This is a genomic window from Streptomyces sp. NPDC040545, assembly GCF_055595065.1.
Window position 1 is genome coordinate 82,528 of record NZ_JBVIWA010000021.1, and the last position, 55,676, is coordinate 138,203.

Genomic DNA, 55,676 nt, shown 5'->3' on the forward strand with positions numbered 1-55,676 from the left:
TTGGGGGGCAAAGCTATTCGGCAAGCCTCGTTGATGGGGGGTGTTCCTGTTTTTTGTCCCGGGTTGGGGGCTGGGGTGGGGGGTTGGGTCCTCCGGGGTTGGGCCCCCCCCACCTCAAGGATTCGGGGCTCCGCCCCCGGCCCCGCGCCTCAAACGCCGGCGGGGCTGGAATTTGCGCCGGCCGGGGTGAAGGGGGAAGGGGTCCAGGTGGACAGGAAGGACTCCGCCGACCAGGTGCCCGACAGGGACGGGGCCAGCCAGGACGGGGCCGACGCGCGGAAACGGTCCGGCGCGAGGGTTCCCGAGCCTTCCGGGACCGCGCCCAGCAGCGGCAGGCCCGAGGACTTCGTGAGGTCCGCCAGGTTGCAGCGGGCCGCGAGGTCCGGGTCCTTCGGCCAGCTGCCCACCACCACACCCAGCGGGGTCAGTTCCCGGGCCCGCAGGGCCTCCGCCGTGAGCGTGGTGGAGTTGAGCGTGCCCAGCCCCGCCTGGGCCACGATCAGTGTCGGCGCGCCGAGCAGGCGGGCCGCGTCGGCCAGCGTGTTGCCCGCCTCGTCGAAGCGGACGAGCAGCCCGCCCGCACCCTCCACCAGGACCACGTCGTGGTCCAGCGACAGCCGCTGCGCGGCCTCCGCGATCTGCGCCGGAGACAGCGTCGGCAACCCCGAGCGGCGGGCCGCCGTGTCCGGGGCCAAGGGCTCCGGATAGCGGACCAGTTCCACCGCCGTGACGGAGGGACCGGCCAGCCGGACCACCTCCGCGGCGTCCCCCGGCTCCTGCGCTCCGACACCCGTCTGCGCGGGCTTGAGCACCGCCACCGATCGGCCGGCGGCCACCGCGGCGGCCGCGATCGCCGACGTGACCACCGTCTTGCCGATCTCGGTACCCGTCCCGGACACCATCAGTACGGACATCTCAGCCTTCCTGCGCCGCCGCGCACACCGCACGGCAGATACGGTCCACGTCCTCGTCACCGGTCACGAACGGCGGCATCACATAGATCAGGTCCCGGAACGGGCGTACCCACACGCCCTCCCGCACGGCCGCCCGGGTGGCCGCCACCACGTCGATCTCGTGATCGAGCTGCACCACGCCGATGGCGCCCAGGACGCGTACGTCCTTCACCCCGGGGATGTCGGCCGCGGCCGACAGGCCCTCGCGCAGCCCGGCCTCGATCCGCTTGACGTCGGTCGCCCAGTCCTGGCCGAGCAGCAGCTCGACGGAGGCCAGGGCCACCGCCGTGGCCAGCGGGTTGCCCATGAAGGTCGGCCCGTGCGCCAGCACCGGGACCTCGCCCTGGGAGATGCCGCTCGCCACCCGCTCCGTGCACAAGGTCGCCGCCAGCGTGAGGTAACCACCGGTCAGCGACTTGCCCAGGCACATCACATCCGGGGTGATCCCCGCGTGGTCGGCCGCGAAGAGCGCGCCCGTACGGCCGAAGCCGGTGGCGATCTCGTCCAGGATCAGCAGGACCCCGTACTCGTCGCACAGCTCGCGCAGCACCCGCAGGTAGCCGGGGTGGTGGAAGCGCATACCGCCCGCGCCCTGCACCACCGGCTCCACGATGACCGCGGCAAGCTCGTCCGCGTGCGCGGAGACCGTCGCGCGCAGGTGGTCGGCGTACGCCGGGTCCACGGGCGTGTCGAAACCGGCGGGCGGCGCGTCCGCGAAGACCTGCCGCGGCAGGTGACCCTGCCACAGCTCGTGCATCCCGCCGTCGGGGTCGCAGACCGCCATCGGCTGCCAGGTGTCCCCGTGGTAGCCGCCGCGCCAGGTCAGCAGCCGGGTCTTGCCCGTCCGCCCCAGCGAACGCCAGTACTGCAGGCACATCTTGACCGCGACCTCGACGGACACCGAGCCCGAGTCGGAGAGGAAGACGTGCTCCAGCCCCGGCGGGGTGATCTCGACGAGCTTCGCGGCGAGCCGGACGGCGGGCTCATGGGTGAGCCCGCCGAACATCACGTGCGACATCAGACCCAGCTGCGCGGTGGCGGCCTCGTTGAGCACCGGGTGGTTGTAGCCGTGGATCGCCGACCACCAGGAGGACATGCCGTCGACCAGCTCTTCGTGACCGTGTCCCTGGGACGGGTCGGCGAGCCGCAGCCGTACCCCCGAGGCGGAGGCGATGATCAGCGGCTCCTGCCGCCCGGGCATCGGGCCGTACGGGTGCCAGACGTGCTGCCGGTCCAGTGCGAGCAGTTCGGCGCCGTCGGCCAGCGGTCCACGCTGATCAGGCATTGGGGGCGATGTCCGTCCCCGCGCCGCGTCGGCGGACCGCCACCAGCTCCGGGCGGACCTCGCCGGCCTCGGCCTGGACCGGTACGGGCGCCTCGTCCGCCGGCGCGTGGCCGGAGCAGCCGCCGCACGCGGAGCCGCAGCCCGCGGCTTCGCCCTCGGCGGGCGCGCCCGAACCGCAGGGTGAGGCGCCGCCGTTCGAACCGCAGCCCCCGCCGGTGGCGGCGGCCGCGACGTCGGAGCGGTGCGCGGGAAGGGTCGACGTACCGGCACCCTCCACCTCGAAACCGGCGTCCGCGATCATGTCGAGGTCGGCCTGACCGGCCTGGCCCTCACTGGTCAGGTAGTCGCCGAGGAAGATCGAGTTGACGATGTGCAGGGCCAGCGGCTGCATCGAGCGCAGGTGGACCTCGCGGCCGCCGGCGAGGCGGACCTCGACGTCGGGGCAGACGAACCGCGCCATCGCCAGGATGCGCAGGCAGCGCTGCGGGGTGAGGTTCCACTCCTTGGCCAGCGGCGTGCCCTCGAACGGGATCAGGAAGTTGACCGGCACCGAGTCCGCGTCCAGCTCGCGCAGCGAGAAGACGACGTCGACCAAGTCCTCGTCGCTCTCGCCCATACCGGCGATCAGACCGGAGCACGCGGACAGACCGGCGCCGTGCGCCTTCTGCACGGTGTCGACGCGGTCGGCGTAGGTGTGGGTCTTGGTGATCTGCCCGTACGTCGCCTCGGACGTGTTCAGGTTGTGGTTGTAGGCATCCGCGCCCGCGTCCCGCAGCCGCTCCGCCTGGCCGTCCGAGAGCAGGCCGAGGCACGCGCAGACCTCGACGCCCTCGTTCTGCTCCTTGATCGCCGCGATCGTCTTGCCGACGCGGTCCACGTCCCGGTCCGTCGGCCCGCGGCCGCTCGCGACCAGGCAGACCCGCTTGGCGCCGCCCGCGACACCGGCGGCGGCGGCCTGGGAGGCCTCTTCGGGCTTCAGCCACGTGTACTTGAGGATGCCGGCCGTCGACCCCAGGCGCTGGGAACAGTAGGAGCAGTCCTCCGGGCACAGGCCCGACTTCAGGTTGACCAGGTAGTTCAGCTTGACCCGACGGCCGAACCACTGGCGGCGCACCTTGCCGGCCGCGGCCACCACGTCGAGCAGTTCGTCGTCAGAAGTCGCCAGTACGGCGAGCGCTTCTTCGCGGGTCGGCAGCTCTCGCCGCAGCCCCTTGTCCACCAGGGTGTTCAGCAGGTCCATGAACCCGATCCTGGACCACACCCCCGCTCCCGGCCAAGGAGAGATCGCACAACATGGCCGGATGGGTGTGTGTGTATCACCACACCTGGCGCAGCGGTCACGCGAGCTAGGGTCGGGGCAGGTCTGTGGACTGCCGACAAAATACGAGGACGTGCCGATGCCCGAGCTCACTCCCGACCCGGTGGACGTCTTCGCGTGGATCGACGACGCGGAGCGCGCGCGGGAGGAGGCCGGCCTCGTCCGCACGCTGCGCCCCCGGCCACCGGCGTCGCCGCTGCTGGACCTCGCGAGCAACGACTACCTCGGCCTGTCCCGGCACCCGGAGACCGTCCGGGGAGCGCGGGAGGCGGCCCAGTGCTGGGGCGCCGGAGCCACCGGTTCGCGGCTGGTGACGGGTACGACCGAGCTCCACACCGAGCTGGAGCGGGAACTCGCCGCCTTCTGCGGCTTCGAGGCCGCGCTCGTCCTGTCCTCCGGCTACGCGGCCAATCTCGCCGCCGTCACCGCGCTCAGCGGCCGGGGCACGCTGGTCGTGTCCGACGCCGGGAACCATGCCTCGATCGTCGACGGCTGCCGGCTCTCGCGCGCCGAGACGGCCGTGGTCCCGCACGCCGACCCGGACACCGCACGCAAGACGCTCGCCGCGCACGAGGGCCGCGCGCTGCTGGTCAGCGACTCGGTGTTCTCCGTGGACGGGGACGCCGCCCCGCTGGCCGAGTACGCCGCCGCCTGCCGGGACCAGGGCGCGGCCCTGCTCGTCGACGACGCCCACGGACTGGGCGTGCTGGGCGCGGGCGGTCGCGGCGCGCTGCACGCGGCCGGCCTCGCGGGCGCACCGTACGTGGTCGCCACCCTGACCCTCTCGAAGTCCCTGGGCAGCCAGGGCGGAGCCGTGCTCGGCCCGGCCAGGGTGATCAGGCACCTGGTCAACACCGCGCGCACCTTCATCTTCGACACCGGACTGGCCCCGGCCGCCGCCGGGGCGGCGCTGGGGAGCCTGCGCCTGCTCCAGCGGGAGCCGGAGCGCGCGGACCGAGCCCGCGAGGTGGCCGCCCAGCTGTACGGGCGACTCACCGCGTCCGGCCTGACCGCGGCCCGGCCGGACGCGGCCGTGGTGTCGGTACGGGCCCCGTCGGCGTCGGCGGCACTGCGCTGGGCCGCCGACTGCCGCGAGGCGGGTCTGTCCGTGGGGTGTTTCCGTCCGCCGTCGGTGCCGGACGGCATCTCCCGGCTGCGGCTGACCGCCCGGGCCGATCTCACGGGGGCCGAGATCGATCGGGCGGTCGCGACGATCCTTGCGACCGCACCCGCGGGAGCCACGGACGGCCAGGTCCGGTAGACCGTGTCGGCCGGGGTCCTGGGCGTTTCCCGTGTGCTGGGCGTTCCCGGGTCCAGGGCGTTCCCGGGGGTCCCGGACGGGGCTACGCGTGCGCGTCGGCCCGTACCGAGGCGAGGAAGCCGGTCCAGGCGGGCCCGGTGAAGAGCACGGCCGGCCCGTCCGTCCGCTTGGAGTCACGGACGGCCAGCAGGCCGCCGTCCAGGACGGCCGCTTCCACGCAGTTGTTCATTCCGGTGCTACGGCTGCTCCGCCGCCACCGCGCGCTGATCAGAAGTCCGCTGGTGGATAAGGGGGTTGCGGACACGGGCGTGCCTCCTTACGCGTCGTCAGCGAGTGAGCTGATGAGATCCGACGAGTCCTGGGGCGGGAGGGCGTGCGCCTGGATGGTGCGGAACGCGGCGCCGTACGCCTCAAGGTCTTCCTTCCGCTCCAGATAGAGGCTACTCGTCAAATGGTCGAGTACCACCACATCCAGATCAGCTATGTCCGGAAATGAAAAAATAACGAACGGTCCGGTCAGTCCGAGATGCCCTCCGACGCTGAACGGAAGCACCTGCAGGCTGACTTGAGGCAGCTTCGACACCTCCGCCAGGTGCCGCAATTGCTCGGCCATCACCCCGGGCCCGCCGATCTGCCGGCGCAGCACCGCCTCGTCCAGTACGGCGCTCAGCTCCAGCGGGGGATCGGCCCGCAGCACCGACTGCCGGGCCAGCCGTACGTCGACCAGCGCGTCCACCTTCGGCTCCGGCAGCCCGCCCAGCGCGGCCCGGGTCACGGCTCGCGCGTATCCGGGCGTCTGCAGCAGCCCGGGCACCACGGACAGCTCCACGGTACGGGCCGACCTGGCCCCCGCCTCCAGGCTGATGAAGTCCCGGTACTCCTGCGGCAGCAGCCCCCGGTAGTCGTGCCACCACTGGCGGCCGCGCCCGGTGTCGCCCGCCGGCCCGGGGCCGGCGGCCGAGGCCGACAGCGCCTCCAGCAGCGCGCGCTGCTCGGGGCCCACGATCTCACCGTAGGCGTCGAGGAGGAGCCGGATGTCCTCCGGCTTCACACCGCTGCGGCCTGTCTCGATGCGGCTGATTTTCGACTGGTGCCATCCCATGATCCGGGCCGCCTCACCACTGGTGAGTCCGGACCGGTCGCGCAGGGCACGCAGTTCCTCGCCGAGCTTGCGTCGGCGCACCGCGGGACCGTGGTGCACACCCGCCTCCTTCCACCGGCACAGCTCGCACCAGTCTGTCGTCCAAATAAGCTCTTCCGTAGCAGAGTTCACCGCATCGAGCGACAGATATATGCACATCTTGGGGGAAAGGCAGATGTGACGGCACGATGGGTGGCACTCTGGCGTCCAGCACAGATCCGGGGCTTTTCGCCCCGGTGGGAAAGGGACCGTCGCCATGGCAGATCACCAGGAAGCATCCGTCACTCTGCCGAGCGATCCGGCCTCGGTCGCCACTGCCCGACGCTACGTCGCGGAGGTGCTGGGCGAATGGGGACTCCCCGATGACGCCGACACGGCCGACAGCGTCCGGCTGATCGTCTCGGAGCTCGCCACCAACGCCGTACAGCACACGTTCGGCCAGTCGCCCACCTTCACCGTCGATGTCCGGCTGGAGCGCCAGGAGTGGCTGCGCGTCGGGGTGACCGACAGCCACCCGCGCTGGCCCAAGCGGCTCCCGGCCGCCGTCCAGCAGGACAACGGCCGGGGCATGGTCATCATCCGCTGGCTGACGGCGGAGGCGGGCGGCCGGCTCTCGGTCACCCCGACCGAGGACGGCGGCAAGACGGTGTGGATCGCGCTGCCCTGGAGCGTCGGGGCCCCGGTGCGGAGCGCCACCGGCTACTGACCTGCCGGTCCCGGTACCAGTCCCGGACCCGGAACGGGAACCGGACCCGGAACGGGACCCGGACCCACCCGTGCCCGGAACGGGGCCCGGACCGGGACCTGGACCGGGACCGGGACCTGGACCGGGACCCGCTCAGGCGAGGCCGCGCTCGGCCGCGCTGCGCTCGATGCACAGCTCGTTGCCCTCGGGGTCGGCGAGCACGACCCAGCCCGCGACGCCGTCCGCGTCGCGGCGGTCGTCCACGAGCTTCGCGCCGAGCCCGATCAGGCGCTCGACGGTCTCGTCCCGGGTGCCGGTGGGCGGCTGGATGTCCAAGTGGACCCGGTTCTTGACGGACTTGCCGTCCGGGACCCGGATGAACAGCAGGCCCGGCGCCCCGGGCAGGCCGGGCTCCAGCATGATCTCGTCGTCACCCTCGACGTCGTCGGGGTGCATCGTGAAGCCGGTCACCGCGGACCAGAACTCGGCGACCCGGTAGGGGTCGAGGGCGTCGAAGGTGATGTGCCGGACGGGGTTGATGAACACCTGTCTCCTCGATGGGGATCCGTGTGCGGAGCCGTATACGGAATCGGGTCCGCGGGGCACCGGAGTTGAACCGGGTACCTGCCCGAAACGTGGGTTAACTCAGCGGAAAAGCGCAGCGCTTAGCGTGGCGGCCACGTTCGACCGCCAATGATCATCCATGATCCGGTAAAGCGGTGGTGGTCGGGGTGGAAAGCCTTTCCTTGTGTTGGGCAAGAGACGCTTGGTTCGGATATGCGCAGGTCAACAAGGTGTTGAAGGGCGGTAGGGTCGCCCCGCCCCTTGTTGATCTTGTCCCGGAAGCTTGGTGATACGAGTGCAACTGACACCGCACGAGCAGGAGAGACTGCTCATCCACGTGGCCGCCGACGTGGCCGAGAAGCGAAGGGCACGCGGGGTCCGCCTCAACCATCCGGAGGCGATCGCGCTGATCACGTCGCACCTTCTGGAGGGGGCCCGCGACGGCCGGACCGTGGCCGAGCTGATGGCTTCGGGCCGCACCGTCCTGACCCGCGAGGAGGTCATGGAGGGGATCCCCGAGATGATCCACGACGTCCAGGTCGAAGCGACCTTCCCGGACGGCACCAAGCTCGTCACGGTCCACGACCCGATCGTCTGAAACGGAGTACCCCCGCATGATCCCCGGCGAAATCGCCTACGGGGACGGCCCGGTACCCCTCAACGAGGGCCGTCCCGTCACCCGTCTCACCGTGCTCAACGCGGCCGACCGGCCGGTCCAGGTCGGATCCCACTACCACTTCGCCGAGGCCAACCCCGGCCTCGACTTCGACCGCTCCGCCGCCCGCGGGCTCCGGCTCAATGTCGCCGCCGGCACGGCCGTCCGCTTCGAGCCGGGGATCCCGGTCGCGGTGGAACTCGTGCCGCTCGCGGGCCTGCGCACCGTACCCGGGCTGCGCGGCGAGACCGGAGGGCCGCTCGATGGCTGAGCTCTCCCGCCAGGTGTACGCCGACCTCTTCGGGCCGACCGCCGGTGACCGGATCCGGCTCGCCGACACCGACCTCTTCGTGGAGATCGAGCGGGACCTCGGCGGCGGCCCCGGGCTGGCCGGCGACGAGGCCGTCTTCGGCGGCGGCAAGGTGATCCGCGAATCCATGGGGCAGGCCCGCACCACCCGGGCCGAGGGCGCCCCCGACACCGTGATCACCGGGGTCGTCGTCCTCGACCACTGGGGCATCGTCAAGGCCGATCTCGGCATCCGCGACGGCCGGATCTGCGGCATCGGCAAGGCCGGCAACCCCGACACGATGGACGGGGTCGACCCCGCCCTGGTCATCGGCCCCGAGACCGAGATCATCGCCGGCAACGGGAAGATCGTCACCGCCGGCGCCATCGACGCCCACGTGCACTTCATCTCCCCGACGGTCATCGAGGAGGCGCTCGCCTCCGGGATCACCACCCTCGTCGGCGGCGGCACCGGACCGGCCGAAGGGAGCAAGGCCACCACTGTCACCCCCGGGCCCTGGCACCTGGCCCGGATGTTCGCGGCCCTGGAGGCCTACCCGGTCAACATCGGACTGCTCGGCAAGGGCAACACCATGTCACGCGAGGGGATGCACTCCCAACTGCGCGGCGGCGCCCTCGGATTCAAGATCCACGAGGACTGGGGGGCGACCCCCGCCGTCATCGACGCCTGCCTCTCGGTGTGCGAGGAGACCGGCGCCCAGGTCGCCATCCACACCGACACGCTCAACGAGGCCGGATTCGTCGCCGACACCCTCGCCGCCATCGCCGGGCGGACCATCCACTCGTACCATACCGAGGGTGCGGGCGGTGGGCACGCGCCCGACATCATCACCGTGGTCTCCGAGCCGAACATCCTGCCCAGCTCCACGAACCCCACCCGGCCGCACACCGTCAACACCGTCGAGGAACACCTCGACATGCTGATGGTCTGCCACCACCTCAACCCGGCCGTCCCCGAGGACCTCGCCTTCGCCGAATCGCGGATCCGGCCCTCGACCATAGCGGCCGAGGACGTCCTGCACGACCTCGGAGCCATCTCCATCATCTCCTCCGACTCCCAGGCCATGGGCCGGGTCGGCGAGGTCGTGCTGCGCACCTGGCAGACCGCCCACGTGATGAAGAAGCGCCGCGGCTTCCTCCCCGGCGACGGACCCGCCGACAATCACCGGGCCCGCCGCTACGTCGCGAAGTACACGATCAACCCCGCCGTGGCCCAGGGGCTCGCCCGCGAGATCGGCTCGGTCGAGACCGGCAAACTCGCGGACCTGGTGCTGTGGAACCCGGCCTTCTTCGGGGTCAAGCCCGAACTCGTCATCAAGGGCGGCCAGATCGCCTACGCGCAGATGGGCGACGCCAACGCCTCCATCCCCACCCCGCAGCCCGTCCTGCCCCGGCCCATGTTCGGCAGCCACGGCCGCGCCCCCGGCCTCAACTCCCTCAACTTCACCGCGCAGGCCGCGCTCGACGACGCCCTGCCCGAACGGCTGGGGCTCGGCAAGCAGTTCGTGGCCATCGAGGGCACCCGCAAGCTGAGCAAGGGCGACATGCGCAACAACGACGCCATGCCGAGGGTCGAGGTCGACGCCGACACCTTCACGGTCACCATCGACGGGGAGGCCGTGGAACCGGCGCCCGCAGCGGAACTGCCCATGGCCCAGCGCTACTTCCTGTTCTGAGACGAGGTCCTTGCCGATGAGCCGCGCCGCGCTCCTCGTCCTCGCCGACGGCCGCTTCCCCGCCGGGGGCCACGCCCACTCCGGCGGGGCGGAGGCCGCCTGCAAGGCGGGCCGGATCCATGACGCCGCCACCCTGGAGGACTTCTGCCGGGGCCGGCTGCACACCGCCGGCCTCACCGCCGCCGCGCTCGCCGCAGCCGCCGCCCTCGGGCTCGACCCGGCCGTGCTCGACGCCGCCGCCGACGCCCGTACCCCCTCGCCGGCGCTGCGTACCGCGGCCCGGCGGCTCGGGAGGCAGCTGCTGCGCGCCGCCCGGGCCACCTGGCCCGCCGCCGAACTGGAAGCCCTGGCCGCGGCGTTCCCGCGCGGGGCCCACCAGCCCGTGGTGCTCGGCGTCACCGCCCGGGCGGCCGGGCTCGGGCCCGGGGACGCCGCGCACGTGGCGGCGTACGAGAGCGTCGGCGGACCCGCCACCGCGACCGTACGGCTGCTCGGGCTGGACCCCTTCGAGGCGAGCGGGGTGCTGGCCCGGCTCGCACCCGAGCTCGACGCCGTCGCGGCCCGGGCGGAGCGGGCCGCGCTGCGGGCCCGTTCACAGGGCCCGGACGCGCTGCCCGCGACCTCCTCGCCGCTGCTGGACATTTCGGCGGAGGTCCATGCCGACTGGCCGGTACGCCTCTTCGCTTCCTGAATCCCCTGAAGGAGACCCCCATGCACCTCGACCATGCCGTGACCTACCCCCACCGGCACACCCACAGCGCCGATGCCCTGCGGCCCGACGGCACCCGGCGGGCCCTGCGCATCGGGCTCGGCGGACCCGTCGGCTCCGGCAAGACCGCCACCGTCGCCGCCCTGTGCCGCGCGCTGCGCACCGAACTGTCCATGGCCGTCGTCACCAACGACATCTACACCCGCGAGGACGCGGAGTTCCTGCTCCGCGAGGCCGTCCTGCCGCCCGAGCGGATCACCGCCGTCGAGACCGGGGCCTGCCCGCACACCGCCATCCGCGACGACATCTCCGCGAACCTGGAGGCCGTGGAGGAACTGGAGGACGCCTTCCGGGAGAACGGCCGACTGGACCTGATCCTCGTCGAGTCCGGCGGGGACAACCTCACCGCCACCTTCTCCCGCGGACTCGTCGACGCCCAGATCTTCGTCATCGACGTGGCCGGCGGGGACGACATCCCCCGCAAGGGCGGACCCGGCGTCACCACCGCCGACCTGCTCGTCGTCAACAAGACCGACCTCGCCCCCCACGTCGGCTCCGACCTCGACCGGATGGCCCGCGACGCCGCCGCGCAGCGCGGCGAACTCCCCGTCGCCTTCCAGTCGCTGCGCGGCCCCGAGGGGGTCGCCCCGGTGGCCGCCTGGGTCCGCGAGCGGATCGCCGCCTGGTCCTCGCGGTGAGCGCCGCGACCACCACCGGCACGGCGCCGCCATCCCGGACGCCCCCGGCGGGCCTGCGGGCCACCGCCCGTATCCACGCCGTCGCCGACGGGCGGGGCGGCACGGCCCTGCCGCTGCTCGCCGGGGAGGGACCGCTCGCGCTGCGCCGTACCCGCTCGCCGTCGGCCGCCGAGGCCGGGGTCATGCTGGTCGGCGCGATGAGCGCCCCGCTCGGCGGGGACCACCTCACCGTCGAGGCCACCGCCGGCCCCGGGGCGCAGCTCGCCCTCGCCTCGGCAGCGGCCACCCTGGCCCTGCCCGGCCGGGCCGGCGAGCCCGCGCGCTACGACGTACACCTCACCCTGGGGGAGGGGGCGTCGGTGCGGTGGCTGCCCGAGCCGCTGGTCTCGGTGCGCGGCAGCGACCTGAGGGTGCGCACCCGGGTCCGACTCGCCCCCACGGCACGGCTGGTGCTGCGCGAGGAGCAGGTGCTGGGCCGCACCGGGGAGGTTCCGGGCCTGCTGAGCAGCCGTCTCACCGTCGACCGCGGGGGCCGTCCGCTGCTGGACCAGGAGCTCGCCTGCGGCCCCGGCGCTCCCGGCGGCTGGGACGGCCCGGCGGGCCTGGCCGGGTACCGGGCGCTCGGTCAACTCCTCGTCGTGGACCCCGCCTTCGCCGAGGATCCGCCCGCCGCGGCGGTCCTGGGGGAGTTCGCCGCGGTGACGCCGCTGGCCGGCCCGGCCGTCCTGGTGACCGTCCTGGCCGCGGACGCCCTGCTGGTGCGCGAGCTGCTCGACGAAGCCTGCCGTACCTACGGGTGGTGAAAGCGGGACGCAACAGGCACCGCTCAGCGGTACACGCCTTTCCGGTTATCGGGTTGGCAAAGAAGTCGATCCGGCCCTGTCGCCGGGTCCCGGTCAGACGACAGGATCCCCCTGCACGCCGACGACCGAACCCGACCAACCCGGCCGCCCACGGCGGCACCTGACGCAGGGGGAACAACCACGTGATACGCAACGCGGCGCTGGGGAGCGCCGCCACACTGATCACCGGCACACTCGCGGCGAGCCTGCTGCTGGCCCCGCCGGCCGCGGCGGCCCCGGCCGGCAGCGACGGCAGGCTGCCGGAGGCGCTGGGCGTTCAGATCGCCGCCGCCCGCGCCGCCCGCACCGGGATCGACTGGAAGGACTGCCCGGCGGACTGGGGCTTCGAGAAGCCCATCCAGTGCGGCTGGGTGAAGGTTCCGCTCGACTACGCGAAGCCGTACGGCAAGACGATCGACATCGCCGTCGACCGGATCGGCAGCACGGGGACCAAGGAGGAGCGCCAGGGCGCGCTCGTCTACAACCCCGGCGGCCCCGGTGGCTCCGGCATGCGCTTCCCGCGCCGCGTCACCACCAAGAGCCCGCTGTGGGTCAACACCTCCAAGGCCTACGACTTCGTGGGCTTCGACCCCCGCGGCGTGGGCCACTCGGCGCCGATCTCCTGCATCGACCCGCAGGAGTTCGTCAAGGCCCCCAAGGCGGACCCGGTCCCGGACTCCGAGGCCGACAAGCGCGCCCAGCGCAAGCTCGCCGCCGAGTACGCGGACGGCTGCAAGGAACGCAGCGGCGAGATGCTGCCGCACATGACCACGCCGAACACCGCGCGGGACCTGGACGTGATCCGGGCCGGCCTCGGCGAGAAGAAGCTGAACTACCTCGGCGTCTCCTACGGCACCTACCTGGGCGGGGTCTACGCGACCCTCTTCCCGACCCACGTGCGCCGCATGATCGTCGACAGCGTCGTGGACCCGTCGCAGGACAACATCTGGTACGAGGCCAACCTCGGCCAGGACGTCGCCTTCCAGATGCGCTGGAACGACTGGCAGGACTGGGTCGCCAAGAACGACACCGTCTTCCACCTCGGCGACACCCGCGCCAAGGTCGAGGCCCGCTACCAGAAGCTGCGCGCCAAGGCCAAGGCCAACCCGCTCGGCGGGATCGTCGGCCCGGCCGAGCTCATCGGCTTCTTCCAGGGCGCCCCGTACTACGACTCCTCCTGGGTGCCCGTCGCCCAGACCTGGGCCGCGTACGAGGCCGGTGACGAGAAGGCGCTCGTCGACGCCATCGCCCCGGACATGACGGACACCAAGGGCAACGCGGCGTCCGAGAACGGCAACGCCGTCTACACCGCCGTCGAGTGCGCCGACGCGAAGTGGCCCACCAGCTGGTCCAAGTGGGACCGGGACAACACCAAGCTGCACCAGAAGTACCCGTTCCTGACCTGGTCCAACGCGTGGATGAACCTCCCCTGCGCGACCTGGAAGGCCAAGCAGAGCACCCCGATCGCGGTCGGCGCCAAGCACGGGCTGCCGCCCGTACTGATCGTCCAGTCCGAGCGCGACGCCGCCACCCCGTACAAGGGCGCGGTCGAGCTGCACCGCAGCCTCGCCGGCTCGCGGCTGATCACCGAGAAGAGCGCGGGCTCGCACGGCGTCACCAGCCTGCTGAACCCCTGCATCAACACCCGCGTGGACAGCTACCTGCTCACCGGCAAGGTCGACGCCAAGGACGTGACGTGCGCCCCGCACGCCACCCCCGTGGCCCCGGCCCCGGCCGCGGCGAAGTCCCTGTCGTCCGACGCCCCGGCCGAGCCCTCGGTCCTCCCGGCGCCGGAGGAGCTCCCCGCCGTCCGTTAAGGACGTGCGGGACCGGCCAGGACGAGCGGGAGAAGGCTCAGCGCGCGGTGCGCCGGGCCTTCTTCCGCTGTTCCTCCTCCTCGGCCTTGACCTCGGCCGCGTACCGGTCGACGTACTCCTGGCCGGACAGTCCGAGGATCGCGTACATGATCTCGTCGGTGACCGCCCGCAGGACCGCCCGCTCGCCCTCCATCCCGGCGTACCGGGAGAACTCCAGCGGTTCGCCGAAGCGGATCGTCACCCGCCGGATCTTCGGGATCTTCTTCCCGGGCGGCTGGATCTCGAAGGTGCCGACCATCGCGCAGGGCACCACGGGCACCCCGGCGCCCAGGGCCATCGCCGCCACACCCACCTTGCCCTTGTAGAGCCGGCCGTCGTGCGAGCGCGTCCCCTCCGGGTAGATGCCCAGCAGTTCGTCCTTCGCCAGTACCGCCAGCCCCTCGCGCAGGGCGGCCTGCCCGGCGTCCTTGCCCGACCGGTCCACGGGGATCTGCCCGGCGCTGCGGAAGAAGGCGGCGGTGAGCCGGCCCTTGACCCCGGGGCCGGTGAAGTACTCGGCCTTCGCCAGGAAGGTGATCCGCCGCTTGAGGATGGCGGGCATCAGGAAGTGGTCGGAGAAGGACAGGTGATTGCCCGCGACGATCGCCGCACCCTCGGCCGGGATGTTCTCCAGACCCTCGATCCGGGGTCTGAACAGCAGCCGCAGCAGGGGGCCGAGCAACACGTGCTTGAGCAAGTGGTAGAACACCAGGCCGCTCCTGTCGATATCCCGTTGTCACAGCCATTTTACGGACGGTGAGCCACGGGATGCAGGGGGCGGAGGGGACCTCTTACTCAGACATTGCGTGTGGCGGCCATCCCGGCGGTCAGCAGCCCCAGCACCACCCAGCCGAACCACAGCCAGCCGTTGCTGCCCAGGGCCACGGAATACGTGGCGACGGCCACCAGAGCGGCGAAGGTCATGACGGCCATCGCCTTAACGGATCCGGTCATGCCCCATGGTCGCGCGCGAAGCGGTGTCGCGCTACTGGCCACGCGCTTGGAGCGAGGCGAGATACGCGTTGTACGCAGCCAGCTCCTTGTCACCACTGCGGTCCTCGGCCCGGTCGGAGCGCCGCGCGGCCCGCTGCTCGGAGTGGTACCACTGGTATACGAGGGCGATCAGGACCAGCACCGAGGGGATCTCGCTGAAGGCCCAGGCGATGCCGCCGCCCCACTGCTGGTCGAGCAGGGGGTCGATGCCGAGGGACGCCGGCGGGTTCGCGTACGTCTTGATCATCGGCTGGCTCGCCATCATCAGGGCGATGCCGAAGAAGGCGTGGAAGGGCATGCCCGCGAACAGTTCCAGCATCCGCATGACGTAGCCCGGCCGGTGCGGGCCCGGGTCGATGCCCATGATCGGCCAGAAGAAGATGAGGCCGACCGCGAGGAAGTGGACCATCATCGCGATGTGCCCGGTCCGGCTCTCCATCAGGAAGTCGAAGAGCGGGGTGAAGTACAGGGCGTAGAGGCTCGCGATGAACATCGGGATCGTGAAGGCCGGGTGGGTGATCACCTTCATGTACCGGCTGTGCAGCAGCTTCAGCAGCAGCTCGCGCGGCCCCTTGTGGCCGCGGGCGGCGGGCGGCAGCGCACGCAGCGCCAGCGTCACCGGGGCGCCCAGCAGCACCAGGATCGGGGTGACCATGCTGATCACCATGTGCTGGACCATGTGCACGCTGAACATGACCATGCCGTAGTCGTTCAGCTTGGTGCACATCACGAGGATCACGGTCAGCACGCCCGCGCCGAAGGCGATGGTCCGGCCCAGCGGCCAGGAGTCCCCGCGCCGGCGCAGCCGCAGCACGCCCCACCCGTACAGGGCGAGCCCGACCAGCGAGCCGATCAGGAAGAAGGCGTCGAAGGAGAACTCCAGTCCGCGCCCGAGAGTGAACGGCGGCAGGTCCATGTCCATGTGCATGTCCATGCCGTGCCCGCTGTGATCCATCTGTTCACTCCCTTGACCGTGGTGCCCCACCACAGTAGTGCCGCCCCCGCACGCTCTTGCGCGCGGGGGCGGCGGTAACGGGCATACGGTTACAGAACCGTCTGTGCCTCGTCGTAGCGGTCGGCCGGAACCGTCTTGAGGGTGGAGGTCGCCTCGGAGAGCGGCACCATCACGATGTCCGTCCCGCGCAGCGCGGTCAGCATGCCGAACTCGCCCCGGTGCGCCGCCTCCACCGCGTGCCAGCCGAAGCGGGTGGCGAGGACCCGGTCGTACGCGGTCGGCGTGCCGCCGCGCTGGACGTGGCCCAGGATCACCGGCCGGGCCTCCTTGCCCAGGCGGTGCTCCAGCTCCACGGCGAGCCGGTTGCCGATGCCGGCGAACCGCTCGTGCCCGTACATGTCGACGCCGCCCTCCTCCAGGTCCATCGACCCGGGGCGCGGCTTGGCGCCCTCGGCCACCACGACGATCGCGAACCGCTTGCCCGCGGAGAAGCGCTCGCCGACGATCTCCGTCAGCTGCTCGATGTCGAAGGGACGCTCCGGCACCACGATCGCGTGCGCGCCGGCCGCCATGCCCGAGTGCAGGGCGATCCAGCCCGTGTGGCGGCCCATGACCTCCACGACCATCACGCGCTGGTGGGACTCGGCGGTGGTCTTCAGCCGGTCCAGCGCCTCCGTGGCCACCCCGACGGCGGTGTCGAAGCCGAAGGTGACGTCCGTGGAGGCGATGTCGTTGTCGATGGTCTTCGGGACACCGACGATGGGCAGACCGGCCTGCGAGAGCAGGTTCGCGGCCTTCAGCGTGCCCTCGCCGCCGATCGGGATGATCGCGTCGAGGCCGAGGTCCGCGACATGCCCGCGGGCGCGCTCCACGCCGTCGCGCAGGTGCGCGGGCTGGACCCGGGAGGAGCCGAGGATGGTGCCGCCGCGGGCCAGGATGCCGCCGACGGCGTCGAGGTCGAGCTTGCGGTAGTCCGCCTCCAGCAGGCCCTTCCAGCCGTCGAGGAAGCCGATCACCTCGTCGCCGTGGTCGACCACGGCACGGTGCACGACGGAGCGGATGACGGCGTTGAGACCGGGGCAGTCGCCACCGGAAGTGAGCACACCTATGCGCATGGCAGGAACGGACCTTTGCAACGTGGGCCGACGACCGGACCACGTCGTCCGGTTGGAACTACGGCCACCCTACAAGCGGTGGAGAGGTGGACTGAACCATCCTCCACATGCTGGTCGCACTCGTCGTACGAAACGATGTCGGCCCGGTTCCCCCTAGGGAAAACCGGGCCGAACACATGATGCGGGGGCCGCCCCGATGAGCGGTCCGCAGGGGTGCTACGCGGGCTGCGTCGCGGCGGCGATGCGCTCCGCGCGCAGCGCCTCGTACCACCGGTCGTCTATGGCCGGCAGCGCGTTCACGTCGAGGGCCAGCTTCAGCAGCAGGTCCGCGATCTGCGGGTTGCGGGCCATCACGGGACCGTGCATGTACGTGCCGAACACCGTGTCGTTGTACGCGCCTTCGGTGCCGTCACCGGTGCCGTTGCCACGGCCCATGGTCACCCGGGCGAACGCCTTGGCCGTCGGGCCGAGGTGGGTCACGCCCTGGTGGTTCTCGAAGCCCGTCAGCTGCGGCAGGCCCAGGCGCGGGTCGATGTCCGCGAGGACGTCACCGACGCAGCGCTCGCCCTCACCGCGCAGGGTGACGACGTCCAGCAGGCCGAGGCCCTCCTGGCGCTGTCCCTGGTCGTTGACGAATTCCTTGCCGAGGATCTGGTACCCGGCGCAGACGGAGAAGACGATCGCCCCGTTCGAGACGGCCCGCTCCAGGCCGCCGTCGCGCAGCAGGCGCTCTGCGGCCAGACGCTGCGGCCGGTCCTCGCCACCGCCGATCAGGTAGATGTCGCCCGAGGTCGGGATCGGCTGGTCGCTGCGCACGTCCACGCGCTGCACGTCCAGGCCGCGCTGGCGCGCCCGGCGCTCCACCACGAGGGCGTTGCCCTGGTCTCCGTACGTGCTCAGCAGGTCCGGGTAGACCCACACCAGACGCAGGCTGTTGTCGCTCATGCTCTTGTCCTTTATGGGTACTAGTTGCCGACGCGGCGGCGCACGTCCTGGAAGGCGGTGTAGTTGGCGATCAGCTCGATCTGTCCGGGCGGCGCGAGCTGCACGGCCTCGTCGAGGGTGTCGCACACCCGGAAGTCCAGGCCCGCGACCTCCAGGCGGACCGCGAGGTCCAGCTTGCGGTCACCGATCACGAAGATCGGGTGACCGGCCAGCCGCGGGTAGTCCACGTCCCACAGCCAGGAGGTGTCGGTGCCGTCGGCACCGCGCGCGTTCACCGAGAGGATCACCGGGGTCGGCGGGGGATCGATCAGCGAAAACGTTTCGAGCCAGCCCGCCGGGTTCTTCGCGAGCAGCAGCCGCAGCTCACGGCCCTGGAAGCTCACCACGTCGTAGCGGCCGGCGACGGCCTGCACCTGGTACATCCGCTCCAGCGCGACCTGCGGCGGGACGCCGAAGACGGCGGCCACGGCCGCCGAGGTGGCGGCGTTGGCCTTGTTGGCGCGGCCGGGCAGCTGGAGGTGGATCGGCCAGGCCGAGCCGTGCGGGTCCAGCACGTGGTCGCCGGAGAGCACCCAGGTCGGGGTCGGGCGCCGGAATCCGCACTCGCCGCAGAACCAGTCGTCGCCCGGGCGCTGCATGACACCGCCGCAGGAGGGGCACGACCAGGCGTCGTCCTTCCACTCCTGGCCGGCCGCGACCCACACCACGTTCTGCGAGGAGGAGGCGGACCACACGATCAGCGGGTCGTCGCAGTTCGCGACGATGACCGCCTTCGAGCCCTGGAGGCCCTCGCGCCACTTCTCCGCGAGCATGCGGGTCTCGGCGGCGCGGTCCAGCTGGTCGCGGGAGAGGTTGAGCAGGGCGATCACCTTGGGGGTGACGTCCCGGGCCACTCCGGCCAGGTACTTCTCGTCGACCTCGATGACGCCGTACTTGGCGTCCGAGCCGCCCGCCAGCGCGGAGGTGATGCCGGCCGGCATGTTGGCGCCGAGGGCGTTGGAGACGACCGGACCGCTGGCCCGCAGGGCCTCCGCGATCAGCCGGGTCGTCGTGGTCTTGCCGTTCGTCGCGGAGACGAGGACGACATCGAGATGTTGCGCCAGCGCGCCGAGAAGATCGGGGTCGAGCCTGAGTGCGACCTTGCCACCGATCACCGATCCGCTTCCGCGTCCCGCGGCCCGCGACACCGCCGCCGCGGCCTTGCCCGCCGTCACGGCCAGCTTGGCCCGCGGCGAAAGCGGCTCCGTGTTGCCTGCCATCGTCCCTTGTCCTCCTTGCGTCGGTCGGCCCCAGCCTATCCAGTACCGGCCGGAGCCTTGACCGCGGCGCCCCCGCCCCGCCGCGGATCTCCTCATATAGTCGCCCGTCGTAGGCTTGACGCCATGCGACAGCGCCCCATCCCCGGTACCTCCGGCCTCGTCCGCACCATGAGCCTGCTGGGTGATCCGGTGCTCCACTCCGCGTGCGCGGACGTCACCGCATTCGGCCCGGAACTCGACCGGCTCATCGAGGACATGTTCGCCACGATGTACGCCGCCGAGGGCGTCGGGCTCGCGGCGAACCAGATCGGCGTCGGACAGCGGGTGTTCGTCTACGACTGCCCCGACGACGAGGACGTCCGCCACGTCGGGCACATCGTCAACCCGCGGCTGGTGACGGCCGACGGCGACGAGTTCCTGGGGCCGGAGGGGTGCCTGTCCCTGCCGGGGCTGGAGGCGGGGACGGTCCGCTTCGACCACGCGGTGGTGGAGGGCGTCACGTCGGACGGGGCGGCTGTCCGGATCTCCGGGACGGGATTCTTCGCGCGGTGCCTGCAGCATGAGTGCGACCACCTGGACGGGACCGTGTACGCGGAGCGCGTGACGGGGCTGCGGGCCCGTCGCCTGCGGCGGGCCATCCGGAAGACCCCCTGGGGCGCGGAGGCGCTGCGCGGCTAGCCCGTTGCTCCCTCGGCCGGGGCCGTATTCAGCCGCGCCGGGGACGTCGGCTCCCGTCTGTGCTTTCAGGCTCGCCCGGGCCACTTTCAGCCCCTCCGGCGTTTGAGGAGCGGGTCCGGGCAGGGCCCGGTGCCCGGCGGAGCCGGGTTTCCTGGGGCTCCGCCCCGGACCCCGCGCTTCAAACGCCGGCGAGGCTGGGTTTGGCCCCGGCCGAGGCTGGAAGGGCCGGCGGGGCTGGAGGCAGGGGCTAGAAGCCCGGGCCGTCTTTGCGGTTGCCGGCGGTGGACAGGCGGCCCCAGAGGAGGTCGGTGAGGCCCGCTACCAGGTCCGCGCGCTCGCAGGGCCGTTCGCCCAGCCACCAGTCGCCGGCCGCGTGCATCATGCCGACGATGCCGTGGCCCCAGATCCGGGCGAGGCGTTCGCCGCCCGGGCCGAGGTCCACGCGTTCGCCGATCACCTCGGCAAGCTCCTCGCCGAGCCGGCGCAGCAGCGGGGCCGAGTGCAGGCCGACGTCGAAGCCGCGTTCGGCGCTGTGGGAGTCCTCGGCCGGGTGCATGAGGAAGCGGTAGACCTGAGGGCGGGCCTCGATGGCGGCAAGATAGGTGTCGAGGGTCGCCTCCACCCGGCGGCGCCGCTCGGCGGGTGCGTCGAGCGCGGCCCGCAGCGAGTCGAGCAGGGCGTCGGTGTGCCGGACGGCGAGGGCCTGGTAGAGGCCCGCCTTGTCCCCGAAGTGCCGGTAGAGGATGGGCTTGGTGATGCCGGCCTCCGCCGCGATCGCGTTCATGGAGGCTTTGGGGCCGTCCCTGAGCACGACCCGGTCGGCGGCTTCGAGCAGCTCCCGCCGACGGCGTTCGGCCGCTCCCGGCTCGCCGGCCTGCTGAGTGGTCTCCATGACGTGTTTCTCTCCCCGCCCTTGCGATGTGCGTGACGCCCACGCAACGTAACACCCCGCACACCCCGCCGATCGAATCGAGGTCGCCCCGGCCGGCGTCGTGGCCGGTGCGGACGGTGCTTGACAGTGCTTACTCGCCGGTAACAGACTGTGGTCTTCGCGTAGGTTACCGCTAGTAACTTCCGCAGGGACGAGTACAGACAGGTGGAGGGGACATGGCGGAGTTCACCATGGAGCTGAACGACGACCAGAAGCAGGTGCGGGACTGGATCCACGGCTTCGCCGCCGATGTGATGCGCCCCGCGGCCGCCGAATGGGACGAGCGCGAAGAGACTCCCTGGCCCGTCATCCAGGAGGCCGCGAAGGTCGGCATCTACTCGCTGGACTTCTACGCCCAGCAGTTCTTCGACCCGACGGGCCTCGGCATCCCGATGGCGATGGAGGAGCTCTTCTGGGGGGACGCGGGCATCGCCCTGTCCATCGTCGGCACCGGACTCGCGGCCATCGGCGTCGTCGCCAACGGCACCGAGGAGCAGATCGGCACCTGGATCCCGCAGATGTACGGCACCCCCGACGACGTGAAGGTCGCGGCCTTCTGCTCCTCCGAGCCGGACGCCGGCTCCGACGTCGGCTCGATGCGCACCCGCGCGGTCTACGACCAGGCCACGGACGAGTGGGTGCTCAACGGCACCAAGACCTGGGCGACCAACGGCGGCATCGCCAACGTCCACATCGTCGTCGCCGTCGTCGACCCCGAGCTCGGCACCAAGGGGCACGCCTCCTTCATCGTGCCGCCGAACACCCCCGGCCTGTCCCAGGGCCAGAAGTTCAAGAAGCACGGCATCCGCGCCTCGCACACCGCCGAGGTGGTGCTGGAGGACGTACGGATCCCCGGTTCCTGCCTGCTCGGCGGCAAGGAGAAGCTGGACGAGCGCCTCGCGCGGGCCCACGAACGCGCCCGCAGCGGTGGCGGGGAGCGCGTGAAGAACGCGGCCATGGCCACCTTCGAGGCCTCCCGGCCGGCGGTCGGTGCGATGGCCGTCGGTACCGCGCGCGCGGCGTACGAGGTGGCCCTCGACTACGCGAAGACCCGTACCCAGTTCGGCCGCCCGATCATCGACAACCAGGGCGTGGCCTTCCAGCTCGCCGACATGCGCACGCAGATCGACGCGGCCCGGCTGCTGGTGTGGCGGGCGTCCTGGATGGCGGTTGCGGGCCGGCCGTTCGAGTCGGCGGAGGGCTCGATGTCGAAGCTCTTCGCGAGCGAGGTCGCCAAGAAGGTCACCGCCCAGGCGGTCCAGATCCTCGGCGGCAACGGCTTCACCCGTGAGTACCCGGTGGAGCGCATGCACCGCGACAGCGCCATCTACACGATCTTCGAGGGCACCAGCGAGATCCAGCGCCTGGTGATCGCCCGCACGATCTCCGGCATGCCGATCCGCTGACGCGCGGCCGCGGACGAGAGCTCCCGGACGCCTCACGGTGTCCGGGAGCTCTCGCGTCACCTGGGCAGGGGGGTGAGGCAGGTGCGCGTGGAGCCGTCCGGGCCGTACTCGGGCCCGGCGACCCGGTCGAGCGGGGCACACCGGTCACCGGACGTCTCCAGTCGCTTGCTGACGCGGTACTCGGCGCGCGGCGAACCGCAGTCCCGCACGTGCAGCCTCAGCCTGTCCCCGTCCCACTCGTTGCCGACGCACTGGCCCACCGACAGGGTCGGCGTGCTGTCACCGACGAGCAGGGCGATCCCGATCAGCGCGGGGATCCCCAGCAGGACGAGCAGCACCGGTGCGAGGAACAGCAGGACCGGGCCCCGGCGCCACATCGGCTTGCCCGGGTCGAGCGCGGGCCGGTGGCCGCCCGCCGGGGGAGCGAGCTTGCGGAAGGCCGCCCGCGGGCCGAGGTTCATCAGCAGCGTCACGGGCGTGATGAAGACGGACAGCGGCCCCCACCAGCCCTGCCACAGGGTGTCCGAGGTCATCCGGCGGTAGGTGGCGAGCCCGCAGTCGCGGCAGAACGGCCCGCGCAGGCTCAGGAACCGCATCAGCACGATCAGGCCCTGGTGGCCGCGTACGGTCGCGTGCGCGGCGGGCCAGGCGCCGCACAGCCGGCAGCCGTACCGGCCCGGCTCCGGGTGCGTGCCGTACGCGCCGTACGCGCCGTACGTGCCGTACGCGCCGTGGGGCTGCGGCCCCGCATGCCCGGGGCCGGCTGGGCCGCCCTGCTGCGGGACGGGAGCGGCGTAGGGGTTGTACGGGCCGGCGCCCTGCTGCTGCGTCGGTGGCTGTGGCGGAGTGGCCACGGAGATCTCCTCGGTCGCTTCGTGATCACCGGCAGGGTGATCACGAAACCTTAAGGCCGCAGCAGCCGTGCGAGGGCCCGGCCGAAGAGGAGCCGGCCCGCCGCCGCGACCAGGGGATCCAGGGCGCGGGGGAGGCCGCGCAGGCGCAGCTCCTCCCGCCAGTGGACCTCCGCGCCGCCCGTGGCGAGGGGGCGGATCTCGATCTCCGCCCAGCCCGTCACCGACCGGCCGCGCTTCTCCAGCCGGACCAATCCCGGCAAACCCTCCGCGGGGGGTCGCCACACGACGACCTCCATGCGATCGTCGAATGTGATCCTGCTCACGCCGGTCCGGGCCGTGAAGATCGTTCCGACGTGGGTCGGGGGAGCCGTCTCGATGATCGTCCGGGTGAGCGGGACCTGCTCGCCGTGGCGCTCCCAGTCCGTGAGCATCGGCCACGCCTCGACCGGCGGCAAAGATGTGCGGTGAACGATCCGGATAGCGGGCATGAGCGCATGGTAATCGGGCATACACACCGTGAACTGGACGGCGGATATGGGTTCCGTCCGGGGGTGGCGATCAGTAATACTCACCGCCACCGTGGATCGCGGATTCGACCGGGTGACCACCGGCGCCCCCGCCCCACTTCGCGAGGAGGTGCGCCATGTGCTCCCACCAGCCACCCTGCCCTAGTGCCGACAGCGCCGATCACGACGCCGCCCGCATTGTGGCCTCCCATCCTGAACAGGGCTGGAGCCTGCTGTGCAACGGAGTCGTGGTGTTCGACGACACCGGTGAACTGCTCCCCGACAGCCGCACGGTGGAACCCCGCCGCCCGGTACTGGTCTGAGCGAGGAGGCAGCATGCGCCAGCAGCTGATCCGTAAGCCCGTCCCGAAGCCCGCCCCCCGAGACCTGGACCTGCGCACACCGTCGGGCAGACCCCTCCCGTACTGACGGGAGCCCAGGATTTAGGCCGTACTCCGGTCCCACCGGCCGAGATTCAGCCGGTGGGCGCCGCCGCGCCGCCCAGGAACGCCGCCTCGTAGGCGGCGTCCCCGATCGCCGCGCGGGCCTGCCGCTCGCCCTGGTCCCGCAGGGCCGTCAGCGAGGGTGAGCCCATCTGCGGCCGGCCCACCGTGCGCCACCATGCGTGCCCGGTGCCGAGCAGCCGCGCCGCGAGTTCCCCGTCGCCCAGCCCGGCCACCGCCGCGGCCAGGAGGTCCAGGCCGAGCGCGATGCCGAAGCGGTCGCCGAGGAGCCGTTTGCCCGAGAGCATCGCCCGTACGTGCCGGGCGGCCTCCCCGTGGTCGCCCAGGCCCAGCGCCGCCACCGCCAAAATGTAGTCCGCGTACGCGCGCAGCCAGCGCTCGCCGAGCTCGGCGCAGGCCTCCCGCAGGGACCGTGCCTCCTCGGTCGCCTCCTCGAAGCGGCGCAGGTCGCACAGGGCGTAGCCGGTGGCCAGCTTGCACAGGAGCCAGCCCGTGCCGCTGGTGCGCCCGCCGTGGCCCGCGCGGGCCCGGGGGCCGGCCAGACGCAGGGCCCGTACGGGGTCGCCGGGCATGAGGACCGACACCGCGTGCAAGTAGCCCGCCCGCAGCTCCCGCTCGGGGTCCGCGAGCCGGGCCGCGTCGCGCGTGCACTCGTCGCCGAGCTGCCGCGCCGCGTCCATGTCGCCCTGGAGCAGCGCGGTGAGTCCGAGGGCCCACACGGCCTGGTTGTACGCGGCCCCCGTGCGCGGAGCGGCCTGCAGGGCCCGCTCCAGGAAGCCGCGGCCCTCGTGCACGTGCCCGCACGCGAACCAGTAGAACCACAGGGCCCCGGCCATCTCCAGGGCCGCCGTCGGGTCGGCGGCGATCAGGTGCTCCAGCGCGGTGCGCAGCTGCGCGTGCTCGGCGGTGATCCTGCGGTACCAGTCCACCTGCCCCGGGCCCATCCATCCCCGGTCGGCGGCCTGGGAGAGCGCCGCGTACCAGTGGGCGTGGCGGTCGGTGACGATCTCCACCTCGCCGAGCTCGTCCAGCCAGTCCTGTCCGTACTCGCGGATCGTGTCGAGCATCCGGTAGCGGGCCCCGGTCCCGCGCACCTCGATGCGCAGGACGACGGACTTGGCGGCGAGGCCCGCCAGTACGCGCTCCACCCGGGCGGCGGGCAGCGGCCCGCCCGAGCACACCGCGCGCGCCGCCGCGATGTCGAAGTCACCGGTGAATACCGAGAGCCGGGCCCACAGGAGCCGTTCCAGCGGCTCGCACAGTTCGTGGCTCCAGCCGATCGTGGTCCGCATGGTCTGGTGCCGGCGCGGCAGCGCGGCCCGGGCGTCGGACAGCACCTCGAAGCGTTCGCCGATCCGCTCGGCCATGTGCTCCAGCGTCCACAACCGCAGCCGGGCTCCCGCGAGTTCCAGCGCCAGCGGGATGCCGTCCAGGCGCCGGCACACCTCGGCGGCCAGCGCGGTCCGCGCCGGGTCGGCGAAGACGGCCGCCGCCCGCGGGGCCGCGGCCAGGGCGCGGGCCCGGAAGAGCGTGAGGGCGTCGCTGTCGGGCCCTTCGCAGGGCAGCGGCCGGACCTCGACGACCTCCTCGGTCGGCATGCCGAGCGGCTCGCGGGAGGTGACCAGGATCGTCAGCCCAGGTGCGGACTGGAGGAGTTCGCCGACCAGGTGGCGGCAGTCGGCCACCAGGTGCTCGCAGGTGTCCAGCACCAGGAGCAGCTCCTTGTCGGCCATCCACGCGCACAGCTCCTCGTCGGGCGGGCGCGGGGAGTGGTCGGCGAGGCCGACGGTGTGGGCGATGGTGGCGGTGAGCAGGCTCGGATCGCGCAGGGGTGACAGCTCCACCCACCAGACCCCGTCGGGGCGTGCCTGGCGGGCGGCGGCGACGGCGCGCAGGGCGAGCCGTGACTTGCCGACACCGCCCACCCCTGTGAGGGTGACCAGTCTTCGCTCGCTCAACAGGCCGTAGAGGAGCTGGAGTTCGTCTTCCCGGCCGACGAAGCTCGCAGGCTCCGCGGGCAGGTTGCCGGGCACCGGGCAGGGACCCGGTCCGGGATCGCCGTCCGCGGAGTCTGCCTGATTGTCATTGAACGAGTACTCACCGAACACGGATGTATTGTGCGCGATCTTCCCGTGCGGCCGTGCTGTTCAAGCCGGATCGGTGTCTTCTTTCACGCGACGAGTGTGATCCGCCGCTCCGCGGAGAAGGATCCCCAGTTGCCGTCGGGGAGTCTCGCCCGCAGTTTCACGGCCCAGACCGTGCCGGTCGGCTCGGCCACCGTGAGGCGGTGCTCCGCCCGGCCGCTGGGCACCGCACCCGCCCCGAACTGGATGACGGTCGTGGGCAGTCCGTTGACGTACAGCTCGTACTCGGTGGTCTGGCCGCCGGTGTCCGGGGCGGTCCAGGTCAGTGTGACGGTGCCCGGGGAGGCGGTCGCGGCGAAGTCGGCGGGGGCCGTGCCGGGACCGTCGCCGGAGGCGGGCGGGGTCGTCACGTCCACCGGCGGGCCGTCGGGGGAGGAGTTGTCCGCCCCGTCGCGGGCCCGGACGGTGAAGGTGTAGACGGTGTCGGGCCGCAGGTTGTTCAGGGCCGTGGCGCTCTCGCCGGGGCCAGCGGTGTGGATCCGGACGCCGCCCTGGTAGACGTCGTAGGCCGTGACGCCCGTGTCGTCGGCCGCCGCCGTCCAGGACACCTGGGCGGACCGGGGCCCGGTCGCCCGGGCGGTGGTGGCGGCCGGGGCGGTGGGAGCCGTGCGGTCCTCGGCCTTGGCGGCCGGGGTGGTCACCCGGGCGGCCGGGCCCGGGCCGGAGAGGTTCCCGGCGGCGTCCTTGGCCCGGACCGTGAAGGCGTAACCGGTCTGCGGGGCGAGTCCGGTGATGTCCACCATGGTCTTCTCGGCGGGGAGTTCGCGGACCAGGCGGTCGGCTTCGAAGACCTGGTAGCCGGTCACCCCGTCCCGGCCGGCCGCCGCGTCCCACATGACGTGCACGCTGGTGGCGCTGCCGGCCTGGGCGGTCAGTCCGGCGGGGGCGGGCGGGGGTTCGGTGTCGGGCGCGGTGCAGGCCGTGAGGCCGGTCATGCCGGTGATGCCCGCGACGGCCAGGCAGAGGGCGAGCGTGGGGGCGCTGCGTCGCACGGGGTGCCTTCCTCGGCTTCCTTAATGGTCTAGACATATATGGCACGGCGGACGCGAGCCCGACAAGCCCCCTGCGCCCACCGGCCCGCGCAGTGCCGGGTTCATGTCCTTCTGCTCCCGCTCCGGCCGCTCCGCGACGCGTTCGTCAAGGACCGACCGGCCGTCACGGACGGTCAACACCCGTACGGCGGACACGTCTTTCGCCCGAAGGCACCCCCTCCTGCGCCACCATGACGGCGAGTAAGGAGGTTTCGATGGTGATTTCCCTCTCGGTGGTCGTCCTGCTCCTCATCCTGGCCTGGATCTTCCTGCGCAGCGGCGGTCTCAAGTTCTCGCACGCCGTCGTCTGTGCGCTGCTCGGCTTCTACCTCGCGAGCAGCAGCATGGCCACGACCATCCACGACGGCCTGACGGCCACCGCGAACGTCGTGTCCAGCCTCAAACCTTGATCGACTGTTGCGCCTTCGTGAATCATCCGGTCCGTCCATGGACTCCTCGAGCGGTGCGATCTAGCGTCTGGCGGCGGCGCGACATCAGACGCAATGTCAACAACGCTGAGAGACATGGAGGAAGCCCGGATGCTCCGAAGATCGCTGAACTGCGCCGTGCTGCCCGTCGTCGCCGCACTCACGGTGATGTACAGCGGCTCGCCGGCCCAGGCCGAGGAGATACCCAAGGCCCCCGGCCACCGCCTCGTCACCCACTACGACGGCGCCCCCGCGGCCGCCGCCCCCCTCCCCGGCGAGGCACCCCCGCAGCACCCCTTCCTCGCGCCCAACGGCCGCAGCGGCATGCACTCCGACGCGGCGGGCAGCGCCACCTCCCCCTGGCCGGGGCCGCTCGGCAAGAACCCGAAGGTGACCAGCGAGAAGATCGCCGCACTCGGCGGCGAGTGCGCGACCGCGACCTTCGACTCGGCCGGCCGGCTCGTCACGGTGTGCGGCACCTTCTCCGGCTTCAAGGTCAAGCTCCTGGAGCCCCGTACGCTCGCCACGCTCGCGGAACACCAGCTCCCGCAGCGCTCCTCGACGGTCGAGGCGATCACCTCGCTCGACTTCGCGAAGATCTTCAAGGACACCTCGGGCGGGGCCTACTTCTACCTGGACAACCAGGACCGCGCCGTGCTGGCCGACTCCCGCCAGCACATCCTGCGCCTCGCCCACTCCCAGAACCCCGACGGCAGCTGGAAGTTCACGGTCGACAACGACTGGGACCTCACCGGACAGGTCCCGCACGACTGTGTGACCTGGACCAACCTGTGGCCCAGCGGCACCTGTGACCCCGTCACCTCCGTGATGCCCGACTGGAACGGCCGCATCTGGTGGGTCACCCGCCAGGGCCGCGTCGGCACGGTGGACCCGGTGACCTCGCAGATCCGCTCCGTCCAGCTGCGGGGCGAGGAGATCCAGAACTCCTTCTCGGTCGCCGAGGACGGTGTCTCCATCGTCTCCGACCACGCGCTCTACAGCTTCCGTGCCACTGCCGACGGCACCCCCGAGATCCAGTGGCGCCAGACGTACGACCGGGGCACGGCGTCCAAGCCCGGTTCGGTCAACCAGGGTTCGGGCACCACCCCGGACCTCTTCGGCCAGGGCTACGTCGCCATCACCGACAACGCCGACGACCGGATGAACGTCCTGGTCTACAAGCGGGGCGTGGACGTACCCGCCGACCGGCGGCTGGTCTGCAAGGTTCCGGTGTTCGGCTCCGGCGCCTCGACCACCGACAACTCCCTCATCACCTGGGGCAACAGCATCGTCGTCGAGAACAACTACGGCTACGAGAACCCCACCACCCTGCTGCTGGGCAAGTCCGTCGTGGGCGGAGTGGCCCGCATCGACGTCCGCGCCGACGGCAGCGGCTGCGACACGGTCTGGGAGAGCGCGATCCGCGCTCCCTCCGTGGTCCCGAAACTCTCCACCGCGAACGGGCTGCTCTACTTCTACGAGAAGGAGCCGAACGCCTGGGGCATCGACGCCTGGTACCTCACGGCCGTGGACTTCCGCACGGGTGAGCGCCGCTGGCGGCAGCTGACCGGCACCGGTCCGCTCTACGACAACAACTGGGCCCCGATCACCCTCGGCCCCGACGGCACCGCGTACGTCGGTGTCTTCAACGGCATCGTCGCGGTCCGCGACAACTGACCGACGAGCCGCCCGCCGCCGGGCCCCTCCGGCGGCGGGCGGCCGGTCACGTCGGTACCATCGCCTGGTCGCGGACGGAAAGTGAGTCGACGCCAGCATGACTGTCGAAGTGAGAGGGGAGTCCGTCCGCGGATTTCCCGGCCGGGCGCGAGAAGTCGCGATCCTGCGGGCGGTGCTGGCGGGCGAACGTGGCACCTGGTGCGTGGCGGTCACCGGCGAACCTGGGATCGGCAAGAGCCGGCTGCTGACGGAGCTGGGGAAGCTCGCGGACACAGCAGGATGGGCGGTCCGCGGCGCACGCGCGGCGGAGTTCGAATCCCACATCCCGTTCGGTGTGTTCGTCAACGCGCTCGACGACCGGCTCGCCGAGCTGGGCCCGGAGCGTCTCGCCGTCCTCGGGCAACAGCAGCTCGCACTCCTCGCGACCGTGTTCCCGGTGATTCCCGCCACCGGCCCCGCCGACCTGGTCGACGCGGAGCGGTACCGGCTGCACCGAGCGGTCCGGGCGTTGCTGGAGCTGGTCGCCGAGCCGTCCGGGCTGGTGCTCGTCTTCGACGATCTGCACTGGGCGGACGAGGGTTCGGTCGAGCTGCTCGACCACCTTCTGCGCCACCCGCCCCGCGCGCGGCTGGTCCTGGCACTGGCCGGCAGGCCGCGGCAGACGTCGCTGCGGCTGTGGCACGCGCTCTCCCGCGCCGCGGCCGACGGAGGCGCCGAGCTGCTGGAACTCGCGCCGCTGAGCCGGGCCGATGCCGGCCACGTCATGCCCGAAGGCCTGGGCCGTTCCCGGCGGGAAGAGCTCTACCGGGCCAGTGGCGGAAACCCGTTCTACCTGGAAGCCCTGGTGCGGGCCGGTGAGCGGGGTGTCGCCGTCGGTGATACGGCGCTCCACCCCGACGCGGCGATCCCGGTGGCGGTCCACGCGGTGCTCGCCGCCGAGTTGGCCGCGCTGACCCCGCAAGAACGCGTCGTCGCGCATGCCGCCGCCGTCGTGGGTGACGACTTCGAGACCGATTCGCTCGCCCGGACGGCGGCGATGGACGCCGGGGCCGTTCTCGCCGCGCTCGACCGGCTCGCCGAGCGTGACCTGGTGCGGCTGGACGGGGCGACCGGCCGGTTCCGGTACCGGCATCCGCTCGTGCGCAGCGTCGCCTACCAGGATGCCGGTCCTGGCTGGCGGCTTCAGGCACACGCCCGGGCCGCGTCGGCACTCCGGAGCCGGGGCGCGCCGCCGGCCGAGTTCGCCCGGCACGTGGAGCGATCCGCCGTCCGAGGTGACCTCGAGGCGGTCGCGGTGCTCACCGAGGCGGCCGAGGCGACGATGCACACCACGCCTGCGACCTCCGGGCACTTCCTGCGGGCGGCCATCCGGTTGCTCCCCGACTCGGAGTCGGCCACGCCGCAGCGCCTCGTCCTGCTCGGCCGGCTGGCACAGGTACTCGGCGCCACGGGCGACCTGCGGCAGGCCAGGGAGACCATGCACGAGGTGCTGCGGTTCCTGCCTGCCGAACTCACCCGGATCCGGGCACAGACAGTGCGGGCCTGTGCGACGGTGGAGCAGATTCTCGGGCGCTACACCGAGGCCAGGGCGATGCTGCACAGCGAGTGGAAACGCGTCCAAGGTGTCGACGCCCACTCGGCGGCCGTCCTGCTCGTCGCGCTCGTCGCCGGTGAGAGCGTCGAGCGCGAGCACGGACAGGACCGGGTGGCCGAGGCGATCGCCGCCGCCCGGGAAGCCGGGGATCCGATGCTGCTCACGACGGCGTTGTCGGCCGCAACGCTCATCGACCGGCGGGCGGACCGCCTGGACGAGGCGGCCGCACTCCTGGACGCGCTTCCCGACAGCGACCTGGTCCGGGACGTCGATGCGGCATTCTGGCTGAGCTGGTCGGAAATCTCCGCCGATCGGCTCATGGCGGCGAGCCGGCACATGAGCCGCGGCCTGCAACTGGCCCGCGCGAGCGGCCAGTCCCACAAGATCGCGCTGCTGACCGCGATCCGTGGCATGGTGCATGCCTACCTCGGCGAACTGGCGGAGGCGGCGACCTGCTTCGACGACAGCCTGGAGTCGGCGCAACTGACCGGCAGCGAGGAGCTGCGCGTCATGGCGCTGACCTTCGGGTGCTGGATCACCACCTGGCGCGGTGACCTGGCCGAGGCGATCCGCCTGGGCAAGGAGGCCATCGTCGTCGACGACCAGACGACGGCCATGAGTTCCTGGCGCAGCGGCCAGGCCGAGGCGATGCTGGCTCAGGCGCTGTTGCACTCGGGTGATCCGCACGCGTGCATCGAGCTGCTGCTCACCCGTGGCGGTGGGACCGAGCTGCCGGCGGTGGGCCCCCGTACCAGGCCATTGGTGTACCTGATGCTCACGGAGGCGGAGGTCGCGGCGGGCCGGGTGGCCGCAGCCGCGGTATGGGCCGACCGCGCGGAGGACGCGGCGCGCCGGCTCGAGCTTCCGCTGCGCACCGCCATGGCACAGCAGGCCCGCGCGATCGCTACGCTGCCGACGGATCCGGCGGCAGCCGCACCGCTCGCCGTCGCCGCTGCCGGCACGTTCGGCCGGATCGGGGTGGCCGTGGAGGCCGGGCGGGCGCACTTGCTCGCCGCGACGGCGTTCGGCGGCAGCGGGGCGATCGACCAGGCCCGTGCGCACCTCGTGTCCGCCCGCGCGCTGTTCACCCGGTGTGGCGCGCAACTGTTCCTGCCCCAGGTCGCGCGGGAGGAGCGGCGCCTGAACGCGCGCGGCCCCCGGCCCGAAAGCGGTGCCGAGCGGTTCGACCTGACCGCCCGTGAGGTCGAGATCGTCAACCTCGTCTCGGACGGCCTGACCAACCGGGACATCGGCCTCCGGCTGCATCTGAGTCCCAAGACCGTCGAAGTCCACCTGGGCCGGGCCTACGCGAAGGTCGGCGTCTCCGGTCGGGCTGCTCTGGCCGGCGTGTGGGCCGCCGCGGCGCGTGACTGAGGACGCCGCGGCAGCCGGCACATCAGTTGCCGAGTCCGCGCACGTACAGGTTGAACTTCCGGCCGGTGCCGTCACCGCCCAGGTTCGTCGCGCCGGTCGTGAATGCGACGTGGTGGCCGTCGGCCGAAATCGCGGGGCTGTAGCTGTGCCCATCGCTCTGCGAGCCGTCGTCCGCGACGCTGACCCTGGTCGTGGTGGCGGTCACCCGGTCTCGCACATACACGTCCCAGCGGGAGTTGGTGTCGCCGGTCACCAGCTTGTCCTCGCCGGACACGAAGGCGATGTATCGGCCGTCGGCCGAGAGGGGCGTCCGCTCCTGGCCGGGGGTCCAGCCGTCGCTCAGGCCATCGGGGCCGAGGTTCACCTGCGTCGTCGTCCGGGTGACCCGGTCGTACAGGAAGATGTCCGTGTCGAACGGCCCGCCGGTGTCGCCCGCCACCAGATTCGACGCCGTGGATTCGAACGCGACGAAGCGGCCGTCGCCCGAGACGGTCGCCGTGCGACTGGCGGAATTGCCTTCGACGCCGCCGGGACCGACGCTGATCCGGTCGGTGTACCCGGTCAGCCGATCGTGCACGAACACGTCGTCAGCGCGATTGTTGTCGGGGAACAGGGACAGCGTCTTCGCCCCGGAGGAGAAGGCGACGTAGCGCCCGTCTGCCGAAATCGACGGCAGTTGGCTGATGCCGTCGCCCTGGCGAGCGTTCGAATCGACGCTGACCCTGGTGGTCCCACCGGTCTGCCGGTCGCGCACGAAGACGTCGTGGCTGTCGTTGGTGTCGCCGGACACGAGGTTCGACGCGGGGGAGTCGAACGCGACGAACCGGCCGTCGGCGGAGACCGACGGATGGGAACTCTCACTGTCGCTCTGTTCGCCGTGGCTTCCGACGCTGACCGTGGTCGTCTCACCGGTCTGCAGGTCGTGCACGAAAACATCGCGGTAGCGGTTGGTGTCACCGGCCACCAGGTTCGTCGCGAAAGACTCGAACGCGACGTAGCGGCCGTCGGCGGAGATCGACGGATTCCGGCTCACGTTGTTGGCCTGGTTGCCCGCGGAGTCGACGCTGACCCTGGTGATGACGCCGGTCTGCCGGTCGCGCACGAACACGTCGTCCGCCCGGTTCGTGTCGCCGGCCACCAGATCCCTTGCCGGTGAGGCGAAAGCCACGTAGCGGCCGTCGGCGGAGATCGACGGAGCGCCGGCGGAGTTGCCGATCGGTGTCGTGCCCGCCGGCTTCGGTTCGGCATCCGTGGCATGCGCGACGCCGCCCGCCAGCAGCGCCGCGGCCATTCCCGGCGCGAGCACGGCGCGCCCTGCGTTGCGGATTACGGAGATGCGTCTCATGGGTGTCCTTCTGTTCGGTTCGCCGCCACGGCAGCCAATTGCGCTGATCAGCCTTCCGTGCCGGACCGGCCGAAGCATGAGGGAACCCCCTACACCTTCGGCGTCGCGCCCTGCGCGTCTCGTCAGTGCGCCCGGCGGTGCCACTCCTCGGCGAGCAGCCGGTAGGAGTTCACCCGGTCCGCGTGTCCGTGCGTGATCGTGGTGATCAGCAGTTCGTCCGCGCCGGTCGCCGCCTGGAGCCGCTCCAGGTGATCGGCGACGGTGCGCGCGGAGCCGACGAACCGGGTCTCCAGCCGGTCGGCCACCAGCCGCCGGTCCGCGTCGGTCCACGGCAGGGCCCGTGCCTCGGCCGGGGTGGGGTAGGGGATGGCCCCCTCGGCCGTCCGGATGCTGCGTACCCAGGCCCCGTACCCGGTGGCCAGTTCGCGCGCCGTCTCCTCGTCCTCGGCCACCACCACATCGGCGGACACCGACAGATACGGCCGGTCCAGCTCGGCCGACGGCTTGAAGGCGGCCCGGTACCCCGCGGCCGCCTCCAGTACCGCCGCCGGACTGACGTGGTAATTGGCCGCGAACCGCAGCCCGTTGCGACCGGCCGTCTCCGCACTCACCCCGCCGCTGCTGCCCAGGATCCACACCTCCACGTCGGCCCCTTCGCCGGGGACGGCATGCGCCTCCACCCCCTCCGGCGAGCGGTACTCGCCCCGCAGCAGCGCGAGCACGTCGTCGACCTGCTCGCCGTACTCCTGCGGCTGGGCCCCGGGCAGGTTCAGCAGCTTCTGCTGGAGCGCCACCCGCGGGTGGCCCAGCAGATGGGCGAAGGAGAACGGGTCGGGGATCCGCAGCCCGTTCGGCGTGTACCCGTCCACGACCGGGGTGAGCGGCGGCTGCGGGCCCGGACGGTCGGACGGCCGGGGCCGGCCCGCCGAACGGCCCAGCCCCAGGTCGATGCGCCCGGGATGCAGTGCTTCGATCAGGCCGAACTCCTCGACGGTCGACAGCGCGGTGCGGTGCCCGAGCTGCACCGCGCCGGAACCGAGCCGGATGGCCGAGGTCGCGGAGGCGGTCAGCGCGAGCACGACCGCCGGGGAGGTCCCGGCCACCCCGGGATTGAGGTGGTGCTCGGCGAACCAGTAGCGGGCGTAGCCGAACTCCTCGGCCCGCCGGGCGAGATCGATGCTGCGGTGCAGGGCCTCGGCGGCGGTGGAACCGGAGGAGACGGGGACGAGGTCGAGGACCCCGAGAGGGATGCCGGGCATGGCCGGACTCCTTAAAGGTCGGGGAGGCAAGGGTCGGGGAAGGCGGGGTCGGGTATCGCGCGGCGCAGGACCGGCGCGATGTCCGACTGGAAGAGTTCGAGCGAGGCACGGTGCTCCGCCTCGGCGAGCCCGCCCGCCTCGGCCTGCAGGTGCAGGGCCGTGTGGCCGAAGGCCTCGTGGTAGCGGTGCACCTTCTCGATCACCTGCTGGGGGCTGCCGATCAGTGCCGAGCTCCGCTCGACGAAGTCCTCCAGGGTCGGGAAGACGGGAGCCGTGCCCAGCTGCTGGTGGAAGGCGAGGTAGCGCGCGAACGCCGGCCGGTACGCAGCGACCGCCTGCTGCGAGGTGCGGGCCGCGTGGTAGCCGGCCGTGCCCGCGCCGACCACCGCCCGGGCCGGATCGTGCCCGTAGTGCTCCCAGCGCTCCCGGTAGTGGCGGATCAGCTCCGCGTACGGGCCGATCGGGTGGGTGACGTTCGCCGAGATCAGCGGGTCGCCGTAACGCGCCGCGAGATCGACCGACTCCCGGCTCGTGGCACTCCCGTGCCAGACCCGCAACGTCCGCTGGTACGGCCTCGGCAGCACCTCGGCGCCGCTCAGCGCGGGCCGGAAGCGCGGCTGCGCGCTCACCTTGTCCTCCCGCCAGATCCGGCGGAACAGCTCGTAGCCCTCGGCGTTGCGTTCCCACTGGTCCTCGGGGGTCACCTGGAAGAGCTCACGCTGCGCCGTGCCGTTGCCCTTGCCGATCATCAGCTCCAGGCGCCCGTCGCTGAGGTGGTCGAGCGTCGCGTAGTCCTCGTACGCCCGCACCGGGTCGAGCAGGCTCAGGGTGGTGACGGCGGTGAACAGCCGGATCCGGCGGGTGAGCGCGGCGATGTGGCTGAGCACCACGGGTGGCGAGGAGGACAGGAAGGGCCGCTCGTGGCGCTCGCCCACGCCGAAGCCGTCGAAGCCGAGCTCCTCCGCCAGCAGCGCGGCGGTGACCACCTCACGGAACCGCTCCCGGGTGGGCTTGAGGCCACCCGTCGCGGGGTCGGGGGAGTCCGTGATCAGGGTGATGGCGAGGAATTTCACGAGGCCGGGGCCGGAGCCGGGGCCGGGGCCGGTGCCAGGGCCGGAGCCGCGAGGCCGAGGTGGTCGCGCAGGGTGGTGCCCTCGTACTCGGTGCGGAAGACCCCCCGCTCCTGGAGCAGCGGTACGACGGAGTCCGCGAAGCCGTCCAGACCGCCCGGGGTGATGTGGGGGACCAGGATGAAACCGTCGGCGGCGTCCGCCTGCACCAGCGTGTTGATCGACTCGGCGATCGTGGCGGCCGAGCCCACGAAGGTCTGGTCGGCGGTGGTCGCGATGACCAGCTCGCGGATCGACAGGTTCTTGGCCCGGGCCAGCTCGCGCCACTGCCGGGCCGTGGCGAGCGGATCGCGGAACTGCCGTACGCTCGCCCGCCCGAGGGCGATGGTGTTCTCCCCGACCTTCGGGTCGATCTCGGGCAGCGGACCGTCCGGGTCGTAGGCGGACAGGTCCCGGTTCCAGACGTGCTCCAGGTACTTGATCGCGGTCTGTCCGCTCACCTGGAGGCGGCGCACCTCGTGCGCGATCTCCCGCGCCTGCGCGTCGGTGTCCCCGAGGACGAAGGTGGCCGCGGGCAGGATCTTCAGCTGGTCGTGCGTACGGCCGTGCCGGGCGAGCCGGCCCTTGACGTCCGCGTAGAACTCCCGTCCCGCGTCGAGGGTTCCGTACCGGCCGAAGATCGCGTCGGCGCCGGCGGCGGCGAACTCCCGGCCCTCCTCGGAGTCGCCCGCCTGGAAGATCACTGGACGGCCCTGCGGGCTGCGCGGCACGTTGAAGCGGCCCTCGATGTCGAAGTGCCGGCCCCGGTGGGCGAAGGCCCCGGCCCGCGCGTCGCGCAGGAAGGTGCCGGACCCCGCGTCGGCGGCGATCTCCGAGCCGTCCCAGGAGTCGAACAGCTCGGTGGCGGTGGCCAGGAACTCCTGGGCGCGGGAGTAGCGATCCTCACGCGGCAGGAATCCGCCGCGCCGGAAGTTCTCGCCGGTGAAGGCGTCCCAGGAGGTGACCACGTTCCAGGCGGCCCGGCCCTCCGAGAGGTGGTCGAGCGTGGCGAACTGGCGGGCCACCTCATAGGGCTCGTTGAAGGTGGAGTTGATGGTGCCGGTCAGGCCCAGGCGCTCGGTCACCGCGGCCAGGGCGGCGAGCACCGTGAAGGTGTCGGGCCGGCCGACCACGTCCAAGTCGTATATCTCACCGCCCTGTTCGCGCAGTCGCAGCCCCTCCGCGAGGAAGAGGAAGTCGAACTTGGCGCGCTCGGCCGTCCGCGCGAAGTGGATGAACGAGTCGAAGTCGATATGGCTGCCGGCGGCCGGGTCGCTCCACACGGTGGTGTTGTTGACGCCCGGGAAGTGGGCCGCGAGATGGATCTGCTTGAGCGGCTTGCTGCTCATGGTTCGTCCTTCCGGAGGGTCCGGGTCGGGCGGCGGGCCGGGCCGTGATCAGGCTGCGGGCCGCGCGTAACGGTTGGCCGGGCGGTCCAGCCCGAGCAGGCCGCGCAGGGTGTCCGCCTCGTACTCCTGGCGGAACGCCCCGCGCCGCTGCAGCTCCGGCACCAGCCCCCGGGTGATGGCGGGCAGGTCGTGGGCGATCACGCCCGGCCGCAGCAGGAAGCCCGACAGACCTGCCGAACGCCGTTCCAGGAGCAGGTCCGCCAGCTGCCCGGGACTCCCGGTGAAGACCGCACCGTCACCGGCGTACGGGGCACCCGCGAGCGCGTCGAGGCGCTCCAGGCGTGCGGCGGCCGCCGGAGCGTCCGCGTCGAGGAACACGGTGAGGTCTCCGAAGAGGTGCAGCGGGTCCGCCGCGGGCCCGGCCGCCTCCCGGGCCCGCCGGATCGCCGCCACGGCGGCGCGCGTACCGCCGTCGTCGCGCGCGGCCACGTATCCGACCTCGGCGGACCGGGCGACGAGCGCGTACGAGGCCTCGCCGTCGCCGGACGCGCTGACGACGGGCTGTCCCTGCGGCGGGCGCGGGGTGATCGACGGCCCCCTGACGCTGAAGTGGCGGCCCTCGAAGTCGATGTGGTGCAGCTTCTGGCGGTCGACGAACCGGCCCGTGGCCACGTCCCGGATCTCCGCGTCGTCCTCCCAGCTGTCCCACAGCCGCCGGATCACCTCGACGTGGTCGGCGGCCTCCGCGTACAGCTCCCCGTCCGCGAACGGAGCGGTCCGCCGCCCGAAGTGCCGTGCCTCGTGGGCGAGCCCGGACACCTGGATCCGCAGGCCGGCCCGGCCCCGGCTCACGTGGTCGAGCGTGGCGATCGCCTTGGAGATGTGGAAGGGCTCGGTGTGGGTGGCCGTCACGGCCGGGACCAGCCCGATGTGCCGGGTCAGGGGTGCGACGCGGGCCGCGGTGAGCACCGCGTCCAGCCGCCCGCGGACCCGGTCCGTACGCACGTCGGGTCCGGCGGGCGAGGAGGACTGGAGGGCGAGGCCGTCCTCGAAGGTGATGAAGTCGAGCAGCCCGGTCTCGGCCTCGGCGGCGAGACCGGCCCAGTAGCGGGCGGTGAAGAGCTCGGCGGGCCGGGCGCCGGGCTCGCGCCAGGCGGCCGGGTGCCGGCCCGCGCCGTCGAGGGCGACGGCGAGGTGCAGGGGCGCCGGGGACGATGAGGAAACGGACACGGGGAATTGCGCCTTCCTGCTCGGCGTACGAAAAAGGGAAGCCGATGCGGGATCACGTAATCGGCCCGTCATCAATTTCTTTCGAAAACGCTACGCCCGATAGCGGTGCCATACAATGACCGGAATATTAAGAGAAGTTGGCAGCGGTGTTGCCCGGGGCCCGGACGGCCAGGAAGAAGGGCCGGCGGCGCAGGGTGAAGCCGATCGGCTCGTAGAGCCGGATCGCCCGCGTGTTGCTCGCCGCGGTGTGCAGGAACGGGACCTCGCCGCGCTCCCGGATGCCCGCGGCGACCGCCCGCACCAGCCTCGTCGCCAGGCCCCGGCCCCGGTGGCCGGGATGGGTGCACACCGCGCTGATCTCGGTCCAGCCGGGCGGACGCAGCCGCCGCCCGCCGGGTACTGGGCGAAGGCGGTGTGCGCGCCGGACAGGGAGGCCCAGGCCGGGTTGTCCAGGACGTGGGGGTTCAGGACGTGGGGGTTCGGCGAGGTGTGCGCGGGGGTGCTCATGAGTTGCTCAGGGGCAGGCCGGGCGGGTTGACCGCCGAGGTCTTCACGGCCTCGTCGGACAGGTTCCAGGCGGCCAGCAGTTTCTCGTACTGGCCGTTCTCGATCAGGTGGTTGATGGCCGCCGCCACCGGCTCGGCCAGCCCGCTGTCCTTCTTGGCGGTCGCCGCGATCAGGCCCTGCAAGGACTCGCCGGCGCCGGAGAAGGACCCCGCGTTGCGCGTGGGGGTGCTGCCGTTCGCGGTCTGGGTGACGTGGTAGGCGATGGAGGGGTTCGGGGCGAAGTTGATGTCGATCTTCTTGCCGCTCAGGGCGAGGAAGACGCTGTTGGTGTCGGGGAAGTACTTGACGGTGAGGTCCTTGCCCTCGGCCTGCAGCTTCTTCTGCCACTCCAGGAGGATCTTCTCCTGGTTGGTGCCCGAGCTGACGGCGACCGTCCGGCCCGCGAGGTTGCGGTAGTCGCCGCCGAAGTTCCAGGAGCTGTCCTTCAGCACCTCGAAGGCCAGGTTGTCCTGCCGGTACGAGGCGAACTCGTACTTCTTCTTGCGTTCCTCGGTGACCGTGACGTTCGTGAAAGCCACGTCGACCTTGCCGCTGTCGATGCCGACGAAGAGGTTCTCCCAGGTGGAGTTCTTCACGACCGGCTTGAGCCCGAGGGCGGCGGCCACCAGCCGGCCCAGGTCCGGTTCCGCCCCGGTGAGCGTCTTCTGGTCGGTGCCGAGGTAGGCCAGCGGCGGGAAGCCGGCGGGGAGCGCGCCGACGCCGACGACCAGCTCGCCCCGTTCGCGGACGGCCTGGGGCAGCCGGGCGCGCAGCGACTCGACGACGGGGACGGACAGTTCGGTCTGCCGCGCGGCGCCGTTGGACTCCGCGCCGACGGTGACCTTGCCGGAGGCCGTCGCCGTCCCGGTGGCCTCGGCATCACCGCACGCGGTGAGTCCGCCGGCGAGGGTCACGGCCGCCGTCGCGGCGCCGAGGCCCCGCAGGAGTCTGACGCGCAGGGTGGGCTCGTGGTGCATGGCGTTCCTTTGCGGGAGTGGGAGTGCGGGTGAGAGTGGGGGTGGGGGTGAGGGAGGGGCGGGGTCACAGGACCTTGCTCAGGAACTCCCGGGTGCGCGGGTGGGAGGGCCGGTCCAGGACCAGCGCGGGCGGACCCTGTTCGACGATGCGGCCGTCGTGGAGGAAGACCACCTCGTCGGCCACCTCGCGGGCGAAGCCGATCTCGTGCGTGACGATCACCAGCGTGGTGCCCCCGGTGGCCAGCTCCTTGATCACGGACAGCACCTCGCCCACGAGCTCCGGGTCGAGCGCGGACGTGGGCTCGTCGAAGAGGATGACCCCCGGCCGCAGCGCGAGGGCCCGGGCGATGGCCACCCGCTGCTGCTGCCCGCCGGACAGCTGCCGCGGATAGGCGCCGGTCCGGTCCCCGAGCCCGACGCGGTCCAGCAGTTCCCGTGCCAGGGCCTCGGCCTCGGCGCGGGGGAGCCGCCCGGTGGCGACCGGAGCCGCGGTGACGTTGTCCAGCACGGTGAGGTGCGGGAAGAGGTTGAAGTTCTGGAAGACGAAACCGATCCGGCTGCGCTGGGCGAGGATCGCCCGCTCGCTCAGCTCCTTCAGCCGCCCTCCGTGCCGCCGGACGCCGATCGGCTCGCCGCCGACGCTGACGTACCCGGCCTCGGGCCTCTCCAGGTGGTTGATGACCCGCAGCAGGGTGGACTTCCCCGAGCCGGAACGCCCCAGGACGACCGTGACCGTGCCCGGCGGGACCGTCAGGTTCACCCCGTCCAGGACCGGCCGGCCCGCGAACCACTTGTGCACGTCGTGGACCTCGATCGCGGCGGCCGGCGCGGCGAGAGCGTCGGTCGCGGTCATCGGGCCGTCTCCGTCCGGAAGCGGACGCGCAGCTCGCGCACGGCCGTCCGGACCCGCTGCGCCGGGGTGGGCGGCAGCGTGCGCAGCGCACCGCGCGCGTAGTGCCGCTCGACGTAGAACTGGACGACGGAGATCAGGCTGGTGAGGATCACGTACCAGGCGGTTGCCACCAGCAACAGGGGTACCACGTCGCCCGGGTAGGTGCCGGCCAGGTTCTGCACCGAGCCGAAGAGGTCGAGCAGGGACACGTAGAAGACCAGCGAGGTGGCCTTGACCAGCCCGATCAGCAGGTTCACGTACGAGGGGACGATCGCGCGCAGTGCCTGGGGCAGAACGATCCGGGTGAACCGGTAGCGCCCGGGCAGGCCCAGCGCGGCCGCCGCCTCGTGCTGGCCCTGGTCCACGGAGAGCAGGCCCGCCCGTACCACCTCGGCCGCGTACGCCGCTTCGGCCAGGCTCAGGCCCAGGACCGCGATGACCATCTCGGGGGCCGGCCGGGACTCGTCGAAGGTGAGGAAGGCCGGTCCGAACGGCACCCCGATGCCGATGGTGGGGTAGAGCGCCCCGAGGTTGTAGAGGAAGAGCAGGACGACGATCAGCGGCACGGATCGCAGCAGCCAGACGTACGCCCAGCTCGCCGACCGCAGCACCGGGTTGGCGGAGAGCCTGGCGAGGGCGAGCAGAACACCGCCGGCCAGGCCCAGCACCGCGCTGTACGCCGCCACCTGGAGGGTGATGAGCAGCCCGTCGAGGATGACGGGCCGCAGGAACCAGTAGGCGAAGCGGTCCCATTGGTAGAAGGGGTTGGTGAGCAGCCCGTGCGCGGCCTGGGCGGCGAGCACCAGCACGACGCCGGTGGCGAGCCACCGCCCGGGCCGGCGGAGCGGGCGGACCCGCTCGGCCGGCGCGGGCGGGCCGGAAGGGCCGGTGGGCGCGGCGAGGACAAGGGATTCGGTCACGGACACTCCAGCAGCTTCGACAAATCGAAGAATCGAAAAAGCAGCCGTCATGCCGGAAAGAAGAGGCCGCCGATGTCGTTGTCTGCGGCGTAAACTAGGCAGCCCGGAGAAGGGCTGTCAACGTTCCTGATCGGTATCCGGATAAGCGTGCGGCAATTTAATCGGCCGTACATGAAACGCCTTCCGGCGAAATAATTCGGGGTGCGTGGAGTATGTGGGGTCTGGGGGCTGATGGGGTGTGAGGGTCTGTCTCACAGCCAGGGGATCTGCTCCGCGGCGTACCGGTAGGCGCGGAAGACCGAGTTCTGGGAGCCGGCCGAGGACTCCAGGCCCACGCCCTCCCCGAAGGACCGGAACTGCGGGACCACGAACTCCCATACGACCTCCCCGCCGGGGGTCACCTCGAAGAGCCGTCCGAAGGAGCCTTCGGCGATGAAGGTGTTGCCGTTCGGCAGGCGCTGGGCGCTGGACATGTACGGGCTGAAGAAGTTCTGCGGCGGGTTGTCCTCGTACGCCCACACCTCCTTGCCGGTGGACGGGTCGAGCTCCAGCACCCGCGAGTACGGCACCGAAGTGGTGTCGCGGTAGGTGCCGTTGTCGAAGACCAGCAGGGTGCCTCCGGGCAGTTCGTGCGGATGGTGCTGCTGGGCCAGCACGTCCGGGCCGATGCGCCACCGCACGGACCCGTCGGCGCGGTCCACCGACACGGTGGTGGACGCGCTGCGGAAGCCCACCACGATCGAGCCGTCCGCGCTCTCGTTGACGGTGTTGGCCATCGGCCAGTGGTTGCGGGCGAAGTGCGGGTTCAGCGGCACCTCCGCCGGGTCCAGGTGCTCGATGGCTGCCCAGCGCCACACGATCTCCCCGTCCCAGGTCAGTTCGTACACCACGTCCCCGTAGATCACCCCGCCGGGCGCCTCGGATCCGGGGATGCCGCCGCGGATCCGGGCCGCGTCGGCCGGGTCCAGCGGCTCGACCGCCCCGATGATCAGGTTTCCGTTGCGCAGGAGCGAGGCGTCGTGGTGGTGGAAGGGGTGCCGGACCTCGCGGATCACCGTCGAGTCCGGGGCCAGCTCCTGGAAGATGCCGCCGTGGTAGACGTCCCAGATGGGGAAGAGGGTCGGGCCGCCGGTGTCCTTGGCCGCGTAGAAGAGGTTCCCGTTCGGAAGGATCTGCGCCTGGCGGCCGGGCGGGTGCGGGGAGTTCCAGGTGTGGACCGGCCGGCCCTCGATGTCGACGAGGTGGATCTCGCCGGCGCTGGTGATCGGTGTGTAGAGGGTGAGGCCGCCGTAGCTGCGCTCGGGGTCGTGGGCGATCAGGCCGACGCCGCGGCGGCGCAGGGTGTTCTGGTCGACGGTCATGGGAGCTCTCCTGGGTGGGTGTGCGTGTACGTGTGCGTGGTTCAGCGGACGGTGACGGCGGCCGGGTCGACGGCCGTCAGGGGGCCGGCGTCGAGGTACTTCAGCAGTGCGGCGCGGTCGGCGGCGCCGGGCAGGTTCTGCGCGGCCTTGGCCCAGGCGGCCTCCTCCTCCAGCTGCGCCAGCAGCTCGGGGGAGAGGGTGGCGCCGTAGGTGTAGCGCGGCTGGTAGGTGTCGACGTAGGCGGCCTGGAGGGCGCCCTTGGACTGGGCGAGTAGGGCCTTGCGCGCCCCGGCCGGGTCGGCGCCGAGCTCCCGCTGGGCGCGCAGCAGCGTGCGCAGGACCGCGGTGGTGCGCTCCTCGTTCGCCGAGGGGCCGGCGACGAGGAGGGTCCTGGCCGTGTACCCGGTGAAGAGGAGCTCGGCGTAGGAGCCGCCCAGGGCGGTGCGCGCGGCGTCGTAGAAGCTGGGGAAGGTGACCCCGGCGTCGACGTCCCCGCGGGCCAGGGCCGAAGTGACCTGGTTCGGGGCAAGGTTGACCACGGTGACGTCCGCCGTGGTCAGCTGCGCCGAGGCGAGCATCCGCGACAGCGCGTACTCGACGTTCGTGCCCTGCGGGACTCCGACCTTGAGGCCCTTCAGTGCGGCGAAGCCGGTGATCTGCCGGTCGGTCCGGGTGAGCAGGCGCCAGTCGGAGAACCGGGACAGGTCGGCGACGACCCGCAGCCCGCGCCCGCCCAGCGCGGCCGTCACGGCGGGCAGATCGCCGACGACGCCGAGCTGGGCCTGGCCGCCGAGTACGGCGTTCAGCGCGTCCCGGCCGGTGGGCTGGGTGGTGACGGTGGCCTCGATGCCCTCGGCCGACCAGAGGCCGCGCTCCTCGGCCACGTGGACGGGGGCGCCGCCGAGATGGTCGCTCGCGGCGATGGTGACGGCCGGACGGCCGCCGTCCGCCGATTCCGACGGGGAACCGGCGCAGGCCGTGGCGAACGGGGAGAGCAGGGCGGCCAGCAGTACGGCGGCCACCGCGCGGGGTCTGAGCATGGTGAACAGTCCTTCCGTGGACATGAGCGGGATCATGGGGAACCGAGGTGGCGGGCGATCAGGGAGCGCAGGTCGGGATCGGGCGGCCCGGCCGGCACGGCGTGGTCGGCGAGCACCCGCCCGGGACTCCCGCCGAGGACGATCACGCGCCCGGCGAGCGCCAGCGCCTCGTCGATGTCGTGCGTGACGAACAGGACGGTGGTGCCGCGGCGCTGCCACAGCTCCCTCAGCAGGGTCTGCATCCGGGTCCGGGTCAGCGCGTCCAGCGCTCCGAACGGCTCGTCCATCAACAGCACTTCGGGTTCGGCTGCCAGCGCCCGGGCCAGCGCCACCCGCTGCTGCATCCCGCCCGACAGCTGGGCCGGGTACTTCTCCGCGCCGTCCGCGAGCCCCACCTCGGCCAGCGCCGCGAGGGCGCGCCGGCGGCGCTCCGTACGGGGCAGCCCGAGGCGCTTGAGGGCGAACTCGACGTTGCCGCGGGCCGTGCGCCACGGGAACAGCGCGTAGTGCTGGAACACCACGCCCCGCTCCGGCCCGGGCCCGCGCACCGGCTCCGCGCCCGCGGTCACCCGCCCGGCGGTGGGCCGTACGAAGCCGGCCACCGTGTTGAGGACCGTGGACTTGCCGCATCCGCTGGGCCCGAGCAGCGCCGTGAACGAGCCCGCCGCGAACTCCAGGTCGGCGTGTTCCAGCACCGGCGGGCCGGCCCCGTAGCCCGCCGAGAGCCCCTCCAGCCGTACCGCGAGGCTCATGACGCGCTCCAGTGCACGAACCGGCGGCCCACGGCGGCCAGGACGAGGTCGACGGCCACCCCGAGCAGCCCGAGTACGAGCAGCCCCGCGAACATCCGGTCCACCCGCAGGAACTGGCCGTCCACCTGGAGCCGGTACGCCAGCCCGCTGTCCGCACCGCCCAGTTCGGCCGCCACCAGCGCGAGCAGGGCCACCGAGGCCCCGTAGCGCAGCGCCGCGAGCAGGGCGGGCGCGGCGGCGGGCAGCAGCACCTCGGTGAACCGCCGGTGCAGCGGGGCACCCAGCGACCGGGCCGCCCGCAGATGGGAGACCGGCACCCGGGACACCCCGTCGTGGACGTACAGCCAGACGGCGAGGAGGACGGCGTACGCGATGAGCAGGCGCTTGGCGCTCTCGCCGATGCCGAACCAGGCGGTCGCGAGCGGTACCAGCGCGATGGCCGGGATCGGCCGCAGGAAGGAGATCACCGGGGTGACGGCGGCGGACACCTTCGGCAGGTAGCCGGTGGTGAAGCCGAGCGCGCCGCCGATGACCGCGCCCAGGGCGAAGCCCTGCCCGGCCCGGGCCAGGCTGGCGCCGAGGTCGGCGGCCAGGGTGCCGCTGCGGGCGCTGTCCGCCAGGGCGGCCGCGGTCTCGCCGGGTGTGGGCAGCAGTCCCGGGGCGACCCCGCCGGAATGGGCGAGGAGGTACCAGAGGGCGAGTACGACGCCGGCCGCGCCCAGGGCCGGGCCGAGCCCGGCGAGGCCCCGGCCGGGGGGTGAGGGGGTGGCGTGCACGGGGCGGCTCCTCGATCGTTTGCAGCGCGTTCGTTCCGACGCGTTGATAAGTGAGGTCAATAATTGACCACGCTTATGTCGGGAGTGTTGCGGCAGTGCGAAACCTCCCGCGGCCCCCCGGCACGCCGGACCCGATGAGGTACGTTCACCTGCGTGTCTCGCCCAGAACCCACCCCCGAAGCGATCGAGGTCGGACGGGTGATCCGCGGCTGCCGCAAGCAGCGCGGCGTCTCCATGGCCGTACTCGCCACCCGCTCAGGCCTCTCCCAGCCCTTCCTCAGCCAGCTGGAACGCGGACTCGCCACGCCCAGCCTCAGCTCGATCTACCGGATCGCCGAGGCCCTGGACGTCACTCCGGGCACCTTCCTGCGGCCGCCCGACCGGCCCGGCGCCGTCAGCCACGAGAACGACCCCCAGGTGATCCGCGTGAACGAGGCCGCGGGACAGATCGCCCAGGTGCTCATCCCCGGCGGGCGCAGCACCGTGATGGAGGCCTACGAGCACCACTTCGAGCCCGGCCGGGGCGAGCGCGGCTGGTTCGAACACCCCGGCGAGGACTTCCTCTACGTCCTGGAGGGCGAGATCGTCCTGGAGGTCGAGGGCGAGGACCCGCTCACCCTGCGCGCCGGCCAGAGCGCCCACCACCGCGGCGAACTCCCGCACCGCTGCCGCCTGTCGGGCCCGGCCGCGGCACGCACCCTGCTCGTCATCGCGAACGCCTGAGCCAGACCGGCAGGGCACCCTCCCGGGCCGGACCCCCGTCCCGCCCCGCGGACCCGGACGTCCGCAGCCTGTCGACCGCCGCCAGCCGCGCCCCGACGTCCAGGTCCCACAGCCGTACGGTGCCGTCCGTACTGCTGCTGGCCACCGTCCGCCCGTCAGGGGCGAAGACCACGCCCCACACCGCGTTCGCATGGCCGGACAGCGTGGCCACCGTCCGGCGTCCGGCCACGTCCCACAGCCGGACCGTGCGGTCGTTGCCGCTGCTCGCGAGCGTGCGGCCGTCGGGGGAGAAGGCGAGGCCCCGCGCCGAGCCGGTGTGCCCGGCCAGCGCCGCCAGGAAGCGGGGGCGCCGCGCGTCCCACAGCCGTACGGTCCCGTCGTTGCCGCTGCTCGCCAGCGTCCGCCCGTCCGGGCTGAACGCCACACCGCGCACCGCGCCCCGGTGGCCCGTGAGGACGGTGAGCGGGCGGCGCCCCGCCACGTCCCACAGACGGACCGTCAGATCGTCCCCCGCGCTCGCCAGGGTGCGCCCGTCGGGGCTGAACACCACATCGTTGGCGAAGTCCGTGTGACCGGTGAGGACGGCGAGCGGGCGGCGCCCCGCCACGTCCCACAGCCGTACGGTGCCGTCGGAACCGGCCGAGGCCAGGGTCCGCCCGTCCGGGGAGAACGCCACCGAGAACACGGTCCCGCCCGGGCCGTCGAGCACGGCGGAGCGCCCGCGCGCCGCGGTGTCCCAGAGCCGGATCGTGCCGTCCGAGCCGGCCGAGGCCAGGGTCCGCCCGTCCGGGGAGAACGCCACCGAGAACACCGTCTCGCCGTGCCCCGCGAACGTCGCCAGGACCCGGCGCCCCGCGACGTCCCACAGCCGCACCGCGTGATCGGCCTCCGCGGTGGCCAGCCACTTCCCGTCCGGGCTGTACGCGGCGTGCCAGACCTCCGTGAACGGCCGCGAGGCCAGCACCGCGCCCCGCAGGTCCCACAGCACCACCGACTGGTCGAAACCGGCGGTGGCCAGTATCGCGCCACCGCCGTCCACGGCCACCCCGAGGACGTAGTCGGTGTGGCCGGCGAGCGTGGCCGTGGCCCGGCCCCCCGCCACGTCCCACAGCCGGGTCGTACCGTCACCGCCCGCGCTGACGACCGTCGTCCCGTCCGGCGTGTAGGCGACCGCGTTGACGTCGTCGCTGTGCCCGGTCAGCGTGGCCGTCGTCCGGCGCCCGGCCACGTCCCACAGCCGTACCGTGCGGTCGACGCCCCCCGTGGCGACCGTACGGCCGTCCGGGGCGAAGGCCACGCCCAGCACCTCGTCGGTGTGCCCGGTGAGGACGGCTGAGGGACCTGCCTCCACCGGGTCCCACAGCCGTACGGTCCGGTCGGCGCCGGCCGACACCAGCTTCCGGCCGTCGGCGGCGTACGCCAGGGCGTTCACCCGCCCGGTGTGGCCGGTGAGGGACGCGAGGGCATGGTGGTCCCCGGCGGCGTCCCACAGCCTGATCGTCCCGTCGGCACCCGCGACGGCCAGGCTCCGCCCGTCGGGCGCGAAGGCCACGGCCCGGGCGCCCGCCGTACTCTCCGGGAGCTGCGCCCCCGCGCCACGGCCGGCGGTGTCCCACAGCCGCGCCGGCCCGTCCGTCGAGGTGGCCGCGAGCATCGAGCCGTCGGGGCTGAAGGCCACCGCGCGCACCCGCCCCGGCATGGTGAAGGTCGCGATCGTCCGGCGGTCGGCCACCCGCCGCAGGAGCACCGTCCCGTCGGAACCGGCGCTCGCCAGCAGCCCGTTGCCCGGGCCGAAGGCCACCGCGTTGACCGGCCCGCCGTGCCCGCCCAGGCGGGCGACGAACGGCTGGGACTGGGTGCTCAGCAGCGCCCCGCGGGCCTCGCTCGTCGCCGAGGTCCGGTACGCCTCCCCGGCGAGCAGCATCGAGGCCTCCGGCCGGCCCGAGGCCAGCGCCGCGGACTGCAGGGCGAGCGCCCGCGAGCGGGCGACGCGCTCCTGGCCGAGCGCGCCCGAGCGCTGCTGGTACGCGAGCCCGCCCGCGCCCACCGCGAGGACCAGCAGGACCACGAGCGTGGCCAGCGTCCACTGCCGCAGCCGCACCTGACGCCCGGCCTGCTGCTCACGGCTGTCCTGCGCGTCCCGGCTCGCCCGCAGGAAGGCGGCCTCCACCGGGCCGAGCCGGCTCCAGCCGTCGTGCTCGTCGGCCCAGGCCCGGGCGGTCTCCAGCCGGGTCCCGCGGTGCAGCGCCGACGGATCGCGGCCCTCGCGCTCCCATTCGGCGGCGGCGTGGGCCAGTTGCTGATGGACCAGCAGCCCGGCCCGGTCGGCGCGGATCCAGCCGCGCAGCCGCGGCCAGGCGTGCAGCAGGGCCTCGTGGGTGATCTCGACGGTGTCGCTGTCCATGGTGATCAGGCGGGCCCGGACGAAGGTGTCGAGCGCGGCCGCGGCGGGACCCGCGTCGGCCAGCTGTTCCATCAGGGCGGTCCGGCTCATCCGGCGGCGCGTGGCGCCCGTACCGTCGGCGACGTGCACCAGCCGCACCAGGACGCGGCGGAGCGTGTTCTGCTCGGCCGGGTACAGGCGGGTGAACACCTCCTCGGCGGTGCGGGCGATCGCCCCCTGGATGCCGCCCGTGCGCTCGTACCCGTCGACGGTCAAGGTGGCGCCCTCGCGCTGGCGCCAGGTGGCCAGCAGGGCGTGCGAGACCAGGGGGAGCACCCCGGAGGGAGTCCGGTCGGGCTGATCGTCGCGCAGTCCGGCATCGCGCAGCAGCAGCGGGAACAGGCCCGGTTCGAGGGTGAGACCGGCGAGGTCCGCCGGGCGGGTGATCGATTCCCGCAGCTCCGCCAGGGACATCGGCGGCAGGACGAACAGCCCCCGGGTGAAGACCGGGGCCAGCTCCGGCAGGTCCAGGCAGTTCCCGGAGAAGTCGGCCCGTACGCCGACCACCACGACGGCGGGGTCGGGACCCGCCGCTCCGGGACCCGCTGCTCCGGGACCCGCTGCTCCGGGACCCGCTGCTCCGGGACCCTCCGCTTGGAAGCCGTCCGGTGCGAGGCCGTCCGGCCCGGGACGCGCGGCCGCCAGCGCGCACAGCACCCGGACGAAGGCGCGCCGCTCGTCCTCGTCGGAGCACAGCGTGAACAGCTCCTCGAACTGGTCGACGAGCAGCACCGGACGCGGGGGCGGCGGCGTCCGGTCTGGGCCGTCCGCCGGGGGAGGGCCCCAGCGCCGCCGGACGGCTTCCAGCAGCGCGTGCGGCCGGTCCCGGACCTCGCCCACGGTGACGCCGAGCTCGCCGCCCAGGGCTTTCGCGGCGCAGTCCAGCAGTTCCTCGAGCGGGTGCGCGGTGGGCGTGAACCGCAGCACGGGCCAGCTGTCGGAGCCCGGCATCGGGAAGCCGCCCCCGCGCAGCGCCGGCACGAGACCGGCGTTCAGCAGGGAGGACTTGCCCGCTCCCGACGGGGCGAGCAGCATCAGCGGCCCGTCGCCGGTCCGTTCGAAGACCCGCTCGATCAGCTCGGCCGTCGCCCGCTCCCGGCCGAAGAACCAGCGGGCCTCCCGCGCGGTGAAGGCCGGCAGGCCCCGGTAGGGGCACTCGCCGCCGGCCTGCGGGCCGACTGCGCCGCCGCCACTGCCATCGGCCCCGCCGCCGTCCCCGCGCGGCCCCGTTTCCCGGACCATCCGCACCAGTTCACCCCCGGCCCGCAGGACGTCGTCGCAGCGTCGCGCGACGTCGACGGTGACGCGCTTCGAGCCGGTCTCGATCTTGCTCAGATAGCCCTTGCTGTAGTGCGTCTGCCGGGCGAGGTCCGCCAGGGACAGGCCACGTTGCACCCGCAGACGTCTCAGCTGTGCGGGAAAGGGCATCACGGCGTCGTCGGACCCGTGCGGGCGGTCGGTCTCTGGCCGGCGGTCCGGATCCCCCAAGACATCCCCCATGGCAGTGCGCGCCCAGGCAGCGGTACGGGAGCGCCCAGGCTACAGGGGGGGTGGGGCGAACGACCGCCTTTTCGAACCGGTATGACCAGAACACGAGCGTGCGGAGCCGCCTGGAAAGCGGCTCCGCACGCCGCCCCGGAGGGGGCGTCGCTACGGGTTGAGCCGGACCGAGTCGACGGGCGTGAGGTCGGCGTGGACGCCGGTCTTGGCGGCGATGGGGCTGCCGCAGCCCGAGCCTCCGGAACCCGTGCACAGATTTGCGGTCGCACCGCCGTACTGGTTGTTGAGCACCCAGTGGTTCCCGAACTGATTGCTCAGATTGTGCGCCCCGTAGGTGTAGAAGACGTGCGTCGGCCTGACGGCGGGATTCTGGTTCTGAGGGTAGATGCAGACCGCCCCGTCCGGGCATCCGGCCCACGCGTCGGCCGGCTTGGCCTCGACCGTGCCGCTGAGCGCGATCACGGCGACGACGGAGGTGGCGAGCGCGGCGGCGCCGCGGAACATCCTGCGCATGATTTCCCCTTGTGGTGCTGGCCCCGTGCTGACGGCTTCAGCCTGCCCCCGGCCCGCACCGGGGTCGACGGGTTGCCCGTCGCCCGACGCGGCAGCGCCCGGGAAACCCCCTGCCACGAGCCCGGACGCGGAGCGGCGGGCAACGGCCGGGCGGGGCGGCGTAAGACTTTCGTCATCGGTGCGGGCATGGCGCACGGCGGGCCGGCCGCGTTGAATCCGTAGGCAGTGACCGGCAAAGGCGAAGAAGAGGGAACGGCAGTGACACGGAACAGGCGCGGACGGCTGTGGGGCGGGGCATCGATCGCGGCGGCGGTGGTGCTGGCGGTGGCGCTGTACTGGCTGCAGCCGTGGAAGCTGTGGCAGGACGAGACCGTCCGCGAGGCGCTCCCGGCCGCCGCCGCGCCGTCAGGCCCGGGCGCGCCCGCGGCCGTACCGGGGGCCCCGGCCGCCCCGGTGACCGTGGCCCGCGGGACGCTCATCAGCCACGAGCACAGCACCACCGGAGCGGTGGAGCTCATCCGGCTCCTCGACGGGTCCCACACCCTGCGGCTGGCGAACCTCGACACCAGCAACGGCCCGGACCTGCGGGTGTGGCTGACCGACGCCCCCGTGAAGGAGGGCGTGGCGGGCTGGCGCGTCTTCGACGACGGCAAGCACGTGAGCCTCGGCAAGCTCAAGGGCAACAAGGGGGACCAGAACTACCTGGTGCCCGCCGACGTGAACGTCGCCGAGTTCACCAGCGTCACCATCTGGTGCGACCGCTTCGACGTCTCCTTCGGAGCGGCGAGCCTCGCCGCCGTGTGACGCGCCTTTCGGGTCCGCCCGGGCCGGGCGACACGCCGTAGGGCCGGAGCTGATCGGGCGTCACCCCGTTCGGCGGTCTCCCGGAGTACGACTATCCACTCCTCCGGACGGCAAAATGCGGCCGTTTGCCCACAGGATGTATCCATCCGCCCATGCAGTGTGGCAATAGGTCGTAATCGCCCATAACTTCAGAATCGTGACGAACCGACAAATCAAGTCCCTCACGTGCATCGCAGTCGTCATGGCAGCAGGCCTCGGCGTGCTCGCGCCGACCGCCGCCGCCGAGGCCGGACGCAGAGTGCACCCGGGCGACTCGATCCAGGACGCGGTGAACTACGCCAGGCCGGGCGACATCATCACCGTGATGCCCGGCACCTACTACGAGAACGTGCTGATCACCAAGCGGCTGACCCTGCGCGGCTTCGGTGCCCGTACGGTGATCAAGCCGCCGGTCACGGCTGCCGCGCCGGTCACGCCGGTCGCCCCCGTGGCGCCGCCGGCCCCCGGGGCGTCGGCGGCGCCGGTGGCACCCGGAGCGGCCACGGCGCCGGTGGCACCCGGTGCGGCCCCGGCACCCGGTGCGGCCACGGCGCCGACCGGCCGGGCGCTCGCCTGCTCGCAGGCCAACACCGGAATCTGCGTCATGGGGACGGCGGAGCAGCCCGTCGTCGGCGTGGACATCCGGTCGCTGACCGTCTCGGGCTTCAAGCGCAACGGCATCTGGGCCTCCTACACCGACCGGCTGAGCGTCCAGCGGGTGATCGCCGAGAAGAACGGCACCTGGGGCATCGCCCAGGAGCGTTCCACCCGCGGGCTCTTCCGCGACAACATCGCCCGCGACAACGTCGAGTCGGGCCTCTTCATCGCCAACACCGTCGACCGGGAGGGCGGCGCCACCGACACCCTGGGCGCCGTGGTCCGCAGGAACACGCTGACCGGCAACCGGATCGGCGTCACCGTCCGGCGCGTCCGGAACCTCTCCGTCTACGGCAACACCCTCACCGGCAACTGTGGCGGCATCTTCGTCGTCGGCGACGAGGGCGAGCCCGGCGCCGGGGACATGACCATCCGCAACAACCGGATCCACGAGAACAACAAGTTCTGCAAGGGCAACACCCGCCTCCCCGACATCCAGGGCGTCGGCATCGTCCTCACCGGGGCCGAGGAAACGATCGTGCGTTCGAACGACATCCGCGGCAACGTCGGATCCTCCCCGCTGTCGGGCGGAATCCTGCTGTTCAAGAGCTTCGTGGGCGCGACGAACACCGACAACGTCATCCGGGACAACGTGGTGCGTGACAACAAGCCGGCGGACCTGGCCAACCAGGGGACCGGTACGGGCAACCAGTTCGTCAACAACCGGTGCGCATCCTCCGTACCGGCCGGGATGTGCTGACGCGTGACCCCCCTGATCAGCAGAATCGAGGCCTCATGACCACGGTAAGTCCCATCCCGACCCCGATCCCGTCCCCCCAGCACACCCCCCAGCCGGCCATGCGCCTGCGGGAGCTCGTCTTCGGCGCGGCCTGCGCCGCCGCCGTACGGGCCGCGGCCCGCCTCGCGGTGGCCGACGCCCTCGGGGAGTCGCCCGCCACCGCCGCCGAACTCGCGGTGGCGGTCGACTCCGAGCCGCTGCCCCTGCAACGGCTGCTGCGCGCCCTGTCCTGCTACGGGATCTTCGCGGAGACGGAGGACGGGAAGTTCGTCCACACGGAGATGTCGCGGCTGCTGCGCGAGGACGACCCGCACAGCCTGCGCTACATCGCCCTGTGGTGCACGGAGCCCTGGACCTGGCAGGCCTGGCCGCGGCTCGACGACGCCGTCCGGTCGGGCGGCAGCGTCTTCCACGAGCTGTACGGCAAGGGGTTCTTCGACTACCTGCACCAGGACGCGCACGAGTCGGCCCACGTGTTCAACCGGGCCATGACCACGTCCAGCATGCAGTCGGCGCTGGACGTCGCGGAGCTCCTCGACCTCACCGGGATCTCGGTCGTCGCGGACATCGGCGGCGGCCAGGGCCACGTACTGGCGAGCCTGCTGGAGAAGCACCCGACCGTACGAGGCGTCCTGCTCGACCTGCCCGGCGTGGCGGCGAAGGCGGATCCGCGGCTGCGGGAGGACGGTCCGCTCGCCGCACGGGCCGACATCGTCCCCGGGGACTGCCGTGAGGCCATCCCCGTCGACGCCGACATGTACATCATCAAGAACATCCTGGAGTGGGACGACGACAGCACCCGCAGGACCCTGCGCAACGTCGTCGAGGCGGCCCGCCCCGGATCCAGGGTCGTCATCATCGAGAACCTGGTCGACGACACCCCGTCGATGAAGTTCACCACGGCCATGGACCTGCTGCTGCTGCTCAACGTCGGCGGCGCGAAGCACACCAAGGCCAGCCTCTGCGCCCGTATGGAGGACGCCGGACTGGTGATCGGTGAGATCCGGCCGGTCAACGCGTACCTGCACGCGTTCGAGTGCACCGTGCCCGGGTGACCCCGGCCGGCATAGGACCGCACGCCTCGAGACCGGCACGAAGCCGGTCTCGAGGCGTTTTCGGGGTCCCGGGCGCCGGCGTCAGGCGGCCAGGGCGGCGTTGACGAGGTCGAGGAACTCGCGCGGCGACTTGCACCGGTCCGCGTGGGCGGGCAGCGGCTTGCTGTGCCGGTTCTCCAGCTCACCGACGATGCCGAGGAGTCCCAGGGAGTCCAGCCCCCACTCGTCGAAGCCCGAGTCGGGGCGGCTCGCCATGGCCGCGGGGTCGACGGTGACGCCGGCCCCCTTCTTCATCAGGGCGGCCAGTTCTTCCATGGTCAGTCGAGCGGTCATGACGGACAACTCCTCAGGCTTGGACCGGCGCGCGCCGGTCGGTGATCAGGCGCATTTCAGAGCGCGCGAGGAAGCGTGAGATCTCCTGGTCGGTGGTGGGGACGCCGTCCTTGGCGCTGTCGAGCAGCCGGGCGAGCACAGCGGCCTTGTGGCCGCCCTCGACGCCGAGGGCCAGTGCGGGGCGCGCGTCGAGCGGGCCGCGCAGGTCGAGGAGGCGCACGACGATGTCGTCGCGCTGGAAGACGGTGCTGCCCTCGATGGGGCTCGTCGGGTCGTCCACGGCCGCCTCGTCCTGCCCGGCGAGCAGCCGGGCGAGCGCCATGCCGCACCCGTCCTTCGCGGGATAGAAGAGGGCGTGCCGGCTGACGTCCGCGGGCTCGCGCCCGCCGGCCGCCACATGGTGCACCGCCGGGAGCGCCGCGCGGGTGAAGAACATCCGGGCCGATCCGGGGTCGCTGAGATCCCGGTCCTGCTCCAGGTAGGGGTTGATGGCCTCCTCCAGCGCCCGTACCTCGGGCTGCTGGGACACGTGGCGCAGGGCCGCGAGCAGGTCGCCCTCGACCTCGACCGCCCGCACGACACGGTTGCCGTGCATGAACAGCGAGGTGCGGCGCAGCCGGGTGCTCTCGTCGACCTGGGCCTGCGGGGAGGTGTACCCGGCCAGGAGCTCCGCCACCACCGGCTCGCTGCCGGGCTTCACGGTGAAGGTGAGCGCGTGGCGGACCACGCCGTCACCGCGCCGCGGAGCGACCTTGAGGCTGCCCCGCGCCGGGTCCGCTGCCTCCGGTGAAGAGGAGGCGGAGGGCGGGCCGGTGGGGGAGAGGGAGCCGGAGCCCGGCCCCTTGCCGGTCACGTGCAGCACGCTGAAACGCAGCGAGCGGGTATCCCGTACGCAGCCGTGGAGCGGCTGCACCGACGCGACGTGTTCCTCGCTGTTGACCCAGGCCAAGAACCGCGGTGCGCTCTCCCATTCGCTGGTGATGAGCCACTGCGACGGATTCTCGATCG

At 72.3% G+C, this 55,676-nt stretch carries 52 protein-coding genes and 1 pseudogene (1 of these 53 running past the window's edge); 19 read left to right on the forward strand and 34 right to left on the reverse strand.

Translation table 11 applies throughout. The features are described 5' to 3' along the window. Positions 1-149 precede the first annotated feature (149 nt). From bioD to bioB, 3 genes are read right to left on the reverse strand one after another with little or no spacing between them, the layout of a single operon-like run. Positions 150-914, reverse strand: a complete 765-nt coding sequence (bioD, locus tag ACZ573_RS31320) for a dethiobiotin synthase (protein ID WP_471310636.1) — start codon at positions 912-914, stop codon at positions 150-152. Position 915: 1 nt separating this feature from the next. Then, positions 916-2,238: an adenosylmethionine--8-amino-7-oxononanoate transaminase gene (locus ACZ573_RS31325; RefSeq protein ID WP_471310639.1), complete on the reverse strand. Its 1,323-nt coding sequence runs from the start codon at positions 2,236-2,238 to the stop codon at positions 916-918. Beyond that, positions 2,231-3,478, reverse strand: a complete 1,248-nt coding sequence (gene bioB / locus ACZ573_RS31330) for a biotin synthase BioB (RefSeq protein WP_471310642.1) — start codon at positions 3,476-3,478, stop codon at positions 2,231-2,233. The genes ACZ573_RS31325 and bioB overlap by 8 nt, the downstream gene beginning before the upstream one ends. A gap of 157 nt (positions 3,479-3,635) precedes the next feature. Between bioB and ACZ573_RS31335 the strand changes: the two genes are divergently transcribed. Further along, positions 3,636-4,817: an 8-amino-7-oxononanoate synthase gene (locus tag ACZ573_RS31335; RefSeq protein WP_471310644.1), complete on the forward strand. Its 1,182-nt coding sequence runs from the start codon at positions 3,636-3,638 to the stop codon at positions 4,815-4,817. Between the two features lie 82 nt (positions 4,818-4,899). Here ACZ573_RS31335 and ACZ573_RS31340 read toward each other — a convergent pair whose 3' ends face one another. Both ACZ573_RS31340 and ACZ573_RS31345 read right to left on the reverse strand, forming a co-directional pair. Beyond that, complete coding sequence (locus ACZ573_RS31340; protein ID WP_301372635.1) at positions 4,900-5,121, reverse strand: DUF397 domain-containing protein; 222 nt, start codon at positions 5,119-5,121, stop codon at positions 4,900-4,902. A 12-nt stretch (positions 5,122-5,133) separates the two neighbouring features. Continuing rightward, entirely contained in the window at positions 5,134-6,018 is an 885-nt protein-coding gene (locus ACZ573_RS31345; protein WP_471310647.1) for a helix-turn-helix domain-containing protein, read from the reverse strand. A 196-nt stretch (positions 6,019-6,214) separates the two neighbouring features. Here ACZ573_RS31345 and ACZ573_RS31350 point away from each other — a divergent pair, with 196 nt between their 5' ends. Next, positions 6,215-6,664: an ATP-binding protein gene (locus ACZ573_RS31350; protein ID WP_471310649.1), complete on the forward strand. Its 450-nt coding sequence runs from the start codon at positions 6,215-6,217 to the stop codon at positions 6,662-6,664. Positions 6,665-6,796: 132 nt separating this feature from the next. On the opposite strand, the gene ACZ573_RS31355 is transcribed toward ACZ573_RS31350, so the two are convergent. Then, positions 6,797-7,189, reverse strand: coding sequence for a VOC family protein (locus tag ACZ573_RS31355; protein WP_471310652.1), 393 nt, complete (start codon positions 7,187-7,189; stop codon positions 6,797-6,799). Positions 7,190-7,502: 313 nt separating this feature from the next. On the opposite strand from ACZ573_RS31355, the gene ACZ573_RS31360 reads away from it, so the two are divergent. The 7 genes from ACZ573_RS31360 to ACZ573_RS31390 all read left to right on the forward strand — a co-directional run bounded on the left by ACZ573_RS31360 (position 7,503) and on the right by ACZ573_RS31390 (position 13,913). Continuing rightward, a complete protein-coding gene (locus ACZ573_RS31360) occupies positions 7,503-7,805 on the forward strand; it encodes an urease subunit gamma (RefSeq protein WP_030011137.1) in 303 nt (100 codons plus the stop codon). A gap of 16 nt (positions 7,806-7,821) precedes the next feature. Beyond that, positions 7,822-8,133, forward strand: coding sequence for an urease subunit beta (locus ACZ573_RS31365; protein WP_189746087.1), 312 nt, complete (start codon positions 7,822-7,824; stop codon positions 8,131-8,133). Next, entirely contained in the window at positions 8,126-9,847 is a 1,722-nt protein-coding gene (locus ACZ573_RS31370) for an urease subunit alpha (protein WP_471310655.1), read from the forward strand. Before ACZ573_RS31365 ends, ACZ573_RS31370 begins: the two co-directional genes overlap by 8 nt. Positions 9,848-9,863: 16 nt before the next feature. Continuing rightward, positions 9,864-10,538, forward strand: coding sequence for an urease accessory protein UreF (locus ACZ573_RS31375; RefSeq protein WP_471310658.1), 675 nt, complete (start codon positions 9,864-9,866; stop codon positions 10,536-10,538). 20 nt (positions 10,539-10,558) lie between these two features. After that, entirely contained in the window at positions 10,559-11,254 is a 696-nt protein-coding gene (gene ureG / locus ACZ573_RS31380) for an urease accessory protein UreG (RefSeq protein ID WP_471310661.1), read from the forward strand. Next, the gene (locus ACZ573_RS31385) at positions 11,251-12,057 is read left to right on the forward strand and encodes an urease accessory protein UreD (protein WP_471310665.1); all 807 of its coding nucleotides are present in this window, start codon (positions 11,251-11,253) and stop codon (positions 12,055-12,057) included. Before ureG ends, ACZ573_RS31385 begins: the two co-directional genes overlap by 4 nt. A gap of 182 nt (positions 12,058-12,239) precedes the next feature. After that, positions 12,240-13,913, forward strand: coding sequence for an alpha/beta hydrolase (locus ACZ573_RS31390; RefSeq protein WP_471310668.1), 1,674 nt, complete (start codon positions 12,240-12,242; stop codon positions 13,911-13,913). A gap of 37 nt (positions 13,914-13,950) precedes the next feature. On the opposite strand, the gene ACZ573_RS31395 is transcribed toward ACZ573_RS31390, so the two are convergent. The 6 genes from ACZ573_RS31395 to ACZ573_RS31420 all read right to left on the reverse strand — a co-directional run bounded on the left by ACZ573_RS31395 (position 13,951) and on the right by ACZ573_RS31420 (position 19,219). Then, positions 13,951-14,661 (reverse strand): lysophospholipid acyltransferase family protein, encoded by a 711-nt coding sequence (locus ACZ573_RS31395; RefSeq protein WP_301372646.1) that lies wholly within the window; start codon positions 14,659-14,661, stop codon positions 13,951-13,953. Positions 14,662-14,747: 86 nt separating this feature from the next. Next, complete coding sequence (locus ACZ573_RS31400; protein WP_030010293.1) at positions 14,748-14,906, reverse strand: hypothetical protein; 159 nt, start codon at positions 14,904-14,906, stop codon at positions 14,748-14,750. 31 nt (positions 14,907-14,937) lie between these two features. Then, positions 14,938-15,900 carry a cytochrome c oxidase assembly protein gene (locus tag ACZ573_RS31405; protein WP_471310671.1) on the reverse strand — a complete coding sequence of 321 codons (963 nt, stop codon included), beginning with the start codon at positions 15,898-15,900 and terminating at the stop codon, positions 14,938-14,940. Positions 15,901-15,989: 89 nt separating this feature from the next. Next, positions 15,990-17,015: a 6-phosphofructokinase gene (locus ACZ573_RS31410; RefSeq protein WP_471310674.1), complete on the reverse strand. Its 1,026-nt coding sequence runs from the start codon at positions 17,013-17,015 to the stop codon at positions 15,990-15,992. A 216-nt stretch (positions 17,016-17,231) separates the two neighbouring features. Beyond that, positions 17,232-17,960 (reverse strand): type 1 glutamine amidotransferase, encoded by a 729-nt coding sequence (locus tag ACZ573_RS31415; RefSeq protein WP_150256333.1) that lies wholly within the window; start codon positions 17,958-17,960, stop codon positions 17,232-17,234. 20 nt (positions 17,961-17,980) lie between these two features. After that, the gene (locus tag ACZ573_RS31420) at positions 17,981-19,219 is read right to left on the reverse strand and encodes a MurT ligase domain-containing protein (RefSeq protein WP_030010289.1); all 1,239 of its coding nucleotides are present in this window, start codon (positions 19,217-19,219) and stop codon (positions 17,981-17,983) included. A 123-nt stretch (positions 19,220-19,342) separates the two neighbouring features. On the opposite strand from ACZ573_RS31420, the gene def reads away from it, so the two are divergent. Continuing rightward, positions 19,343-19,897, forward strand: coding sequence for a peptide deformylase (def, locus tag ACZ573_RS31425; protein WP_471310678.1), 555 nt, complete (start codon positions 19,343-19,345; stop codon positions 19,895-19,897). Between the two features lie 247 nt (positions 19,898-20,144). Here the strand turns inward: def and ACZ573_RS31430 are convergent, their stop codons facing one another. Next, entirely contained in the window at positions 20,145-20,789 is a 645-nt protein-coding gene (locus tag ACZ573_RS31430; RefSeq protein WP_471310681.1) for a TetR/AcrR family transcriptional regulator, read from the reverse strand. A 215-nt stretch (positions 20,790-21,004) separates the two neighbouring features. Between ACZ573_RS31430 and ACZ573_RS31435 the strand changes: the two genes are divergently transcribed. Continuing rightward, on the forward strand, positions 21,005-22,234 hold the full coding sequence (locus ACZ573_RS31435) for an acyl-CoA dehydrogenase family protein (protein WP_471310684.1): 1,230 nt from the start codon (positions 21,005-21,007) through the stop codon (positions 22,232-22,234). 56 nt (positions 22,235-22,290) lie between these two features. Here the strand turns inward: ACZ573_RS31435 and ACZ573_RS31440 are convergent, their stop codons facing one another. Both ACZ573_RS31440 and ACZ573_RS31445 read right to left on the reverse strand, forming a co-directional pair. Next, positions 22,291-23,088 (reverse strand): LppU/SCO3897 family protein, encoded by a 798-nt coding sequence (locus ACZ573_RS31440; protein WP_471310687.1) that lies wholly within the window; start codon positions 23,086-23,088, stop codon positions 22,291-22,293. Positions 23,089-23,138: 50 nt separating this feature from the next. Next, positions 23,139-23,576, reverse strand: a complete 438-nt coding sequence (locus tag ACZ573_RS31445; protein ID WP_471310690.1) for an SRPBCC family protein — start codon at positions 23,574-23,576, stop codon at positions 23,139-23,141. A 155-nt stretch (positions 23,577-23,731) separates the two neighbouring features. Between ACZ573_RS31445 and ACZ573_RS31450 the strand changes: the two genes are divergently transcribed. Next, the gene (locus ACZ573_RS31450; RefSeq protein WP_471310693.1) at positions 23,732-23,917 is read left to right on the forward strand and encodes a DUF5999 family protein; all 186 of its coding nucleotides are present in this window, start codon (positions 23,732-23,734) and stop codon (positions 23,915-23,917) included. Positions 23,918-24,069: 152 nt separating this feature from the next. On the opposite strand, the gene ACZ573_RS31455 is transcribed toward ACZ573_RS31450, so the two are convergent. Then, a complete protein-coding gene (locus ACZ573_RS31455; protein ID WP_471310696.1) occupies positions 24,070-26,166 on the reverse strand; it encodes an ATP-binding protein in 2,097 nt (698 codons plus the stop codon). A 62-nt stretch (positions 26,167-26,228) separates the two neighbouring features. Beyond that, positions 26,229-27,194, reverse strand: coding sequence for a fibronectin type III domain-containing protein (locus ACZ573_RS31460; protein WP_471310699.1), 966 nt, complete (start codon positions 27,192-27,194; stop codon positions 26,229-26,231). A gap of 254 nt (positions 27,195-27,448) precedes the next feature. On the opposite strand from ACZ573_RS31460, the gene ACZ573_RS31465 reads away from it, so the two are divergent. From ACZ573_RS31465 to ACZ573_RS31475, 3 genes are all read left to right on the forward strand, one after another. Continuing rightward, entirely contained in the window at positions 27,449-27,643 is a 195-nt protein-coding gene (locus ACZ573_RS31465) for a hypothetical protein (RefSeq protein WP_471310702.1), read from the forward strand. A gap of 129 nt (positions 27,644-27,772) precedes the next feature. After that, positions 27,773-29,338 (forward strand): hypothetical protein, encoded by a 1,566-nt coding sequence (locus ACZ573_RS31470; RefSeq protein ID WP_471310705.1) that lies wholly within the window; start codon positions 27,773-27,775, stop codon positions 29,336-29,338. Positions 29,339-29,435: 97 nt separating this feature from the next. Next, on the forward strand, positions 29,436-32,306 hold the full coding sequence (locus ACZ573_RS31475) for a helix-turn-helix transcriptional regulator (RefSeq protein WP_471310708.1): 2,871 nt from the start codon (positions 29,436-29,438) through the stop codon (positions 32,304-32,306). 22 nt (positions 32,307-32,328) lie between these two features. Here ACZ573_RS31475 and ACZ573_RS31480 read toward each other — a convergent pair whose 3' ends face one another. The 13 genes and pseudogenes from ACZ573_RS31480 to ACZ573_RS31540 all read right to left on the reverse strand — a co-directional run bounded on the left by ACZ573_RS31480 (position 32,329) and on the right by ACZ573_RS31540 (position 45,862). Beyond that, positions 32,329-33,651, reverse strand: coding sequence for a TolB family protein (locus ACZ573_RS31480; protein WP_471310711.1), 1,323 nt, complete (start codon positions 33,649-33,651; stop codon positions 32,329-32,331). A 122-nt stretch (positions 33,652-33,773) separates the two neighbouring features. Then, a complete protein-coding gene (locus tag ACZ573_RS31485) occupies positions 33,774-34,910 on the reverse strand; it encodes an LLM class flavin-dependent oxidoreductase (protein WP_471310714.1) in 1,137 nt (378 codons plus the stop codon). A gap of 11 nt (positions 34,911-34,921) precedes the next feature. Then, the gene (locus ACZ573_RS31490) at positions 34,922-35,983 is read right to left on the reverse strand and encodes an LLM class flavin-dependent oxidoreductase (RefSeq protein ID WP_471310717.1); all 1,062 of its coding nucleotides are present in this window, start codon (positions 35,981-35,983) and stop codon (positions 34,922-34,924) included. Beyond that, entirely contained in the window at positions 35,980-37,368 is a 1,389-nt protein-coding gene (locus tag ACZ573_RS31495; RefSeq protein WP_471310720.1) for an NtaA/DmoA family FMN-dependent monooxygenase, read from the reverse strand. The genes ACZ573_RS31490 and ACZ573_RS31495 overlap by 4 nt, the downstream gene beginning before the upstream one ends. 48 nt (positions 37,369-37,416) lie before the next feature. Next, positions 37,417-38,670, reverse strand: a complete 1,254-nt coding sequence (locus ACZ573_RS31500) for an LLM class flavin-dependent oxidoreductase (RefSeq protein ID WP_471310722.1) — start codon at positions 38,668-38,670, stop codon at positions 37,417-37,419. A gap of 55 nt (positions 38,671-38,725) precedes the next feature. Then, positions 38,726-38,989, reverse strand: a pseudogene (locus ACZ573_RS31505) (GNAT family N-acetyltransferase); the annotation flags it as partial. A 112-nt stretch (positions 38,990-39,101) separates the two neighbouring features. Beyond that, a complete protein-coding gene (locus ACZ573_RS31510; RefSeq protein ID WP_471310724.1) occupies positions 39,102-40,121 on the reverse strand; it encodes an ABC transporter substrate-binding protein in 1,020 nt (339 codons plus the stop codon). Between the two features lie 64 nt (positions 40,122-40,185). Beyond that, positions 40,186-40,974 carry an amino acid ABC transporter ATP-binding protein gene (locus ACZ573_RS31515; protein ID WP_471310727.1) on the reverse strand — a complete coding sequence of 263 codons (789 nt, stop codon included), beginning with the start codon at positions 40,972-40,974 and terminating at the stop codon, positions 40,186-40,188. Then, a complete protein-coding gene (locus ACZ573_RS31520) occupies positions 40,971-41,984 on the reverse strand; it encodes an amino acid ABC transporter permease (protein ID WP_471310730.1) in 1,014 nt (337 codons plus the stop codon). Before ACZ573_RS31520 ends, ACZ573_RS31515 begins: the two co-directional genes overlap by 4 nt. A gap of 200 nt (positions 41,985-42,184) precedes the next feature. Beyond that, entirely contained in the window at positions 42,185-43,294 is a 1,110-nt protein-coding gene (locus ACZ573_RS31525; protein ID WP_471310733.1) for an aryl-sulfate sulfotransferase, read from the reverse strand. A gap of 41 nt (positions 43,295-43,335) precedes the next feature. Further along, complete coding sequence (locus tag ACZ573_RS31530) at positions 43,336-44,358, reverse strand: ABC transporter substrate-binding protein (RefSeq protein ID WP_471310736.1); 1,023 nt, start codon at positions 44,356-44,358, stop codon at positions 43,336-43,338. Between the two features lie 8 nt (positions 44,359-44,366). Next, positions 44,367-45,086: an ABC transporter ATP-binding protein gene (locus tag ACZ573_RS31535; RefSeq protein ID WP_471310739.1), complete on the reverse strand. Its 720-nt coding sequence runs from the start codon at positions 45,084-45,086 to the stop codon at positions 44,367-44,369. Beyond that, positions 45,083-45,862 carry an ABC transporter permease gene (locus tag ACZ573_RS31540; RefSeq protein ID WP_471310742.1) on the reverse strand — a complete coding sequence of 260 codons (780 nt, stop codon included), beginning with the start codon at positions 45,860-45,862 and terminating at the stop codon, positions 45,083-45,085. Before ACZ573_RS31540 ends, ACZ573_RS31535 begins: the two co-directional genes overlap by 4 nt. A gap of 153 nt (positions 45,863-46,015) precedes the next feature. Between ACZ573_RS31540 and ACZ573_RS31545 the strand changes: the two genes are divergently transcribed. Continuing rightward, positions 46,016-46,585, forward strand: a complete 570-nt coding sequence (locus ACZ573_RS31545) for a helix-turn-helix domain-containing protein (protein WP_471310745.1) — start codon at positions 46,016-46,018, stop codon at positions 46,583-46,585. On the opposite strand, the gene ACZ573_RS31550 is transcribed toward ACZ573_RS31545, so the two are convergent. After that, positions 46,569-50,528, reverse strand: coding sequence for an nSTAND1 domain-containing NTPase (locus ACZ573_RS31550; protein ID WP_471310748.1), 3,960 nt, complete (start codon positions 50,526-50,528; stop codon positions 46,569-46,571). The two genes, ACZ573_RS31545 and ACZ573_RS31550, sit on opposite strands and share 17 nt — an antisense overlap. 150 nt (positions 50,529-50,678) lie before the next feature. Beyond that, complete coding sequence (locus ACZ573_RS31555) at positions 50,679-51,041, reverse strand: hypothetical protein (protein WP_471310751.1); 363 nt, start codon at positions 51,039-51,041, stop codon at positions 50,679-50,681. A gap of 258 nt (positions 51,042-51,299) precedes the next feature. Between ACZ573_RS31555 and ACZ573_RS31560 the strand changes: the two genes are divergently transcribed. The 3 genes from ACZ573_RS31560 to ACZ573_RS31570 all read left to right on the forward strand — a co-directional run bounded on the left by ACZ573_RS31560 (position 51,300) and on the right by ACZ573_RS31570 (position 54,335). Continuing rightward, complete coding sequence (locus tag ACZ573_RS31560; protein ID WP_471310753.1) at positions 51,300-51,845, forward strand: DM13 domain-containing protein; 546 nt, start codon at positions 51,300-51,302, stop codon at positions 51,843-51,845. Positions 51,846-52,086: 241 nt separating this feature from the next. Continuing rightward, entirely contained in the window at positions 52,087-53,241 is a 1,155-nt protein-coding gene (locus ACZ573_RS31565) for a right-handed parallel beta-helix repeat-containing protein (RefSeq protein ID WP_471310825.1), read from the forward strand. Between the two features lie 35 nt (positions 53,242-53,276). Continuing rightward, positions 53,277-54,335 (forward strand): methyltransferase, encoded by a 1,059-nt coding sequence (locus ACZ573_RS31570; RefSeq protein ID WP_471310756.1) that lies wholly within the window; start codon positions 53,277-53,279, stop codon positions 54,333-54,335. An 81-nt stretch (positions 54,336-54,416) separates the two neighbouring features. On the opposite strand, the gene ACZ573_RS31575 is transcribed toward ACZ573_RS31570, so the two are convergent. Beyond that, complete coding sequence (locus ACZ573_RS31575) at positions 54,417-54,668, reverse strand: acyl carrier protein (RefSeq protein ID WP_471310761.1); 252 nt, start codon at positions 54,666-54,668, stop codon at positions 54,417-54,419. 13 nt (positions 54,669-54,681) lie between these two features. Further along, positions 54,682-55,676, reverse strand: the 3' portion of a protein-coding gene (locus ACZ573_RS31580) for a SchA/CurD-like domain-containing protein (protein ID WP_471310764.1). Its footprint extends 175 nt past the window's final position; only the last 995 of its 1,170 coding nucleotides appear in the window; its start codon lies off the right edge, out of view; its stop codon occupies positions 54,682-54,684.

What these genes read in the sequence shown, in the direction of transcription:
- bioB (WP_471310642.1), bottom strand. Translation starts at nt 3,478, where the DNA reads ATGGACCTGCTGAACACCCTGGTGGACAAGGGGCTGCGGCGAGAGCTG.
- ACZ573_RS31365 (WP_189746087.1), top strand. Translation starts at nt 7,822, where the DNA reads ATGATCCCCGGCGAAATCGCCTACGGGGACGGCCCGGTACCCCTCAAC.
- ACZ573_RS31525 (WP_471310733.1), bottom strand. Translation starts at nt 43,294, where the DNA reads ATGACCGTCGACCAGAACACCCTGCGCCGCCGCGGCGTCGGCCTGATC.
- ACZ573_RS31465 (WP_471310702.1), top strand. Translation starts at nt 27,449, where the DNA reads ATGGTGATTTCCCTCTCGGTGGTCGTCCTGCTCCTCATCCTGGCCTGG.
- ACZ573_RS31335 (WP_471310644.1), top strand. Translation starts at nt 3,636, where the DNA reads ATGCCCGAGCTCACTCCCGACCCGGTGGACGTCTTCGCGTGGATCGAC.
- ACZ573_RS31500 (WP_471310722.1), bottom strand. Translation starts at nt 38,670, where the DNA reads ATGACGGGCCGATTACGTGATCCCGCATCGGCTTCCCTTTTTCGTACG.
- ACZ573_RS31475 (WP_471310708.1), top strand. Translation starts at nt 29,436, where the DNA reads ATGACTGTCGAAGTGAGAGGGGAGTCCGTCCGCGGATTTCCCGGCCGG.
- ACZ573_RS31470 (WP_471310705.1), top strand. Translation starts at nt 27,773, where the DNA reads ATGCTCCGAAGATCGCTGAACTGCGCCGTGCTGCCCGTCGTCGCCGCA.
- ACZ573_RS31535 (WP_471310739.1), bottom strand. Translation starts at nt 45,086, where the DNA reads ATGAGCCTCGCGGTACGGCTGGAGGGGCTCTCGGCGGGCTACGGGGCC.
- ACZ573_RS31520 (WP_471310730.1), bottom strand. Translation starts at nt 41,984, where the DNA reads ATGACGGCTGCTTTTTCGATTCTTCGATTTGTCGAAGCTGCTGGAGTG.
- ACZ573_RS31510 (WP_471310724.1), bottom strand. Translation starts at nt 40,121, where the DNA reads ATGCACCACGAGCCCACCCTGCGCGTCAGACTCCTGCGGGGCCTCGGC.
- ACZ573_RS31555 (WP_471310751.1), bottom strand. Translation starts at nt 51,041, where the DNA reads ATGCGCAGGATGTTCCGCGGCGCCGCCGCGCTCGCCACCTCCGTCGTC.
- ACZ573_RS31480 (WP_471310711.1), bottom strand. Translation starts at nt 33,651, where the DNA reads ATGAGACGCATCTCCGTAATCCGCAACGCAGGGCGCGCCGTGCTCGCG.
- ACZ573_RS31450 (WP_471310693.1), top strand. Translation starts at nt 23,732, where the DNA reads ATGTGCTCCCACCAGCCACCCTGCCCTAGTGCCGACAGCGCCGATCAC.
- ACZ573_RS31400 (WP_030010293.1), bottom strand. Translation starts at nt 14,906, where the DNA reads ATGACCGGATCCGTTAAGGCGATGGCCGTCATGACCTTCGCCGCTCTG.
- ACZ573_RS31575 (WP_471310761.1), bottom strand. Translation starts at nt 54,668, where the DNA reads ATGACCGCTCGACTGACCATGGAAGAACTGGCCGCCCTGATGAAGAAG.
- ACZ573_RS31570 (WP_471310756.1), top strand. Translation starts at nt 53,277, where the DNA reads ATGACCACGGTAAGTCCCATCCCGACCCCGATCCCGTCCCCCCAGCAC.
- ACZ573_RS31565 (WP_471310825.1), top strand. Translation starts at nt 52,087, where the DNA reads ATGGCAGCAGGCCTCGGCGTGCTCGCGCCGACCGCCGCCGCCGAGGCC.
- ACZ573_RS31325 (WP_471310639.1), bottom strand. Translation starts at nt 2,238, where the DNA reads ATGCCTGATCAGCGTGGACCGCTGGCCGACGGCGCCGAACTGCTCGCA.
- ACZ573_RS31405 (WP_471310671.1), bottom strand. Translation starts at nt 15,900, where the DNA reads ATGGATCACAGCGGGCACGGCATGGACATGCACATGGACATGGACCTG.
- ACZ573_RS31495 (WP_471310720.1), bottom strand. Translation starts at nt 37,368, where the DNA reads ATGAGCAGCAAGCCGCTCAAGCAGATCCATCTCGCGGCCCACTTCCCG.
- ACZ573_RS31445 (WP_471310690.1), bottom strand. Translation starts at nt 23,576, where the DNA reads ATGCCCGCTATCCGGATCGTTCACCGCACATCTTTGCCGCCGGTCGAG.
- ACZ573_RS31435 (WP_471310684.1), top strand. Translation starts at nt 21,005, where the DNA reads ATGGCGGAGTTCACCATGGAGCTGAACGACGACCAGAAGCAGGTGCGG.
- ACZ573_RS31515 (WP_471310727.1), bottom strand. Translation starts at nt 40,974, where the DNA reads ATGACCGCGACCGACGCTCTCGCCGCGCCGGCCGCCGCGATCGAGGTC.
- ACZ573_RS31375 (WP_471310658.1), top strand. Translation starts at nt 9,864, where the DNA reads ATGAGCCGCGCCGCGCTCCTCGTCCTCGCCGACGGCCGCTTCCCCGCC.
- ACZ573_RS31350 (WP_471310649.1), top strand. Translation starts at nt 6,215, where the DNA reads ATGGCAGATCACCAGGAAGCATCCGTCACTCTGCCGAGCGATCCGGCC.
- bioD (WP_471310636.1), bottom strand. Translation starts at nt 914, where the DNA reads ATGTCCGTACTGATGGTGTCCGGGACGGGTACCGAGATCGGCAAGACG.
- ureG (WP_471310661.1), top strand. Translation starts at nt 10,559, where the DNA reads ATGCACCTCGACCATGCCGTGACCTACCCCCACCGGCACACCCACAGC.
- ACZ573_RS31430 (WP_471310681.1), bottom strand. Translation starts at nt 20,789, where the DNA reads ATGGAGACCACTCAGCAGGCCGGCGAGCCGGGAGCGGCCGAACGCCGT.
- ACZ573_RS31530 (WP_471310736.1), bottom strand. Translation starts at nt 44,358, where the DNA reads ATGTCCACGGAAGGACTGTTCACCATGCTCAGACCCCGCGCGGTGGCC.
- ACZ573_RS31410 (WP_471310674.1), bottom strand. Translation starts at nt 17,015, where the DNA reads ATGCGCATAGGTGTGCTCACTTCCGGTGGCGACTGCCCCGGTCTCAAC.
- def (WP_471310678.1), top strand. Translation starts at nt 19,343, where the DNA reads ATGCGACAGCGCCCCATCCCCGGTACCTCCGGCCTCGTCCGCACCATG.
- ACZ573_RS31370 (WP_471310655.1), top strand. Translation starts at nt 8,126, where the DNA reads ATGGCTGAGCTCTCCCGCCAGGTGTACGCCGACCTCTTCGGGCCGACC.
- ACZ573_RS31420 (WP_030010289.1), bottom strand. Translation starts at nt 19,219, where the DNA reads ATGGCAGGCAACACGGAGCCGCTTTCGCCGCGGGCCAAGCTGGCCGTG.
- ACZ573_RS31550 (WP_471310748.1), bottom strand. Translation starts at nt 50,528, where the DNA reads ATGGGGGATGTCTTGGGGGATCCGGACCGCCGGCCAGAGACCGACCGC.
- ACZ573_RS31415 (WP_150256333.1), bottom strand. Translation starts at nt 17,960, where the DNA reads ATGAGCGACAACAGCCTGCGTCTGGTGTGGGTCTACCCGGACCTGCTG.
- ACZ573_RS31485 (WP_471310714.1), bottom strand. Translation starts at nt 34,910, where the DNA reads ATGCCCGGCATCCCTCTCGGGGTCCTCGACCTCGTCCCCGTCTCCTCC.